At 36.7% G+C, this 57,671-nt stretch carries 39 protein-coding genes and 1 tRNA gene (1 of these 40 running past the window's edge); 15 read left to right on the top strand and 25 right to left on the bottom strand.

Annotated elements, in window-relative coordinates; translation table 11 throughout:
- The 7 genes from EKM02_RS07750 to EKM02_RS07720 all read right to left on the bottom strand — a co-directional run.
- Positions 1-92: the 5' portion of a glycerophosphodiester phosphodiesterase gene (locus EKM02_RS07750; protein ID WP_126453897.1), read on the bottom strand. The gene continues 586 nt to the left of window position 1, outside the view; the window shows 92 of its 678 coding nt (coding positions 1-92); the start codon lies at positions 90-92; its stop codon lies beyond the left edge, outside the window.
- A gap of 144 nt (positions 93-236) precedes the next feature.
- Positions 237-1,916, bottom strand: coding sequence for an alpha-amylase family glycosyl hydrolase (locus tag EKM02_RS07745; protein WP_126453895.1), 1,680 nt, complete (start codon positions 1,914-1,916; stop codon positions 237-239).
- Between the two features lie 115 nt (positions 1,917-2,031).
- Positions 2,032-3,909 (bottom strand): glycoside hydrolase family 13 protein, encoded by a 1,878-nt coding sequence (locus tag EKM02_RS07740; RefSeq protein ID WP_126453894.1) that lies wholly within the window; start codon positions 3,907-3,909, stop codon positions 2,032-2,034.
- A gap of 213 nt (positions 3,910-4,122) precedes the next feature.
- On the bottom strand, positions 4,123-6,429 hold the full coding sequence (locus EKM02_RS07735; protein ID WP_126453892.1) for a glycoside hydrolase family 65 protein: 2,307 nt from the start codon (positions 6,427-6,429) through the stop codon (positions 4,123-4,125).
- 93 nt (positions 6,430-6,522) lie between these two features.
- Positions 6,523-7,179, bottom strand: a complete 657-nt coding sequence (gene pgmB, locus EKM02_RS07730) for a beta-phosphoglucomutase (protein WP_126453890.1) — start codon at positions 7,177-7,179, stop codon at positions 6,523-6,525.
- A gap of 3 nt (positions 7,180-7,182) precedes the next feature.
- Positions 7,183-8,544 (bottom strand): MFS transporter, encoded by a 1,362-nt coding sequence (locus tag EKM02_RS07725; protein ID WP_126453888.1) that lies wholly within the window; start codon positions 8,542-8,544, stop codon positions 7,183-7,185.
- A 246-nt stretch (positions 8,545-8,790) separates the two neighbouring features.
- Complete coding sequence (locus EKM02_RS07720; RefSeq protein ID WP_126453886.1) at positions 8,791-9,813, bottom strand: LacI family DNA-binding transcriptional regulator; 1,023 nt, start codon at positions 9,811-9,813, stop codon at positions 8,791-8,793.
- A 233-nt stretch (positions 9,814-10,046) separates the two neighbouring features.
- Between EKM02_RS07720 and EKM02_RS07715 the strand changes: the two genes are divergently transcribed.
- The 4 genes from EKM02_RS07715 (at position 10,047) to EKM02_RS07700 (ending at position 18,695) form a co-directional block, all read left to right on the top strand.
- Positions 10,047-12,986, top strand: a complete 2,940-nt coding sequence (locus tag EKM02_RS07715) for a SusC/RagA family TonB-linked outer membrane protein (protein WP_126453884.1) — start codon at positions 10,047-10,049, stop codon at positions 12,984-12,986.
- 17 nt (positions 12,987-13,003) lie between these two features.
- Positions 13,004-14,602 (top strand): RagB/SusD family nutrient uptake outer membrane protein, encoded by a 1,599-nt coding sequence (locus EKM02_RS07710; RefSeq protein ID WP_126453882.1) that lies wholly within the window; start codon positions 13,004-13,006, stop codon positions 14,600-14,602.
- Positions 14,603-14,626: 24 nt separating this feature from the next.
- Positions 14,627-15,739: a SusE domain-containing protein gene (locus EKM02_RS07705; RefSeq protein WP_126453880.1), complete on the top strand. Its 1,113-nt coding sequence runs from the start codon at positions 14,627-14,629 to the stop codon at positions 15,737-15,739.
- Between the two features lie 73 nt (positions 15,740-15,812).
- Positions 15,813-18,695 carry an alpha-amylase family glycosyl hydrolase gene (locus tag EKM02_RS07700; protein ID WP_126453878.1) on the top strand — a complete coding sequence of 961 codons (2,883 nt, stop codon included), beginning with the start codon at positions 15,813-15,815 and terminating at the stop codon, positions 18,693-18,695.
- 106 nt (positions 18,696-18,801) lie between these two features.
- On the opposite strand, the gene acs is transcribed toward EKM02_RS07700, so the two are convergent.
- The 11 genes from acs to EKM02_RS07640 form a co-directional block, all read right to left on the bottom strand.
- Positions 18,802-20,709 carry an acetate--CoA ligase gene (gene acs, locus EKM02_RS07695; protein WP_126453876.1) on the bottom strand — a complete coding sequence of 636 codons (1,908 nt, stop codon included), beginning with the start codon at positions 20,707-20,709 and terminating at the stop codon, positions 18,802-18,804.
- Positions 20,710-20,724: 15 nt separating this feature from the next.
- Positions 20,725-22,623, bottom strand: a complete 1,899-nt coding sequence (locus EKM02_RS07690) for an AMP-binding protein (RefSeq protein WP_126453874.1) — start codon at positions 22,621-22,623, stop codon at positions 20,725-20,727.
- Positions 22,624-22,640: 17 nt separating this feature from the next.
- On the bottom strand, positions 22,641-23,003 hold the full coding sequence (locus EKM02_RS07685) for a response regulator transcription factor (protein WP_126453872.1): 363 nt from the start codon (positions 23,001-23,003) through the stop codon (positions 22,641-22,643).
- Positions 23,004-23,005: 2 nt separating this feature from the next.
- Positions 23,006-25,711: a sensor histidine kinase gene (locus tag EKM02_RS07680; protein ID WP_126453870.1), complete on the bottom strand. Its 2,706-nt coding sequence runs from the start codon at positions 25,709-25,711 to the stop codon at positions 23,006-23,008.
- A gap of 249 nt (positions 25,712-25,960) precedes the next feature.
- Positions 25,961-26,188 carry a DUF6814 family protein gene (locus tag EKM02_RS07670; protein ID WP_126453866.1) on the bottom strand — a complete coding sequence of 76 codons (228 nt, stop codon included), beginning with the start codon at positions 26,186-26,188 and terminating at the stop codon, positions 25,961-25,963.
- An 11-nt stretch (positions 26,189-26,199) separates the two neighbouring features.
- On the bottom strand, positions 26,200-27,735 hold the full coding sequence (locus EKM02_RS07665) for an MFS transporter (RefSeq protein ID WP_126453864.1): 1,536 nt from the start codon (positions 27,733-27,735) through the stop codon (positions 26,200-26,202).
- A 22-nt stretch (positions 27,736-27,757) separates the two neighbouring features.
- Positions 27,758-29,137, bottom strand: coding sequence for a porin (locus EKM02_RS07660; protein WP_126453862.1), 1,380 nt, complete (start codon positions 29,135-29,137; stop codon positions 27,758-27,760).
- 102 nt (positions 29,138-29,239) lie between these two features.
- Positions 29,240-29,659 carry a helix-turn-helix domain-containing protein gene (locus EKM02_RS07655; protein ID WP_126453860.1) on the bottom strand — a complete coding sequence of 140 codons (420 nt, stop codon included), beginning with the start codon at positions 29,657-29,659 and terminating at the stop codon, positions 29,240-29,242.
- A gap of 298 nt (positions 29,660-29,957) precedes the next feature.
- Positions 29,958-31,715 (bottom strand): sodium:solute symporter family protein, encoded by a 1,758-nt coding sequence (locus EKM02_RS07650; RefSeq protein WP_126453858.1) that lies wholly within the window; start codon positions 31,713-31,715, stop codon positions 29,958-29,960.
- Positions 31,716-31,754: 39 nt separating this feature from the next.
- Positions 31,755-32,012, bottom strand: a complete 258-nt coding sequence (locus EKM02_RS07645; protein ID WP_126453856.1) for a DUF4212 domain-containing protein — start codon at positions 32,010-32,012, stop codon at positions 31,755-31,757.
- Between the two features lie 22 nt (positions 32,013-32,034).
- On the bottom strand, positions 32,035-33,273 hold the full coding sequence (locus EKM02_RS07640; RefSeq protein WP_126453854.1) for a hypothetical protein: 1,239 nt from the start codon (positions 33,271-33,273) through the stop codon (positions 32,035-32,037).
- Positions 33,274-34,101: 828 nt separating this feature from the next.
- Here EKM02_RS07640 and EKM02_RS07635 point away from each other — a divergent pair.
- The 4 genes from EKM02_RS07635 (at position 34,102) to EKM02_RS07620 (ending at position 36,396) form a co-directional block, all read left to right on the top strand.
- On the top strand, positions 34,102-34,302 hold the full coding sequence (locus EKM02_RS07635) for a hypothetical protein (RefSeq protein WP_148103537.1): 201 nt from the start codon (positions 34,102-34,104) through the stop codon (positions 34,300-34,302).
- Positions 34,299-35,126, top strand: a complete 828-nt coding sequence (cobA, locus tag EKM02_RS07630; protein WP_126453850.1) for a uroporphyrinogen-III C-methyltransferase — start codon at positions 34,299-34,301, stop codon at positions 35,124-35,126. Before EKM02_RS07635 ends, cobA begins: the two co-directional genes overlap by 4 nt.
- Before the next feature lie 189 nt (positions 35,127-35,315).
- Positions 35,316-36,230 (top strand): bifunctional molybdenum cofactor biosynthesis protein MoaC/MoaB, encoded by a 915-nt coding sequence (gene moaCB / locus EKM02_RS07625; protein WP_126453848.1) that lies wholly within the window; start codon positions 35,316-35,318, stop codon positions 36,228-36,230.
- The gene (locus EKM02_RS07620; RefSeq protein ID WP_234423164.1) at positions 36,217-36,396 is read left to right on the top strand and encodes a hypothetical protein; all 180 of its coding nucleotides are present in this window, start codon (positions 36,217-36,219) and stop codon (positions 36,394-36,396) included. The genes moaCB and EKM02_RS07620 overlap by 14 nt, the downstream gene beginning before the upstream one ends.
- Positions 36,397-36,695: 299 nt before the next feature.
- On the opposite strand, the gene EKM02_RS07615 is transcribed toward EKM02_RS07620, so the two are convergent.
- Positions 36,696-38,462: a DUF885 domain-containing protein gene (locus EKM02_RS07615; RefSeq protein ID WP_126453846.1), complete on the bottom strand. Its 1,767-nt coding sequence runs from the start codon at positions 38,460-38,462 to the stop codon at positions 36,696-36,698.
- 179 nt (positions 38,463-38,641) lie between these two features.
- Here EKM02_RS07615 and EKM02_RS07610 point away from each other — a divergent pair, with 179 nt between their 5' ends.
- Positions 38,642-40,789: a M3 family metallopeptidase gene (locus EKM02_RS07610; RefSeq protein WP_126453844.1), complete on the top strand. Its 2,148-nt coding sequence runs from the start codon at positions 38,642-38,644 to the stop codon at positions 40,787-40,789.
- A 78-nt stretch (positions 40,790-40,867) separates the two neighbouring features.
- Here EKM02_RS07610 and EKM02_RS07605 read toward each other — a convergent pair whose 3' ends face one another.
- From EKM02_RS07605 to polA, 3 genes are all read right to left on the bottom strand, one after another.
- The gene (locus EKM02_RS07605; RefSeq protein ID WP_231507426.1) at positions 40,868-41,248 is read right to left on the bottom strand and encodes a nuclear transport factor 2 family protein; all 381 of its coding nucleotides are present in this window, start codon (positions 41,246-41,248) and stop codon (positions 40,868-40,870) included.
- A 65-nt stretch (positions 41,249-41,313) separates the two neighbouring features.
- Positions 41,314-42,222, bottom strand: coding sequence for a pseudouridine synthase (locus EKM02_RS07600; RefSeq protein ID WP_126453842.1), 909 nt, complete (start codon positions 42,220-42,222; stop codon positions 41,314-41,316).
- 302 nt (positions 42,223-42,524) lie between these two features.
- Complete coding sequence (polA, locus tag EKM02_RS07595) at positions 42,525-45,365, bottom strand: DNA polymerase I (protein WP_126453840.1); 2,841 nt, start codon at positions 45,363-45,365, stop codon at positions 42,525-42,527.
- Positions 45,366-45,693: 328 nt separating this feature from the next.
- Here polA and EKM02_RS07590 point away from each other — a divergent pair, with 328 nt between their 5' ends.
- Positions 45,694-46,938: a metallophosphoesterase gene (locus EKM02_RS07590; protein ID WP_126453838.1), complete on the top strand. Its 1,245-nt coding sequence runs from the start codon at positions 45,694-45,696 to the stop codon at positions 46,936-46,938.
- A gap of 64 nt (positions 46,939-47,002) precedes the next feature.
- A complete protein-coding gene (locus EKM02_RS07585; RefSeq protein ID WP_126453836.1) occupies positions 47,003-47,299 on the top strand; it encodes a thioredoxin family protein in 297 nt (98 codons plus the stop codon).
- Positions 47,300-47,304: 5 nt separating this feature from the next.
- On the opposite strand, the gene EKM02_RS07580 is transcribed toward EKM02_RS07585, so the two are convergent.
- Both EKM02_RS07580 and EKM02_RS07575 read right to left on the bottom strand, forming a co-directional pair.
- Positions 47,305-47,940 (bottom strand): polysaccharide deacetylase family protein, encoded by a 636-nt coding sequence (locus EKM02_RS07580; protein ID WP_126453984.1) that lies wholly within the window; start codon positions 47,938-47,940, stop codon positions 47,305-47,307.
- A 72-nt stretch (positions 47,941-48,012) separates the two neighbouring features.
- Entirely contained in the window at positions 48,013-51,294 is a 3,282-nt protein-coding gene (locus tag EKM02_RS07575) for a DUF2723 domain-containing protein (protein WP_126453834.1), read from the bottom strand.
- A gap of 238 nt (positions 51,295-51,532) precedes the next feature.
- Between EKM02_RS07575 and EKM02_RS07570 the strand changes: the two genes are divergently transcribed.
- A tRNA-Gln gene (locus tag EKM02_RS07570) sits at positions 51,533-51,603 on the top strand.
- 119 nt (positions 51,604-51,722) lie between these two features.
- Here the strand turns inward: EKM02_RS07570 and EKM02_RS07565 are convergent.
- Positions 51,723-52,547 (bottom strand): universal stress protein, encoded by an 825-nt coding sequence (locus EKM02_RS07565; protein WP_126453832.1) that lies wholly within the window; start codon positions 52,545-52,547, stop codon positions 51,723-51,725.
- A 176-nt stretch (positions 52,548-52,723) separates the two neighbouring features.
- On the opposite strand from EKM02_RS07565, the gene rimP reads away from it, so the two are divergent.
- The 3 genes from rimP (at position 52,724) to infB (ending at position 57,471) form a co-directional block, all read left to right on the top strand.
- Positions 52,724-53,188, top strand: a complete 465-nt coding sequence (rimP, locus tag EKM02_RS07560) for a ribosome assembly cofactor RimP (RefSeq protein WP_126453982.1) — start codon at positions 52,724-52,726, stop codon at positions 53,186-53,188.
- 13 nt (positions 53,189-53,201) lie between these two features.
- A complete protein-coding gene (gene nusA / locus EKM02_RS07555) occupies positions 53,202-54,455 on the top strand; it encodes a transcription termination factor NusA (protein WP_126453830.1) in 1,254 nt (417 codons plus the stop codon).
- A gap of 112 nt (positions 54,456-54,567) precedes the next feature.
- Positions 54,568-57,471 carry a translation initiation factor IF-2 gene (infB, locus tag EKM02_RS07550; RefSeq protein WP_126453828.1) on the top strand — a complete coding sequence of 968 codons (2,904 nt, stop codon included), beginning with the start codon at positions 54,568-54,570 and terminating at the stop codon, positions 57,469-57,471.
- Positions 57,472-57,671 lie beyond the last annotated feature (200 nt).

Below are 57,671 nucleotides of genomic sequence, written 5' to 3'. Positions count from 1 at the left end.
CCGTCTACTTGCATGTCTAATGCTTTTTGGAACGAAACCAAGGTGTTCTCCGGTTCGTATCCTTTTGCACCACGATGTCCAATTTTGAGCATTGCTTTCTAATTTTGAGTAAAGATAAACATAAAAAAAACGCCTTCATTTCTAAAAGCGTTTGGATTTAAGTATGGAACCTAAATTCAGTTTAACTTTTTCGGTTTCATCTCCCTTTCTTTTGGAGAGGGTTGGGGAGAGGACCTTTATTTTTTCATTTCTAATAAAACAATATCAAAGTCGGTTCGAATAGTCACTTTTCCTTTTGAAACTTTGGCTTCTTTTCCGGAATAGGCATCTCTTACTCTAGATCCATCTTCAAAAATAGGGGCTACAATAATTTCTTTTTTGCCAGTAGGGAGATCTAGACCAACCACTACTTTTTCTGTGAAAGTTCCTTTAGTGTATGTTCTTGAAAATGTGTAGGGCGTGTCCGAAATCATGGTGTGAATTCCAGCTCCCACAGCAGGATGGTTCTTTCTGAACTTTCCTAATTTTCTCCAGTGTGTCAGTATTTTTTTAGTTTCAGGATTGGATTTTATGTCTTTCCAGTTCATAAAGGAACGCAAGGTAGCATCGCCGTTTGTACCTTCAATTACTAAGGGACGTGCACTTTCATCACCATAATATACTTGAGAAAGTCCTGGACTCAACAATAATTTTGTACCGGCTTCGATGCTTTTGGTGCGTTTTGCGTCAAATGGAGCGCCGTCATCATGTGAGGATAAATAGTTTAAAACACTGTATCCTTTTAAATCGGTGTTGAGCTTGTCCGAGTATTTTGAGAATATGAATTCATAGTCTTTTTGGGCGTCCCATTTAAACTCAAAATTAATCATGTTGTTGAAACCATTTTTAAAATAGTTTATTTTTTTATCTCCAAAATCAAAATATTGTCCGCCGCTGATACCATAATTATAGACTTCGGCAATGGTGTAAAAGGAGTTGTTATCCAGTACTTTTGTAGGGTTTTTTTTCTTCCAAGTCTCAAATGAATAGTCACATTGTGTTTTGAAATCTGCCCAGACGGTTTCGTCTGTATGTTTTACGGTATCTCCTCTGTAGCCGTCTATCCCATAATCAGCAACGTAGTCTGTCAGCCATTTTATGATGTAATATTTTGGAGTTTTAGGATAGCCTGTCCGAGAAAAAAAAGCATCTAACTCATTCATTTCCTGTTCGTATCTACCTTCTTTTTTCCATTTTTCGACAAGAAAAGGAGGTAAGTCTACATTCTGGGTGCTTTCAGTTCTGATGTCTGGAAGATTGGCCACCAAAGTGCAGGTTGTTGTATTTTGATAATTTTTATAATCACAAACCGGATTGGTACGAACCCAGTAATTTGGCCAAACAGTATCTATTTCAGTCACAGGACCGGTGTGATTAATGACGCCGTCAAGAATGATTCTGATTCCTCGTGCATGCGCTTTTTTTACTAATTCAGCTAACTCTTTTTTAGTTCCAAAATTGGGATCTAATGCCGTCCAATCTTTGGCCCAATAGCCATGATAGCCATAACTCAATCCAGTGCCCTCATCTACAGCGTCATGAATTTGTTCCACTACAGGAGTAAACCAAATGGCATTTATCCCTAGTTTGTCAAAATAACCTTCTTCAATTTTTTTAGTAATTCCTTTGATATCTCCTCCTTCAAAACCACGAAGTTTTCCTGTAGTTTTAGTTCTGTTTAAAGTAATGTCATTGGAACGATCACCATTATTAAAGCGATCTGTCATAAGGAAATAGACATTAGCACCTTCCCAGACAAAAGGGGTTTTTTTTGTCTTTTTTATTGGAGTGTTGTTTTCCGTAACAGGTTTGGTACCGGAACAACTCACGCAAAAAGCGAGCACGGATAGAATTAATAGTAAAGATTTTTTTTTCATTTTTTTTTAAATTGAATAATTATTTTTTTGCTGGAGCTTTTTTTTCAAGGAGCAGCAGTCAGTATCTGGTATTTTTTTCAGTAGTTCTCCGGATTCTTGTATTTTAGAGTGTGAATTACTTCAGTTCTAAAATCAAAACAGATTTAGGTTCGATTATTATTTCGTTCGTCACGTCAAAGGTGAGTTCAGAAATGACATCTTTTCCAGTTTTAAAGTCTTTGATATTTTCTTTGAAACGATGTGTGTTTACCGTCTTGGTTTCGTTGCTGTTGTTCATTAAAACCATTACCGTTTCATTTGCGTTGTATCTAAAATAAGCGTAGATATTATTTTCCGGAATATAATGGGTTGTTTTTCCAAAATGAACCACTGCTTTTGTTTTTCTCCATTGGAACAATTTGGCGGTAAAATCAAAATATTGGTTTTGCTCCCCAGTTCGTCCTTCCTTCGTAAAAGCATTGTTTTTATCGCCTTCCCAACCGCCTGGAAAATCAAGACGAATAGCTGCATCACCTTTGTTTTTATCACCGGCCATGCCTATTTCGCTTCCGTAATACAATTGTGGAATCCCGCGAACGGTAGCCATCAAAGTCATTGCCATCTTGTATTTTCTGATGTCGTTCCCATAGGTTTGATTGATGCGATTGGTATCATGATTTTCTGCAAATAGTAACATATTACTGACATTAGGATACAGAAAATCATTGGTAAAATTGTCATAGAGTTTTACCATTCCTTTGTCCCAAGAGCCGTCATCTTCATTGAAAACTTTAGTGACTGCTTCATATAATGTAAAATCCATTACACTTGGCAGATATGAATTGTAATTTTGTATTGCTGCAATTTTACTGTCTTTTTGCCAATACGCCATTTGCGCTTGACTTTGCATCCAGACTTCGCCTACAATATTAAAATTGGGGTATTCATCGGTTATGGATTTGGTCCATTTTGCAATTCCTTTTGGATCAGAATAATTGTAGGTGTCGACTCTGAAGCCATCTAAATCAGCATATTCTATCCACCAAATGGCATTTTGAATCAAATATGTTAAAGTCAACGGATTCTTCAGATTTAAATCGGGCATCGATGGGACAAACCAACCGTCCAGCGTGATTTTTTTATCAATTTCAGAGGCATTGGTGTCGTGAATAACTGTTCTTTTATGATTTGTTTGGGTGTAGGTGTCAAATTGATTGATCCACTCCTTTGTTGGTAAATCTTTCATCATCCAATGTTCAATTCCCCAGTGATTCGTCACATAATCCATTACTAATTTCAGGTTTCTTTTATGCATTTCGTCAGCCAATCGAACATAATCAGCATTGGTTCCATAACGGGGATCTATTTTATACACATCAGATTGTCCGTAGGTGTGATACGAAAAAGCAGCGTCATTATCTTCGCAAAGTGGTGTACTCCAAATTGTTGTTGCACCTAGTTCTGCTATGTAATCCAGATTTTTTATAATTCCTTCAATATCGCCACCGTGTCTTCCTCCGGGTAATTCTCTATTGTATTTTTCTTGGGTTGAATTTTCACTATCGTTGTTTCTGTTTCCGTTGGCAAAGCGATCTGGCATCAACAAATACATCATATCCGAAGCGTCAAAGCTTTTGCGTTGCGCTGAGTTTTCTCTTCTTTTCTTAAGGCTGTATTTTTGTGTAAAGGTTTCTTCAGTGTTGTTTTTAAAGGTAAAAATCAGATCTGATGCCACCACTTTTTTAGTGTCAATGGTAACAAATAGGTAGTTGGGATTTTCCGTTCTTTTTACGTCGGTTATTTTTATGCTATTAGAAACCGTTACTTGGTTTTGAGCAATGCCTTTGCCATAAAAAAGAATTTGCAGCTCTGGATTCTGCATTCCTGCATACCAAAAAGGCGGTTCCACTTTGTCGATTTGCGCATGTACAGTTATTGACATAAAAAAAAGGAATAAAGTTATTTTTTTTAGAACGCTTCTGTTTAAGAACGGAAATTGATCTGTTTTCTTCATTGTATGTATTTTTTAGTGCTATTTAATGTTGTATTGGCTTCAAATAAAACGGATTCATGTTTGAATAGAACTATTTTCAGCATTTTAGAGGCCATTCTTTTTTTATTTAAGAGTAGTTTTCAATCGAACAATCCCAATAGATATTGGGATTGTCAGTAAGCCTAGCAAGGCTTGGGTTCAAATGATAGAATTAACTACAAGTTCTAGCAAATGTTAGTTTACGGAGACTAAATTTTCAGTAGTGACCACAAGAGTCTTGCCATTTACCACAATTTCCAATTCTTTATCTCCAAGAATTGTAAATGAAGTCTCTTTATGATTGATCGCTACTTTCAGAATTTGATTTCTAAAGTTGATTTTAAACGAATAGCCTTTCCATTGTTTTGGAATTTTTGGAGAAAAATGAAGCGTATCATCTTTAACTCTCATTCCGCCAAAACCTTCTACGATACTCATCCATGTTCCGGCCATTGATGTTATATGACACCCTTCTTCGACCTCTTTATTGTAATCATCAAGATCCAGACGTGACGTTCTCAAATAGAACGAGTACGCCATGTCCATTTTGTCTAATAAAGCGGCTTGAATCGAGTGTACGCAAGGCGAAAGGGAGCTCTCATGGACCGTAAAGGATTCGTAAAATTCAAAATTGTTTTTTAGTTCTTCTTTCGAAAAATGCTCTTCAAAGAAATAAAAACACTGCAAAACATCGGCTTGTTTGATGTATGGGGAACGCAAAATTCTATCCCAAGACCATTTCTGATTGATGGGTCTTTGGCTTTTATCCAAATCAGCTACTCGAACCAATTCTTTGTCCAAGAAACCGTCTTGTTGCAAGTACACATTATATTCTTCAGAAAAAGGGAAGTACATATTGTCCGAAACTTTTTTCCAAGACTGTAATTCGGAATCGGAGATTTTTACCTTTTCGGTAATTCTTTTGTGATCCGAAGGATATTCCAGCGACACTTTCTGAATTTGTTCGTAGGTATATTCCAGACACCATTTTGCAATATAATTGGTGTAAAAATTATTGTTTACATTGTTCTCATATTCGTTTGGACCCGTAACGCCAAGAATTACATATTGGTTTAAATTAGTCGAAAAATTCGCTCTTTGATGCCAGAAACGAGCAATTCCTATTAACACTTCCAGTCCTTTTTCAGGAATATAACTGTAATCGCCAGTGTATCTGTAAAAGTTATAAATGGCAAAAGCGATAGCTCCGTTTCTATGAATTTCTTCAAAAGTAATTTCCCATTCGTTATGACATTCCTCGCCGTTCATCGTCACCATTGGATACAAAGCTGCTCCGTTAGTAAATCCTAATTTAGTAGCGTTTTCAATGGCTTTATCCAATTGATTGTAACGGTACGTCAATAAATTCCGAGCCACTTCCTGATCTTTGGTCGCCATGTAAAACGGAATGCAGTACGCTTCCGTATCCCAATAGGTAGAACCTCCGTATTTCTCTCCGGTGAAACCTTTTGGACCAATATTCAATCGGGAATCTTTGCCTAAATAGGTTTGGTTTAATTGGAAAATATTGAAACGAATTCCTTGTTGTGCTTTGACATCGCCATCAATTGTAATGTCTGACATTTCCCAAATTTTTGCCCAAGCATCAATCTGGTCCTGCAACATTTGGTCATAGCCTACTGCTAAAGCGGATTGAATCACTTTTTCGGCAGCAGTAATGGTATTTTCATGGTTTAAAGAAACCGTATACCCGCCAATTTTTTGGATCGATGATTTTTGACCCTGTCCCACAATTACATCATAACTAAACTGAATTTTGTCAGCAGTTGCATCAATATTAGAAGGAGAAATTCCCGTTTTTTCACCACTAGTAAAAATGCTATTTTGCATGAAAGTGGTTACTTTGAAATGTGTTTTGAAGGTTTGTGCCGTTACAAAAGCTTCATTTCCTGATTTTTTTACATCAAGCGGTTCCCAGAATTTTTCTTCCCAGTTCGCATCTTCATTGGTTACACCAGCATCAATATAAGGTTTGTAAACAATTTTTGAATCTTTGTTCAAAGGGGTAATTTCATAATTGATAACCCCAACTTCATCCAACACGATTGAAAGAAAACGACGAATACTAACTGCGATTTCGGTTCCGTTTTTTAAAGTGGCTTCAAAAGAGCGGTGGTACCAACCTTCTTTCATGTTCAGCTCTCGACGAAAGTTTTTAACTTCAGCACAGGTATTCAAATCTAATTTTTCTCCATTGATTTCAATATCAATTCCAATCCAGTTTGGTGCATTCAAAACTTTAGCAAAGTATTCCGGATACCCGTTTTTCCACCAGCCCACTTTGGTTTTATCCGGATAATAAATTCCCGCAATATAACTTCCCTGAAATGTTTCACCAGTATAATTTTCTTCAAAATTAGCCCGTTGTCCCATAGCACCGTTGCCAATGCTGAACAGACTTTCAGATGATTTTACGCACTCGGCATCAAATCCTTCTTCTATGATAGACCAATTGTCTGGTTTTATATAATCTTGATTCATTTTTTATAATTTAAAAATTCAAAGATTAAAAATTCAAAAATTATTGTGATGCACAAATAACATTATCCTTTTTACTTTTTTGAATTTGTTTCGTTATTTGTTAATTAATTCTTCTATGAATTGGGTATCGATAGCTGTAAAATCGTTGAAGATGTATTTTGCTTCGTGCAAAGTAGTTGCTTCCCCAATTCCTATGCTGGTCATATTACCAATATTCGCCGCTTGAACTCCTGCGACTGAATCTTCAAAAACAATTGAATCTTCTGGTTTTATTTTTAATAATTTTGCGGCCATTAAGAATACTTCCGGATCGGGTTTCGCATTGGTCACATCATTTCCGTCTACAACAGCGTCAAAATAAGAGAGTAGTCCTGTTTTTTCCAGAATAGGTCTGGCGTTTTTACTTGCAGAACCCAATGCGATGGGTTGGTTGTTTTCTTTTAAAAATTTTAAAATTGGAAATACTCCCGGAAGAATTTCGCTTTCATCCATATCGACTAAATAGGATAAATAGTCTTCATTTTTTTGAACTAACCATCGGTCTTTATCTTCTTGTAAAGCTTCCACTTTTCCCAGTTCTAATATAATATCCAAAGAGCGCACCCGGCTGACTCCTTTTAGTAATTCGTTGTGTTCCAGTGTAAATTCGATATTTAATTCATTTGCAATTTTTTGCCACGCTAAATAATGGTATTTAGCCGTGTCTACAATCACTCCGTCTAGGTCGAATATAAATGCTTTTGTATTCATTGATTATTGTTTTATTAGGTCATCAACATCTTGTACTTTAACTACTAAAATAGCAGCAATCAAAAAGCTGACACCACTAGTGACTAATGCAAATATGGCATTGTCATGGTATACATATTTAACTAATGGTCCGCCAATTAAGGCATTGATAATTTGGGGAATAACGACAAAGAAGTTGAAAATACCCATGTAAACTCCCATTTTCATTGGGGAGATTGATCCGGCTAATATGGCATACGGCATAGATAGAATACTAGCCCAAGCGATACCCACTGCAACCATAGAAAGAATAAGCCAGTTTTCGTTAGGGACAAAATAGATCGAAATTAATCCAAGGCCACCAATAATAAGGGATAGGGAATGGGTTAATTTTCTTCCGATTTTTTTTGCGATATAAGGCAACGCAAAAGCATAGAAAGCAGAAACCAAATTGTAAATACCAAACAACACGCCAACCCAGTCTCCTGCGTTTTGATACGCCTCACTTTTGCTGTCCGAAATAGGTAAACCATAAATATGATGGGCTATGGCCGGAGTGGTAAAAACCCACATTCCAAACAAACCAAACCAAGAGAAAAATTGTACCCAACTCAATTGCCGCATCGTGGTAGGCATTTTTCTGAAATCATCAAAAATGTCTAGTACGCTGGATTCTTTAGCATTGGCATCAGCCACTTTGGTTTTCTGATGCGCCATTTCGTCTTCAAATTGGGCTAGCTCTTCCGGAGAATATTCTTTGGTAGAAAAAATGGAAACCAGGATAGAACCTATAAGTATAACAGCTCCAATTACAAAAGATAAAATCAAATGCATGGGAACACCGCCATCCTCATCTCTATTGGAAACGCCAAACCAATTCGTCAAAACATAAGGCAGCCAAGAACCAATCACGGCACCGAAACCAATTAAGGCGGTTTGTACGCTAAATCCAAGTGTTCTTTGATCCGTTCTTAAATTGTCGCCTACTAAAGCCCTGAAAGGTTCCATAGCAATATTGAAAGAGGCATCCATAATCATCAACATTCCGGCACCTACCCATAAGGCAGGCAAAAGAGCAATGAAAATTTCAGCTTGTGGCATTAGTATTAAACCAATGGAGGCTAACAAAGCACCCACTAAAAAGAACGGTTTTCGTCTTCCAAATTTCCCCCACGTTTTATCACTGTAATGGCCTATGATGGGCTGTACAATAAGTCCCATCAACGGGGCAATGATCCAAAACCAGGATAGTTCGTGCATATCAGCACCAAAAATCTGAAGAATTCTGCTGGCATTAGCATTTTGCAGTGCAAAACCCATCTGTATTCCCAGAAATCCGAAACTCATGTTCCAAATTTGCCAGAAACTTAATCTACGCTTTTCCATTATCGTAATTTATAAATTAATACGATAAGCGATATGCTTATCAAAACTTGTCTTATTTTCGAAGTAAAAGTGAGGCTTTGATGGGGTAAATATAAAAATATATTTTAAACTTTTGTTTTTCAGATACAAATAAAAAGAAACATTTTTCACTACAAGGTTGTAGTACTGAATATAATACAGCTGTTTTAAAAATTAGTCACAGTTTTCAGTCGCAGTTTTCTGAAGGCAACTGAAAACGTATAATATCTAATGTGTAGATTCTCTTTCTATCAGATGCGTTTCAATTACTTCAGTTTTGTAATTTTCATCTTCTTCATCTTCCTCAGATTCAAGTCTTTCAATCAGCATTTTTGCCGCTTTATTTCCCATTTTGATACCATTCTGACTTACAGTAGTAATAGTAGGTGTAGAATATTTAGAAATGATGCCATCTGTAAAGGCAATAACGGCTAAGTCTATAGGTACATTGAGGCCTATTTTATTGGCGGTTTTAATTATTGTTACTGCAAAAAGTTCGTTTACTGCAAAAACGGCATCAATGGCTTTGTCTTCTAATAATTTTCCAATGGTGATTTCGCAGGTATCAACATCTTCAATTTTGATAATAAGGTTTTCATTGAAGGGGATGTCATTGTCCAGTAATGCTTTGATATAGCCATCTGTGCGAAGTTTACCTACACTCACATAATCAACAGTGGTAACTAAGGCAATTTTTTTTCGTCCTTTATCAATCAAGCTCTGAACGGCTTCATAGGCTGCAGATTGATCGTCTATAATGACTTTGTCGCAAAGGATATCGTTCGTAACTCTGTCAAACATGACTACAGGCATTCCCTGATTGATGACTTCTGTAATGTGGTGAAAATCGCCTTTGAATTGGGTTTCTTTAGACAGTGACATAATGAATCCGTCAATACTGCCGTTAGCGAGCATTTCCATATTCAGGACTTCTTTATCAAAGGAATCGTCTGAGAGGCAAATGAGTACGCTATACCCGTTTTCATTGGCCACTTGTTCAATTCCATTGATGACCGTGGAGAAGAAATGATGCACAATTTCCGGGATGATAATTCCAATGGTTTTTGTTTTTCTGTTTTTTAGGCTCAGCGCAATGTTATTGGGTTTGTAATTGTAAAATTTGGCGAAAGCTTGTACTTTAAGTCTGGTTTCCTCGCCTATTTCTGGACTGTTCCGTAATGACTTAGAAACGGTAGAAATAGAAACGTCTAATTCTTTGGCAATTTGTTTAAGCGTTATTTTCCTTTTCATGTGGAGAGGGAGTAAAATTTTATTTCGTAATAAAGATAAAATTTAATTTTACAAATGGTAATTAAACGGGTTAAAATTTAAATAAATCAGAAAGTTTTCAACACTATTACGTTTTCGTAACCCAATTAAAAAGGGCTCTTGTCGGGCGTGTAAAAATTTACATAAATTTAACATTCGAAGTAATAGTTACGCTTAAAAATTCAAGGAAAATTCAATTAAATTAAAGAAAATGTATGAAAACAATTTATAAAAAGTTGTTGATTTTAGTACTGCTGCTCCCTTTTAGTGTTCTGGCTCAGAATAGTGTTGGCGGAACCGTTCTTGATAAAGTGTCAGGACAGCCAATTCCAGGGGTAAACATAAATGTACAGGGTACAAATAATGGTGTTTCTACTGATTTTGATGGTAAATATCAGTTGTCTAATGTAAAAAGAGGGGATAAAATTGTGTTCTCTTATATTGGTTACACCAATACGGTCGTGACTTATGTTGCTCAAAATTCATTAAACGTGTCTTTAGAAGAAGATGCCAATCAATTAAAAGAAGTGGTGATCCAAGTGGGTTACGGGACTGTTAAGAAAAAAGATGCTACAGGAGCGGTAACCGTGCTGACTTCCAAAGATTTTAATAAAGGACCTGTTACTTCTGCAGATCAAATGATAACAGGGAAAGTAGCTGGTTTGCAGGTTATTAATGGAGGAGGTTCTCCAGGTGAAGGTGCAACTATCAGAATTAGAAGTGGCTCTTCACTATCTGCTAATAACGATCCGTTGTATGTTATTGATGGTGTGCCGGTTGCTGCTGGTGGCGTAGAAGGAAGTAGAAATCCTTTGAGTACTATTAATCAAAATAATATTGAATCGATTACGGTTTTGAAAGATGCTTCGGCAACTGCTATCTACGGATCTCGTGCTTCGAATGGGGTAATTATCATTACTACTAAAAAAGGTAAAGCAGGGGAAATGCAAATTAATTATAATGCAAACTTCCAGGTTTCTGAAATCACGAATAAAGTAGATGCTTTATCAAGTACACAATTCAGAGATTTTGTAACGGCTAACGGAAATGCTGCTCAAATCGCGTTGATGGGTGCTGCTGATACAGATTGGCAGGATGAAATATTCAGAACAGCTATTGGTACAGATCATAATATTGCCCTAAGCGGTGGTTCTGATAATATAGTGTACAGAGCCTCTGTGGGATATGCTAATTTGAATGGTATCTTAAAAAGAGATAACATGCAGCGTACTACAATGTCTGCTGGTATAACCGGAAACTTCTTTGATGATCATTTAAAGATAGAATTGAATAATAATACGTCTCTGATTAATAGTAATTATAGTAATCGTGGTGCTATTGGTTCAGCCATTCGTTTTGATCCAACACAAGCGGTAAGAAATCCTGACGGAACCTTTTTTCAATGGTATACGTCTCCAACTGAAATCAACCAATTGGCAGGCAGAAACCCATTGTCTCAAATCGAACAACAAAACAATTTTGGAACAGCATACAGAAGCATTGGAAATATTCAAACCGAATATAAAATGCATTTTTTACCAGAATTAAAAGCAGTAGCTAATTTTGGTTACGATCAATTAACAGGACGTTCATTTGGTAATACAGAAGCTAATTTTTTGAATGGTCTTTCCGGTTCCGGTTTCAACAATACGTATGAAAGAACTCAGTCACGTTTCAATAAATTGATGGATTTGTACTTGAATTACAACAAAAAAGTAGAATCGATCAATACCGTTTTTGATGTTACCGGTGGGTATTCCTACCAAGATTTCAGAGAGACTTTTTACTCCTCCAATTTTAATTTCCAGAGTAATAACACTACGGTAGATCCTAATTTCCCGTCCCGTATCAACTTGCAGTCTTTCTTTGCAAGAACAAATATTAATATCGCCGATAAGTATTTAGTGACTTTGTCCTATAGACGTGATGGTACTTCAAGATTTACAGAATCGAATCGTTGGGCTAATTTCCCTGCCGTTGCTTTGGCTTGGAAACTGAACGAAGAAAACTTCTTGAAAGACGTAAGTAGTATTTCTACCTTAAAAATTCGTGGGGGTTGGGGTATTACCGGACAACAGGATATTGGAATAAGTTATCCTTCTATTCCGTTGTATTTAGCCTCTAATACTGCTGCTCAATACCCGTTTGGAAGTCAGTTTTACACTACTTACAGACCACAGCCGTACAATAGTAATTTGAAATGGGAACAAACCACTACTGTGAATGCAGGGTTGGATTTTGGATTTTTGAACAATAGAATCAATGGTAGTGTTGATTTGTACAAAAGAACAACAGAAGATTTATTATTGTACACACAAAATCCATCTTTCTTCGGGTTTTCAAATTTTGACAATTATAACGTAGGAACAATTGAAAATAGGGGGATTGAGATTGCTGCAGAAGTAATCCCATTTCGTTCTGATGATTTTGAATGGAGAATTGGCGGAAACGTAACCTTTCAAGAGTCTAAAATCACTAAGCTGACTACTACACTTCCTAACACGCCAGGAATTAATGTTGGAGGCTATGAAGGTGCTACCGGAAATTTTATTCAAAATCACCAAGTGGGTTATGCACCAAGTTCTTTTTACGTGTATGAGCAAGCGTATGGTGTAAATGGAAAACCTTTAGATGGGGTGTATGTTGACAGAAATCAAGATGGAATAATATCAGAGTTGGATAAATACCGTTTTCATAAACCGGCAGCAGATGTTTTTTACGGGTTTAACACCAGTGTAACCTACAAAAATTTTGATATGGGCATGAACTGGAGAGGATCATGGGGTAATTACAATTACAACAATGTGGATTCCAGTAAAGGATCTTTCAATAATATTTTGATCAGAAACACAGATTTGTCAAACGGAGTTGAAAATGTTTTGGAAACAGGTTTCAGATCTAATGACACCAAACGTTTCGAATCTGATTATTACATTCAAGATGCCTCTTTTGTAAGATTAGACAACGTAAGTGTTGGATATACTTTCAATCAAAAAGAGAATACGTCTTCATTAGTTAAATTGACATTGTCAGCACAAAATGTTTTGATCATTACTAATTATGAAGGATTAGATCCAGAAATTTCTGGAGGTATAGACGGAAATTTATACCCACGACCAATTACTTTCACGTTAGGTTTAAACGTTAATTTCTAATACAAATAGCAAGAAAAATGAAAAAGATACAAATAAAATTATTGGGCATTTCTTTGTTACTGTGCGTGATGGTATTCTCATCGTGTACAGATGATTTGAGCCAAGCCCCGGCAAGTAGTGTTGCAGTTCCGGGAGAACAGTTTTTTAGCACACCGGAATCGTACAAACAAAATCTGGCCAAGTTATACGCAGGATTTGCTACTTCAGGGCAAACGGCAGCTGGTTCTCCAGATATCTCCGGAATTGATGAAGGGGAAAGTCAATACATCAGAGGGATCTGGTTGATGCAGGAATTAACAACAGATGAGGCCGTAATCGCCTGGAATGATGGGACAATAAAAGACCTTCATTCACAAACATGGACTTCTTTAGACCGTTTTATCACGGCTACATTTGCCCGATTTTCTTTTCAAATTGTAAACTGTAATGAGTTTTTAAGACAAACTACGGATGCTAAATTAGCCTCCAGAGGTCTTGATGCCGCTTTGATAGCAGAGATTAAAACCTACAGAGCAGAAGCGCGTTTTATTAGAGCATTCACCTATTGGCACTTGATTGATATGTTTGGCGGAGGTTCTTTGGTAACTGAGGATTCCCCAACGAGTTTTTACTACCCGGAATATGCTTCAAGAGCAGAATTGTACAAATTTGTGGATGCCGAATTAACAGCAATTATTCCAGAATTGAAAGCGCCAAAATCAAATGAGGCGTATCGTGTGGATCAAGCTGCTGCCTGGATGTTACAAGCTAAGTTGTACATGAATGCTAAAGTATATATTGGTACTGATAATTATGCAGGAGCATTGCCTTTGATCACTAAAGTAATAGGATCAGGGTATACTTTACACAACAATTATAACCAATTATTTTTTGCGGATAATGATAGAAACGGAGCTCAAAACGAATTCATTTTTGCAATTGCTTTTGATGGACTAAGAACGCAAACGTTTGGTGGGACTACTTTCTTGACGCATGCACCAGTTGGTGGTACTATGAAGGCTTCTGAATTTGGAATCAATGGTGGTTGGGCTGGTATCAGAACAACATCAGCATTTGTAAATAAGTTTAGTGAAAATACTACAGACGCAAGAGGTCAATTTTATACCGATGGACAAACTAAAGAAATTGCTGATATTGGTACATTTACTGATGGATACGCAATTCAGAAATTTAGAAATGTGACGGTAAACGGAGTTCAGGGCTCAGATAAATCAGGAGACTTTTCTGACTCTGATTTTCCAATGTTCCGTTTAGCCGATGCGTATTTAATGTATGCTGAATGTGCGGTAGTTGGTAAAGTAGGAGATCTAGGAACTGCCAGAGGATATGTAAATGCTTTAAGAACCAGAGCGAATGCTTCAACGATAAGCGCTCTTACTGCGGATGCTGCAGGTGCTAACCTGATTCTAGACGAGCGAGCAAAAGAACTGCACTGGGAAGGACACCGAAGAACGGATTTAATTCGTTTTGGTAAATTTACAGGCGGTAGTTATGTGTGGCCTTGGAAAGGAAATGTAGCGGGTGGTGCGCCAACGCAAGCATTTAGAAATTTATTTCCTATTCCTGCTACAGCATTAGCATCAAACAATAAATTGAAACAAAACCCTGGGTATTAATAAAATTTAAATAATAAATAAAAAATGAAAAATATAACTAAATCAGTAATTGCCTTATTCGCAGTTCTTACCTTGTCTTGTAGCGTAGAGGATGTAGAAGACAGACCAGTAATTCAAGGAGTGGATACTCCTGAATTAGTGGCGCCTGAAAATGATAAATCATACGTTTTACTAGAAGAAAATGCGGAAGACGTTGCAGAACGTTTTGTGTGGACCAAAGCAACTTATGCTGGTAATGTAGAGATTGGGTACAAACTTTTGATGGATGTTAAAGGAGGAAATTTTACAAAAGCAATTGAATTAGGAGGAACTTCTGGAGCAACTCAAATTGAAGTAACTGTAAAAACATTGAATCAAGCAGTAATTCAATTGGGTGGCACACCTGATCAACTGGGTTCTTATGATGTCAAAGTAGTTTCTAGTTTAGCAGGAATTGAAAAAATGATGTCTAAAACTCCACTGACTATTTTAGTTAATGCGTATACTGGATTAATTCCTTACGCATTTAAAGACTGGTATTTTGTAGGCGACGCAACTGCTTCAGGATGGAACAATAATAATAAAAACCAACCTTTATTCAGAAGCGGAACAAACCCAAGTTTGTATCAATTTACTGGATTTTTCAAAGCGGGTGCTTTCAAATTAATTTCTACACTTGGACAATGGGCTCCAATGTATGGTAAAGGAGATAATGGTGCTATTGTGGCAAGACCTACAGAAGCTGCTCCAGATCCAGCATCTTTTACTATTGCAACTGAAGGCTATTATACTTTTACAATGAATACTGAAACATTAAAATACACTTTAGTGATGTATAATGCCGCTGCTGCTAAAACTTTTACTACCGTAGGTATCATTGGAGATAGCACACCATTAAAATGGGATGCTTCAACAGCATTAACTCAATCCACGTTCAATTCTCATGTTTGGTCATTAAATTTGTTGCCATTAAATGATGGTAAAGCTAAATTTAGAGCAAATAATGCATGGGACGTAAGTTGGGGTGGAAACACTGCTTTTTCAGGATTCCCAAATAACGGAGCAAGTGGAGGTGACCTACCGGTTGCCAAATCAAAATATAAAATCTATTTCAATGATTTAGATGGCAGTTATTTGATGATTCCTAATCAAGAATAATTTATTTCGATACTAAAAGGGCTGTCTGAGTGATCGCCCTTTTTTTAGCTTTTAATTTAACCAACAGTAAACCATGAAAAAAAATCTACTTTTTTTATTGTTCTTTCTTTCAATTGTAGCTACTGCGCAACAACAAACCATCGCGTATTCGATAAGTCCGGCCACTTTTGAAGAAACAACATCCGTAACAATCACTATTACTGGTAATAATGTGGATGAAGCAGCTTGGGGAATTACCGGGAATGCTTTGTATATGTGGACTTGGTCTCTGGATATCAATGATGCCAACAGTATAGATTGCCCCACTAATGGCACTTGGACTGCGTCTAACGAAGCCAACCGTTTTGCCTATAATTCGGCTACGAATACTTATACTAAAACGTTTACACCAAATGTTTTTTATAACAGAAATGGAATTGGTAGAATAGGATTCCTAGTAAAAGCGAAAGATGGAACGGGAGATAAAAAATCCCAGGATAATTTTGTTGAAGTTGGTGCGTACCAAGTGACACTAAATGCACCCGCAGAAAATAGTGCAACCATTATTGCAACTGGTGGTAGTTTAAATATTTCAGCTGCTAATACAGGCGGAAATGCTAGTTATGTTTTGAAGGCAAACGGAGCAACTTTAAATACAAATCCAGCGACTTCCAGTTATACTTTTAATCACACAAATATTACCGGTAATCAAAACTACGAGTTGCAGGTTACTCAGGGAACAACCGTAATCACTAAAAAGTTTAGCGCTGTAGTGAATCCAAATGTGGTTAGTGAGTCGATGCCGGCGGGATTATTGGACGGGATCAATTACAATACGGGTGATGCGACAAAAGCGACTTTAGTTCTAGATGCACCGTTCAAAGATTTTATTTATGTAGCAGGAAGTTTCAACAATTGGCAGCCAACAGGTGCTTTTGCCATGAAAAAAGATCCAGCTTCGGACAAGTTTTGGTTGGAATTAACAGGACTAGTTTCAGGAACAAATTATTCCTACCAATATTGGGTAGTTGATGCGAGTCCTATTGCAGGAACGCCTTCTTTAGTGAAAACTGCAGATCCTTATTCTACTTTGGTTTTATCCCCTTTTGATGATCCTTATATTTTAAATTATCCTAATTTGCCGGCTTATCCCGTGGGTCAGGAACGTGAAGTGACGGTATTGCAAACCGGTAAAGCTGCTTACGCTTGGAGTAGCGCCACTACAAACTTTGTTAAACCAGCTAAAGAAAAATTAGTAGTTTATGAATTGTTAGTGCGTGATTTTGATGCCAATAAAAGCTATCAAGATTTGATTAATAAAATCGATTATTTCAAAAATTTGAAGATAAATGCGATTGAGTTAATGCCAGTAATGGAGTTTGAAGGTAATGAAAGTTGGGGTTACAATACCTCTTTTCACATGGCTTTGGATAAATTCTATGGCACTTCGGATAAATTGAAAGAGTTTATTGATTTATGCCATCAAAACGGAATTGCTGTTATTCTTGATGTGGCGCTAAATCACGCTTTTGGTAGAAACCCAATGCTTCGCATGTGGATGAATGATCCTGATGGCGATGGCTGGGGCTCGCCTTCCACTGAAAATCCTTATTTTAATACAACAGCGATGCACAGTTATAGTGTAGGTGAGGACTTTAATCATCAACTGCCCAGAACACAAAATTATGTACGACGGGTCATTAAACAATGGGTTGAAGAATATAAAATTGACGGTTTCCGTTGGGATTTAACCAAAGGTTTTACACAAAATTGTCCAGCGAACGTAGCTGGCGGGCAAGAAAATTGTACCGGCAGTTTACAACAAGACAGAATAGATGTATTAAAAAAATATGCCGATTATTCTTGGGACTTAGATCCAAATCATTACGTTATTTTCGAACATTTGGGTGGTAATGAGGAAGAACAACAATGGGCTAATTACAGGTTGAATGAAACGCCAAGTAAAGGCGTGATGATGTGGGGAATAATGACTTTTGACTATAACAATCTTACAAAAGGGTATGCAGGTAATATTTCAAGAATGAGTTCATCAAGTCGAGGATTTACTGCACACCGATTGATGGGCTATGCTGAGAGTCATGATGAGGAGCGCTTAATGTACAATAATGTGCAAGCAGGAAACAATACCACTGCGGACCATAATGTACGAACCCTTACTGTAGCTTTATCCAGAATGTCTGCATTAGGAGCTGTTTCTTTATTGGTTCCAGGGCCAAAAATGATTTGGCAATTTGGAGAATTAGGATGGAATTCTTCTATTTTTACCTGCAATAATGGAACTGTGAACTCTCCTTCAGATGGTACATCAGGAGATTGTAAGTTAGATACTAAACCGCAACCACAATGGGTCAATAACTGGATTGGAGATACCAACAGAAGCAAGATTTACAATGATTGGTCCAAAATGATTACGATGAAGACCGAAGAACCTGTGTTTTTAGGAACTGTAACAATCAATAATAGCAGTTCGTTATTACCGAATATCAAAATTACCAACAGTGCACTAGCATCAACACAACTGAAAGATGTATTGATTGTAGCTAATTTTGATGTGACGTCAAAAAATGCTCCTTCCGGGTTTCCATACACCGGAACATGGTACAATTTGATGGACAATACTTCTATTAATGTAATCAGTACCTCAGCTGCAATTACTTTGAAACCGGGAGAATTTAAAATCTATGGGAATAAAACAGCATCATTGGCAATAGCGGATTACGAAAAATCACCAACGATTGTGTTGTATCCAAATCCGGCATCTGATTATTTTACGTTGAATGAAACAACTGCTAAAGTGCAGGTATTTTCTATCACGGGACAATTGGTAAAAAGTTTTGATACTAATAAAACGGCAGGATCTCAATTTTCGGTTAGTGATTTGAATCAAGGACTTTACATCGTAAAAACATTTGATGAAAATAATGAAATGAAAGTATTGAAACTGTTGAAAAATTAAGAATACCTTGAAGATTGAAAAGGCTGTCCATAAAAAGACAGCCTTTTTTGTATAAAAAAACTGCTCCATAAATGAAGCAGTTTTCAACTACAATTACAACTAAATATTATATTTTACCGTCTTTGATTTCCTCCACAATTTCAGGATTTAACAAGGTTGAGGTATCGCCAAAATTAGAATAATCCCCTTCGGCAATCTTACGCAAAATTCTGCGCATAATTTTTCCGGAACGGGTTTTTGGCAAACCGGAAACAAACTGGATTTTGTCTAATTTGGCAATGGGTCCTATGTGATCGGATATGTGTTGGTTGATCTCTTTACTCAGGTTTTCTCTGTCGCGATATTCTCCGGTTTCTTTTAGAATTACAAAACCATACAACGCATTTCCTTTGATATCATGCGGGAAACCTACAATGGCTGATTCCGCAACAGCAGGATGTTCATTGATGGCATCTTCAATAGGGGCAGTCCCCAGATTGTGTCCGGAAACAATTACTACATCATCTACACGTCCAGTGATTCTGTAATACCCAACCTCGTCACGCAAAGCGCCGTCGCCAGTGAAATATTTACCTGGAAAGGTAGAAAAATAGGTTTCTTTATACCGTTGATGATCGCCCCAAATTGTTCTTGCAATTCCTGGCCAAGGAAATTTAATACACAAACTTCCGGTAACCTGATTCCCTTCAATTTCATTTCGTTTTTCATCCATCAAAACGGGTTGGATTCCCGGTAAAGGTAATGAAGCATAAGTAGGTTTTGTCGGGGTTACAAAGGCAATTGGCGAAATCATAATTCCTCCGGTTTCCGTTTGCCACCACGTATCTACCACAGGACATTTTTTATCGCCTACGTGGTTGTTGTACCAGTGCCATGCTTCCTCATTGATGGGTTCTCCTACAGATCCAATTACTTTCAAAGAGGTCAACTGGTAGCGCTGTACGTATTCGATGCTTTCTTTTGCCAAAGCTCTAATCGCTGTTGGCGCCGTGTAAAACTGGGTAACTTTGTGTTTTTCGATGGTTTGCCAAAAGCGACTGAAATCAGGATAAGACGGAACGCCTTCGAAAATTACGGTCGTAGCTCCGTTCAATAACGGGCCGTAAAGAATATAGGAATGTCCGGTAATCCAGCCAATATCAGCGGTACACCAGAAAATATCATTGTCTTCATAATTAAAAACGTTCTTGAACGTATATGCGGAATACACCATATAACCGGCCGTAGTGTGAACCATTCCTTTTGGTTTTCCTGTTGAACCGGAAGTATAAAGGATGAACAAAGGATCTTCGGCATCCATGATTTCAGCCACATTGTTATTCGAAGCTTGGTCTAAAAGTGGTTGCAGCCATTGGTCACGACCTTCTTTCATGTGGATAGTGGAGTTGATTCTTTTAGCTACTAAAACGTTCTCTACACAAGGGCAATTCAATAAGGCTTCGTCAACGATACTTTTTAAATCGATGGTTTTATTCCCGCGATACCCACCATCTGAAGTGATGACCATTTTACATTCGCTGTCATTGATTCTTGCGGCAACTGCCGAGGCGGAAAATCCTGCGAAAACAACCGAATGGATTGCTCCAATTCTGGCGCAGGCCAGAGTGGTAATCGCTAATTCAGGAATCATGGGTAAATAAATACAAACCCGATCTCCTTTTTGTATGCCTTGCTCCTTTAAGATATTCGCCATTTTGCAAACACGCTCGTATAACTCATTATATGAAATATGCAATGCTTCTTCATTTGGGTCATTCGGTTCAAAAATGATAGCTGTTTTATCTCCTTTTTTAGCAAGATGCCTGTCGATACAGTTTTTTACAATGTTTACTTTGGCATTGGTAAACCATTTTATTTCGGCGTCAGCCATATTGAAATCAACTACTTTATCCCATTGCTGGTACCAAGTAAAATTCTCTGAGGCCACTTTGTCCCAGAATTTTCCCGGTTCACGAATTGATTTTTTGTAATGTTTAAAGTACTCTTCTAGATTATTAATTTTATAGTAACTCATGATTATTGATAAATTTTATATGTTGTTAATTCCTATTTTATACTTTTTTAATGCGGTGATAATTTCTTCCACAATCGATTCGTCGTCAATGGTCGACGGAATTTGGAATTCGGCACCATCTGCAATGCTGCGCAGTAGTTTTCGAAGGGTTTTTCCCGAGCGTGTTTTTGGTAAGCGCGTTACAATAACTACATTTCGTAAAGAAGTGACCGCTCCAATTTGCTGGCGAATCAATTTAATAATTTCTTGCTCCAATTGATAATGCTCTATTGCAATATCTAATTTCGTTACGACTAAAGCCAACGGAATTTGTCCTTTCAATTCATCTTGAATTCCAATAACCGCACACTCTGCAACGAATCGGTGGGAAGCAACAACTTCTTCCATTTCAGCTGTAGACAAGCGGTGTCCTGCTACATTGATAACATCATCCGTTCTTCCGGTGATGAAAATATAACCGTCCTCATCTTTATAACCACCATCGCCAGATAGATAATAGCCATCAAATTTATTGAAATAACTGGCTTTAAAACGGGCTTCGTTTTCCCAAATACCCAACATATTTCCCGGAGGCAAAGGTAATTTTATGACAACCAAGCCTTCTTCATTGGCGCTTAATTCGTCACCGTTTTCATTGAAAATCCGAATATCATATCCACAAACTGCTTTTGTGGCAGAACCGAATTTCACCGGCATTTTTTCAATGCCGAGAGAATTGGCAATCATTGGCCAGCCTGATTCTGTTTGCCACCAATGGTCAATTACAGGAATAGGAATGTGTTGTTGATACCATTCTAAAGTGGCATTATCACAACGTTCGCCCGCCAAAAATTGATTTTTGAGACAACTTAAATCATATTGTTTGATGAATGTTCCATCAGGATCTTCTTTTTTGATAGCTCTGATGGCGGTAGGAGCCGTAAACATAGTGCCCACTTTATGCTCTGAAATTATTCTCCAAAACGTACTCGCATCGGGAGTTTTAATCGGTTTGCCTTCAAAAATTATGGTAGTATTTCGATTTAATAACGGAGCGTAAAGGATGTAGCTATGACCTACTGCCCAACCCATATCTGATGCGGCCCAAAAAGTCTCGCCATCTTTGACATTATAGATGTATTTCATAGAAAATTTCAATGCCACAGCATATCCACCAGTATCCCTTACAATTCCTTTTGGCTTTCCCGTCGTTCCCGAAGTGTACAAAATATAAAGAGGATGATTGGAATTTACAGGAACACAAGGCGTTTCTTCTGAACCATAAACCAAGGCATCATAATCTACGTCATATTTCTTAAACGGAATTCGGGCGCCTAATTTTCTGTTGAAAACGATTACTTTTTTTGGTCGGTGTGAAGCGAGTTCAATAGCTTGATCGACCAAAGGTTTGTACGCAATCAAACGATCCACTTCAATTCCCGAAGAAGCGGTAATAATGGCTCGGGGTTTGCAATCATCGATTCTGATGGCCAATTCATGTGGTGCAAAACCTCCAAAAACAACGGAATGGATTACGCCAATTCTTGCACAAGCCAACATGGCAAAAGCTGTTTGTGGAATCATGGGCATGTAAATTATTGCGGTGTCGCCTTTTTTTAATCCCAGTGATTGCATGCCTCCTGCGAGTTTTGCAACTTCGGTTTTTACTTCCGAAAAAGTGTATTTTTTTACGGTTTGTGTTACCGGAGAGTCATAAATAAAAGCGACCTGATCCCCACAGCCATCCTGAATGTGTTTGTCTAACGCCAGGTAACAAATGTTCAATTCGCCATCTTTGTACCAAAGCGGATAGCCATTTTCGTCTTTTGACAAAATTGTCTCCGGTTTGTTGTACCACTCAATTGCATCAGCTTGTTCAGCCCAGAATTTTTCTGGCTGCTCAATGCTTTCCTCATAAATTTCCTTGTATGTCATTGTGTTGAATTTGTTTCTTATTGAATTAATTCATGAACTTGGTCGACTAACTTTTTGATTGAAAAAGGCTTGACTACATATAAATTAGCGCCTAATGAAAGGCCTTTTTCAATGTCCTTTTCCTTGTTTTTTGCCGAAAGGAAAATGACTTTGCAATGCTGTAACCGTTCGTCTTTTTTTATCTGCTCTAATGTGGCATACCCGTCCACCATAGGCATCATGACATCAAGAATAATGACATCTGGAAGTTTATTTTTTAAAATATCCAATGCCTCCTGACCGTCGCGCGCAATGAAAACTTCAAAATTGTTCTTTTTGAAAGTGTACTCTAATGACATTACAATATTTGGTTCGTCATCTACAATTAAAATTTTTTTCATTTTTAATTATTTTCAGTTGTATTATAATTGGGTAATGTAAAGACGAATGTAGCTCCTTCAGCGGTATCGTCTTCGGCCCAAATTTTGCCTTTGTGATGTTCTATTATTTGTTTGCAAATAGCTAAACCCAAGCCGCTTCCTATTGGTTTTTTTACGTTTTGATTTCGAGATTGATAAAATTTATCAAAAATAGCCTGAAAATCTTCTTTCTTAATTGCCTTGCCGTTGTTGTGTATTTTGACTTCAATATTGTCTTTGTTTTCATGAATGGAAATCACTATTTTCCCATTTGTCTCAGCGCAGAATTTTATCGCATTGGATACTAAATTGTGAATCACCTGAATGATTCGTTCCTCGTCATAAAAGGCTTTGATCTCTCTTGATTCCTCCTGAAATTCAACATTTATGTTTTTGTTTTTTAGGAGTTGCTGGAGGGAATTCAATGTTTTTTTGATTGTTTTTGAAATGTTGTTTTTAGAGAGGTAAATTTTTTGTTTTCCGGTTTCAAATTTTTCTAAATCTAGAATTTTATCAATTAAACGATTCAAACGATCGGACTCAGAAATGATATTTTGCAAAAACTGTTTTCTCAACTCCTCCGGAATGTCATCATCATCATGAAGGATTTCGCTTGCCGCACGAATTGCGGTTATTGGCGTTCTCAATTCGTGGGTAACAGTGTCAAGAAATTCGTCTTTTTGAATGTCTTTGTTTATTAATTCCAAATTGGCATTTTTGAGTTGTTCGGATATTTTTTTTAATTCATTTGAGGTGTCTGTCAGCTTTTTGTTGATGATGATGTTTTCTTTGGATTCTTCTAAAATTCGCAACACTTCTGGCAGACTGATTTTGTCTTCTTTGACCACGCTTGATATTAATATTTTGGCGGAAGCCGTACCAATGTGTCCCGTCAATAAATTCTCAGCAAATTTTATAAATCGGGCATCGGCGGTGGTGATGTCTTTGTCTATGTTGTATTTCAAATTGAAAATGGTCAGTGCACGTTTTGTTCTTTCTTCCCCTAGAAATCGCTGCAATACTTTTTGAATGTCGGAGATATAGGCCGTTCCTTTCCAAATAAAAGCATTTTCATGATTGGTAATGTATTTGTCGATGTCTACAAACATTTCGGCATAATTGCGTTCCCTATAATTCCCTTTAAAACTAACGGAAATGGCCAGATAACTCATCAAATTGATTAATAAACTCCAAAAAACGGCATGTGGTATAGGTTCTAAATAATCCAGTCCGAAAAGCTGAAATGGTTTTAGAAGTTCAATTCCCCAGGGGCCTTCTTGAATGAATAAGCTTGTTGATTCGGTTATCCCAATGGCGTAAGGAACTAGAAGGGTATAAAAACAGGTTGTAAATCCAAGTAAAATCCCTGTTATGGCACCATTTTTTGATCCTCTTTTCCAGAATATGGCACCAAAAAAAGAAGGAGCCAATTGCGCGATTACTACAAAGGCGACAAGTCCTATAGAAACCAAAGAGTAGTCCAGAATAAAAATTCGATAGATAGCATACGCCACGATAATGAGGGAAAAAATACCTATTTTGCGACTAATCAAGATGCGTTTGTTGTTTTTTTTCTGTGAATCATTCTCGAGCGAACCTATAAAGCCATAAGGGATTAATAGATTGTTACTAAGCATAGTGGCGAGCGCAATTGATGAAACGATTATCATTGAGATCGCTGCCGAAAATCCCCCTAGAAATACTAAAATCATTACGGTGTTGTTGTTGAAATATTGCGGAATCAACAATGAATAGGTATCGGAATTGAGTCCTTGTCCCTCAAATAAGATGTTTCCTCCCCAGGCAATTGGGAATACAAAAAGATTAAAAAGTAACAAATACAGTGGAAAAAGCCAAATGGCTGTTCGAATGTGACTTTCTTTATTGTTCTCTACGATGGCGGTGTGAAACTGTCTTGGCAATAAAAAAATGGCAAACATAGACAACACACAAAGGAAAAACCAGTTGATTCCATTCGTGATTCCGCCAATGGTATTTTTTTTGTCAAAATTTTCAAGGACACTCGCTTTTTGATAAATATCATCAAATCCGTCAAAAACAAAGAAGGTTACGTAAATGCCAATCATTAAAAAGAAAACTAATTTTAGGATTGATTCCATGGCTACGGCAGTTACAATACCACGTCTTTTTTCAGAAGCATCCACGTAGCGTGTTCCATAATAAGAGGCAAATAATGCCAAAGCAAGACACACATATGTAGTTGTATCCGTAAAGATGTTGTCGCTTGATTGTGTTTTGCTGACAATATGAAAGGTATCTGAAATTGATTTTAGTTGTAATGAAATATAAGGAAGTATCCCAAAAACACACACCATGGTGACTAATGCTCCAAGAAATCTACTGTTTCCGTATCGTAAAGAAATAAAATCTGCTATACTGGAGATTTTATTCACTCTCGAAATTCGGATAATTCTCTTTAGGATGATCATCCACGTTGGTATAATAATAATAGGGCCTAAATAAATAGGTAAATAGGCTAGTCCTGTTTCTGCTGCGACTCCTATACTGCCATAATAGGTCCAAGCAGTACAATATACTGCCAATGAAAAAGAATAGACATACGGATTGTTTGTCCATTTAGAATGTCTTCTTTTTTCAGACCAATGCGCTATGTAAAACAAAATAGAGACATAGAGCGCTAAAATCAACAAAATACCTACACTATTCATAATATCTTTTTATGATTAAGTAGGTTATAGCAATTGAAAATAGCCATGCAGAAAAAATGTAGAGATAAATTAGGGGTAAACCAAAAATAGGCTTAGAACTGTCAAATAATAGCAAAAGCGGAATGTTCAATGCTAATAAGATTAACACTGAGAGGATAACCAGCTTTTGTTCATGTCTTTTTTTCATTGTAAAAAAATAAACAATCTCTGCAAAAAAATGCAGAGATTGTTTTTAAGGAATGCATTTAATTAATCGTTTTTTTCATCGTAATCTCCCATTAATGAGAAGTACCCAAAGGCACCCAATCCTAAAACAATTAGTGGGGTGAGTATGAATAGGATGATAATCCCGAATACTAAATCCTCTTGTTTACCAGACATAAATTTGGGCAATCCGAAAGTGAAGATGCAAAAATAGGCTGCAGCAGCTGCTAATGCAATCCAAACTAATCCTAAAATTCTTTTTATTTGATTCATAGCTGTGTTTTTTAAATGTGAGCGTTTTTGTCTTTATTTTTAATGTAAACCATTCCAATTACAAAGCTGACAGCAGCAATAACAATTGGATACCAAAGTCCTTCGAGGTAAAATTCCGGATTCCCGCCTTCTTTTGCATTTATAACAAAATAGGTTGAAATGGCAGGAAGCAGTCCTCCAAAAATTCCATTTCCTACGTGGTATGGCAACGACATAGACGTATATCTAATTTTTACAGGGAACATCTCTACAAGGAAAGCCGCAATTGGACCATATACCATTGTAACAAATATGACCTGAACGAAGACTAGAAATATTAACGACCATTCGTCAGCAGTTGTAATTTTGATTGTTGTTTTGGTGTCTACTTTTGGTTTGCCATCTACAACCATCGCCATTCCGTTTTCTAAATGTACGGTTTTTATTTCTTGAAAAGTAGTTCCATCCGCATACTCTTTACTGGTGGTGTAAATTGAGTCCATGGTTTGCTTCTTGTTCTCTTTCAGCTCCGCGAGTAGTGTTGTTTTTTCTACCATTTCCGTTTTATTGGCTATCGAGGTAGTTTCGTACATGCTTTTGTAAATAGGTCTGTATAATATGATGGCTAACAACATCCCGCCCATCATGATGTATTTTCGGCCTACTTTATCACTTAACCAACCAAAAAGGATGAAAAATGGAGTACCAAGCATTAATGCAATTCCCAGTAAAGTGTCAACTTGTGACGAATCAATAGCCATTACAGTTTTCATGAAATTCATGGCATAGAATTGACCAGTGTACCAAACGACCCCTTGGCCCATAGTAGCTCCAAATAAAGCTAATAAGACAAATTTCAAATTGTAACGATTTCCAAAACTTTCTTTCAATGGATTGGTACTAGTTTTTCCTTCCGCTTTTGCTTTAGCAAAAACAGGAGATTCATCCATATTTTTTCTAATTAAATAAGAAACGCCAACCATGATGATAGATACCCAGAACGGAACTCTCCATCCCCATTCGTCAAATTGCTCTGGCGTAAGGATATTTCGGGTGGCTAAAATTACCATCAAAGAGATGAATAAACCCACTGTTGCCGTAGTTTGAATCCACGAAGTCCAGTAGCCTCTTTGTCCTACAGGGGCATGCTCTGCTACGTATGTCGCGGCTCCGCCATATTCACCACCCAAAGCAAGGCCTTGTAATAAACGAAGAATTAATACTAATAAAGGAGCCATAAATCCAATGGTTTCATAACTCGGAATACAACCTATCAAGAAGGTAGCACCACCCATTAAAAGTAAAGTAACCATGAAGGTGTATTTCCGCCCAATTAAATCTCCTAATCTTCCAAAGAAAAGGGCTCCAAATGGTCTAACTACAAACCCTGCTGCAAATGTTGCCAAAGTTGACAGGAAAGCAGCTGTTGGATTATCCGAAGGGAAAAATTTAGTTGAAATTACAACTGCTAAACTTCCAAAGATGTAAAAGTCATACCATTCGATCATGGTACCCATTGAGGATGCGGAAATAACTTTCCAAATTCCTTTTGTTGATTTTTCTTTCATGTATTGTTATTTTTAAAATTGATTATAGATAAATTTGAAGTTGTACTATGAAGTCTCCTAATGATCCTGAGCGGTTTGTTAGAGAGGTGTATACGGGTCTAGTTGAATATTGCGCCGTTATTTTGGCATGGTGTCCATCTATGAAAAAGTTAGATCCTACATCAAACTGTGTGCTTGATTGTTCCAAAGCATCAAAGTTTTTATAGGTAACAGCACCGAAAGGCTGGATACGAATTTTAGGTTTTGCTTCTTTACATGGCAATAAAACACCTGCTTGTGTGTACCAAATATTTCCAGATCCCATCGTTGGCTGTGCATTTCCAGCTCCCGCTATAGCTCTACTCCCTGTGAAATTTGGATCTACTGAGCCAATATTCATAATCCCAACATTACGCAAATAATTAGGACCAAAATCATAATCATATAGTACACTGTACGCTGTAACGGCCATTTTGTTTTCTTTTTTTCCAATAGGCATATCAAGAAAAACATCGGCAGAGAAAAGTTTGATGTCATGTTTGTTGATCGTGCTGTTTACAGAAGTTTTTGTGGCATCAGGTGCAGTGTAAAAACCAGCACCAATGTTGAATACTTTTTTAGTTCCTAAATAGCTACCTACTTTAAAAGGCAATACATTGGCTTCTTGATCTAAAAATTGATACTCAAAATAACCCGCTTTAGACCATTTTGTATTTCCGCTATTGTCAACCGCTACTGCATTATCGGCCACTGTTACATTAGTAGGAACTAAATTTGTAGCATACGGTTTATTATAACTCATTCTATATTCTAACTTACCGTATTTTCCTTTAGCGAATAAACCTACTTGTCTGGCAAACTGATCGGAGTTCTCTATTAAAGGCCAGTTAAAAATAGGGGCGTCTATGGTTAAGAAGTTTAGCGTTGAAGCCATCGTAAGTCTAGACAATCCCATGTAGTAGTGCAATCCAGCTCCGAGGGTAAAACTAAATTTCTTATCTTTTTCTGGTAATACAACTGCATATTCATTCCATGCGTCATGAAAGAATAAGCCAGGTTTTTTTCCGGCACCGTAGCCACCAGTACCTGAGGATCCTGCTGCGCCACCGTTAATAAAAGTTTGGTTGTTGATTCCAAAATGGGTTAAGATCATGTATCTTTTGGATACTTGAGCATAAGCTAGAAAACGCAGACGTCGATTACCAATGTCGGTTGCGGTTGAAGTTGCTTCGCCACCAATCATTGTTCCTGGATTCATCGCAGAGGAACGCATCCAGATCTGGTTCCATGCAATTACACGCATGAATTTGGAACCGTCTTCGTTCAGGTTAAATTTCAATCCAGCGCCATAGTCAGTAGAGCCTTGTGAAAAACTTTTTAGCGACAATAATAATAGTGCCGCGATAAAAAATATTTTTTTCATAAATAAAATTTTGGTTATTAAATGGTTGGTTAATAAAGTGCCAAATTGAGTTATTTAATTCTAGAAAAAAATTTTGATATATTTTTATGTAAAGAGATATAGTTAGTCCTTGAATCGTTCCCATTTTATGAGCATAAACTTGTCTCCTAATTCAGTAATGATCATGCCTGCTCCGGATAACAATTGTTTATTTTTGAGATATTCCACCAGTTCTAAGTGACTAAAAATCTTATAAGTAGGGTGGTAATTTGCATGCGAAGGTTTTTTGATGTTAAAAGACTTTACCCAATTGCTGATCGTAACATGTGAAACGCCCAGAATACGCTCTATTTCTCGAAAACTGAGTCCTTCCAGATACAGCTGTAAAGCCTTGGTAACATAGTAATCATCAATCTTTTTCCCTATTTTATTTACCGTAAAAAAATACTTGCATTTTTTGCATAAGTACCTTTGTTTACTGTTGATTATGCCACTTTTTATTATCTGATTGTTTTGGCATTTAGGACAGCTTAAAATCTCCATATATATAAATTTTGCATAAATATAGTAATTTAGCAACAATTTAAAAATGAATTGTGTTAAAAAAATAGATTTATTTTACACACTATTTATTTTTATTGGTGAACGCTTTAATTATAAGTAGATAATTGCAGTTTTATGTAAAGCAGTTTTTAGAAAGTAGAAGTTTATTGGGTGTTAAAAATTAAATAGGGTTTGCCTCTTTGTAGCAATTTTTTTTAGACAAAAATATCTTTGGTAGTAAATAAAAAGCGCTATTCTATCCGAAGAAAAGCGCTTTTTATTGGTGTTAAAATTGGTTTTAATGTGAGGAGGCTTCACCAACACCTGAAGGAATTCGGATGTTTTCTACAATTTCCTGAACTTCCAAGGGTGGCTCCGGTGTAAAACTATTGATAATAAAAGCAACAATGAAATTGGCTAACATAGCGATTGTACCAAAACCTTCTGGAGAAATGCCAAACCACCAGCCGTCTTTTAATCCGGAAACAGCGTCTTGTCCGCCATCGAAAATTCCAAATTTGAATTTCAGCATATAAAAAAGCATCAAAAGCATTCCTACTATCATTCCTCCAATAGCGCCCTCTTTGTTCATTTTTTTGTGAAAAATACCCAGAATAATAGCTGGAAAAAAAGAGGCTGCAGCTAAGCCAAAGGCTAATGCAACGACGGCTGCGACGAATCCGGGTGGATGTATTCCAAAATAACCTGCAATAACTACTGCTACGGTTGCAGCTCCCCTGGCTGCCCATAATTCGGCTTTTTCTGAGATGTTAGGGTTGATCATTTTCTTGATCAAATCATGTGAAATCGAGGATGAAATAACCAATAATAAACCTGCAGCCGTGGATAAGGCTGCGGCCAAAGCACCCGCCGCAACCAGAGCAATAACCCAATCCGGTAAATTGGCAATTTCCGGATTTGCTAATACCATAATGTCATTATCAATTTTTAGCTCACTTCCCTTTAAGCCTTTTGCGTCGGCAGAGGCCAGAAAAACAAGATCTTTTGATTGATCATTATAGTACTGAATTACTCCATCTCCATTTTTATCATCAAATATTAATAAACCTGTTTTTTCCCAATTGCTAAACCATTCCGGCATACTGGCATATTCTTTATTGTTTACGGTTTCTAATAAATTAGTTTTAGCAAAAACAGAAATTGCTGGTGCGGTGGTATACAATATTGCAATGAGTAGCAAGGCTAGACCTGCTGATTTTCTGGCATCCTTTACATTTTTTACAGTAAAGAAACGCACAATAACATGCGGCAAACCTGCTGTTCCAGCCATTAATGCTAGTGTGATTGCAAAAATATCAATCACTGATTTCGTTCCGCTGGTGTATTCCGCAAAACCCAATTCAGTAGAGAGGCCGTTTAATTTGTCCAGTAAATAAGTGCCTGATCCGTCATTAATAGTTCCTCCCATTCCTAGTTGCGGAATTGCATTTCCTGTCATTTGAATCGATATGAAAATAGCAGGCACCATGAAAGCAAAGATCAAAACGCAATATTGCGCAACTTGAGTATACGTAATTCCTTTCATCCCACCCAAAACAGCGTAAAATAAAACGATTACCATTCCAATTATAACGCCAGTGTCAATTTCAACTTCGAGAAATCGGGAGAAAACTACTCCAACGCCTCTCATTTGTCCGGCTACATAAGTAAAAGACACGATTAAAGCACAAATTACGGCTACCGTCCGGGCGGTATTCGAATAATAGCGTTCCCCGATAAAATCAGGGACTGTAAATTTCCCGAATTTTCTCAGATAAGGAGCCAGTAATAATGCCAATAGCACATAGCCACCCGTCCACCCCATCAGGTAAACGGCGCCGTCATATCCTGAAAAAGAAATAATTCCGGCCATGGATATAAAAGAGGCGGCACTCATCCAGTCAGCCGCAGTGGCCATTCCGTTAGCCAAAGGGGAAACCCCTCCTCCTGCAATGTAAAATTCTTTAGTAGAGCCTGCTCTGCTCCAAATGGCTATGCCAATGTAAAGCGCAAATGATATACCTACTATGATGTAGGTCCAAATTTGTACATTCATATTTAGTAATTTTAAGATTAAATAATTAAACTGAAAAACCTATTCGTCATAACCATATTTCTTGTCTAATTTATTCATCAAATGAACATAGACAAAAATTAGAACGACAAAAACATAAATGGAACCTTGCTGTGCAAACCAAAATCCTAGTGGGAATCCACCCAGTTTTATGGTGTTTAATTGTTCTGCAAATAGTATTCCTGCTCCAAAAGAAGCGATAAACCAGATCGCTAGTAAAATAAAGAGGTATCGTACATTTTCCTTCCAATAGGCGCTTGCGTTTTCTTGTGTTGTCATACTGTTTTTTTAATAGATTAATTTATAAATAGATCATGGCTTGTAATGTAATTGTATTGATGGTGTTGAACGTAGCATATTTCAGAGATTGAAATTCTAACGTTAATTTTGAATTATGGCCACTGAAATAAGCATTGGCGCCAATTCCAAATTGATTTGCAGAATCATCTAAAACATCAATTTGACGATTGTCATAAGATACATACGGCTGGATACGGTTTTTAGATTCTCCCGGAATAACATACCCTATATGACCGTGAACTAGAGAGCCAGTTTCATAAGTAGTTCCTAATCTAAAATTTTTGCCATAATCTGTTTTTTGAAACATACCATAAGCGGTTATGGCTCCTCCTTTAGTGCCAACTGGGACATCGTAAAAAGCATCCAGAGCAAAAATGTTTACATTTTTACCACTTATATTTCCCGAAGCATCCGCTACGACTGCACCATTAGGATGGGAAAAAAATCCGGCTCCAATATTAAATACTTTTTGTGTTCCTAAATAGGATCCTACTTTATAGGGCAAAACATTGCTTTCGGTATCAAAAAGGCTGTATTCAAAATAACCGGCAAAGGTTTTTCCCGCAGCTTTTGAACCCAATAACCTTCTGCCTGTATAGGTAGCGGCTCCGCCATTAGTAGGCACAACTAATTGTTCTAAATTATTATTTGAGGCTTCATTCACAGAAACGCGATACTGTAACTTTCCAACGGTTCCTTTTGCATAAACCCCAATATGTCTGGCAAATTGATCCGATAAACCCAGCGTAGCCCAGCCTTGACGCGTATTGTCTAAGGTCATTAAGTTTAAAGTTCCTTGGTTGTTCATTCTGGAGATTCCGTTCCAATAATGCAACCCTGCGCCCACGGCATTATTTGCGCCCAAACTGTATTGTGCCCATGCATCATGAAGAAAAAATTGTGAGCCATCACCAAGTCCGGTTGGAGTCATTGAATTAGCATTTAAACTATTCAATCCAACATGGGTGACTATCAGAAAGTCTTTATTAATTTGTGCTAACAATAATACTCTGGATCTCCTAACGCTAAAATCGATATCGCCTTGTTGGTTTCCATTGGCATCTAAAGGGCGATCCGAATTGTATTGGGACCAAATTTGAGCCCAGGAAATCACCCTTAGATATTTTGTTCCTTCGTCATTTAAATCAAATTTCATCCCAGCTCCATAATCCGGAGAACCTTGTGAAAAACCTTTTAAAAAGAGGAGCAGTAGGAAAGCTATCAAATACGTTTTTTTCATAATAAATTAGAATTTAAGGTGTTAAAAAATATTCTTGCAACAATGCTAAAGTCCAATTTTATATTTGGTATAAAAACATATGGTATATATTTAAGTTAAATGCTATAGTTTTATATAAATTAAAGACTTTTAATGTACAGGAATGGATAAGTCCGCTTGTGGTTTATATAAGTCTGACAGGAACGAAAAAGGATTGGTGTTTTGATGAAGTATCTTCAGTTAAAGCACTAAAATCAATCATTAAAATTAATTTTTACTTGTATTTTTTTTTTTTAGGAATTTAACCGCAATTGGTTTAGCCGGAACAGCACGATTCTCAACTTGTTTTAAAATCAATATGATCTTTTACATTAGGAATGTTCTTGTTGTATTAAAAAAAGAGAAATAAGGGAAATGCAGTGGTTGTTTTATAAATACTTTTCAGATAGAATTTATTAGCTTCTTTCTGTTTTTTGTATTGCTGACGGTGCTTAAGCTGTTTGTGTGTGGTTGTATTCTGGGTATATTCAATAGGAAAAGGTTCGAGTGTATATAAATTTTACAAAAATATAGTAAATTAGCAATTATACAAAAAACGAATTATGTAAAAAATAAGATATATTTTTATATTATTCTGTTTTATATGCAGTTAATTATCTTAATAAACGATGATATAATAGGTTTTTTGCTTAATAATCACATATTGACTGTATCTTGAATTATTTTTATTTTTTAACTAAAACGATAAAACGACTAGGATTTTAATATAATTTTTGTCTTTTTGTATAAATATAATTTATTTGTCATAAATAAAAAACTGCTTTTGAAGAGGCAAATCGGATGCATCCTTTGATCGGAATCAATTCGAAACGAATACTGCCAGTTTTAAAAAAGGCAATTGATGAAAATGATTTGAAAATGACACGCTCAATTGCATCGGTACAACACCAATTGATTCCAATTCCGAATGAAAAACGACAGGTGTTTAAAAATATAAATGCTGTTGCCGAGTTGAACGAATTGAATACCAATTTATCCCAGTTAAAATGAAAAATTCCAATACACCAAAATTGACAATCGTAGGGGCAGGTCCCGGAGATGTAGAGTTAATTACTTTGAAAGCGATCAAAGTATTAGAAAGTGCCGCTGTTGTTTTGTATGATGCCCTTGTAAATGAAGAATTGTTGCAATATGCGTCGAATGCCGAAATTATTTTTGTAGGAAAACGTTTTGGTTGTCACGCCTACAGTCAAGATCAAATTAATGAGTTGATTGTATCGATGGCAAAACGGTTTGGTCATGTCGTCCGGTTGAAAGGCGGCGATCCATTTGTTTTTGGAAGAGGAAGCGAAGAGATTGAATATGCTGAAAAATTTGATTTGGAAACCGCAATTGTTCCCGGAATTTCATCGGCTTTAGGTGTCCCGGCGTCTAACGGAATCAGTTTGACACAGCGAAAAATTGCCGAAAGTTTCTGGGTAATCACCGGAACTACTTCGAATCATAAATTATCTAAAGATGTAGCTTTGGCATCGCAATCCGCCGCAACGGTGGTTATTTTGATGGGAATGAATAAATTAGACGAAATTATTTTGATTTATCAAAACAACAGAACCGATGATTTACCGGTTGCCATCATTCAGAACGGAACAAAAGACTCGGAGAAAAAAGTGGTGGGAACCATCAATTCTATTGTGAAATTGGTTCACGAACACCAACTTTCATCACCTGCAATTATTGTCATTGGAGAAGTAGTGCGAAATGCTTCAAAACTAACGGCTTATTTTCAAGAGAAGAAAGTAGAAGATATACCTGTTTCTGATAAAGAAGTAGCTGAAAACAGTACTTTTACGGAGAATAGAAATAGGTTGTAGTATAAATATCATAAAGTAACCGAGTCGAAGGTCTTAAAGGCTAAAGTCATAAAGTCCGTTGTCGATAGCGATTGTCTTTAATGATTGTCTTAAACATTTTAAAGTACAAAAATAATTAAAAAGTAGCTCGTAGTTCCTATAATTAGTCGTTATCAGATTTAACCTGAAACTTTAAACATTTAAAAAAAAATGGTTGATATCACACATAAAATAAGTACGCTTCGTACAGCAACCGCAAAGGCCACAGTAATTGTGAGTCTTCAAGCCACAATTGACGCCGTTATAAATAATCTGGTTCCCAAAGGAAACGTGCTGGAAATGGCTAAAACGGCTGGTTTGTTTGCCGTGAAAAACACGCATTTATCCATTCCGGATTGCCATCCTATTCCAATTGAATTTACATCGGTGGAATATGAAATTAACGAATTACGCATTGATATTATTTTCAACGTGAAAACGGTTTACAAAACCGGAGTTGAGGTAGAGGCGATGCACGGTGCTTCGATTGTGGCGCTTACAATGTATGACATGCTGAAACCAATTGATAAAAATATCGAGATTTCAACCATCAAATTAATTAGTAAGGAGGGCGGAAAATCTTCTTTCAAAAACAGATTTCCATCAGCCATCAAAGCGGCGGTTTTCGTTTGTTCCGATTCTATTTTTTCGGGAGATAAGCAAGATCGTTCCGGAAAAATAATCGTTGAAAAACTGGGAATTAACGGAGTAGAAACGACGCATTACGAAATCATACCGGATGAAATTGATGTGATTCAGGAGCGGACTAAAGCTTTTGCCAAAGAAAATCAATTGATCATTTTTACAGGAGGTACCGGGCTTTCGCCAAGAGATGTTACCCCGCAAGCACTGGAACCTTTATTAGAAACCCGAATTCCGGGAATTGAGGAGGCCATTCGCAATTATGGACAACAACGCATGCCGTATTCCATGCTTTCCAGAACAGTCGCGGGAACTTTAGGGAATTCGTTGGTATTGGCTTTGCCAGGTTCAACCAATGGCGCAAAGGAATCTATGGATGCGATATTTCCTCATGTGCTGCATGTTTTTCATGTTTTAAAAGGCAATAATCATGACGCCAAATAACGCTGTTTTATCGAATGATTTTGAACGTAAACACAACTATTTGCGTATTTCTCTGATTGAGAAATGCAATTTGCGTTGTGCCTATTGCATGCCAGCTGATGGAATTGTAGTACCTCCAAAAGCGAGCCTGATGACGACTGACGAAATTCAAGCAATCGCCAGCTAGCGCGAGCGTCCCGCTCGTGCCCATAATCAAATACTTCAATTAGTTGAACCCCGTTCCCCGTTCGCTCAGATACCCACAATCGTTAGCGCAGAATTGTATTCTGTGCCCACAAACGACGGCAGGCAAAAAAGCCAAAAAAAGCTACATCCATAAAACAGAATAACTTTTTTTGTGCCTAAAGATTGATTGAGAAGCAGTTTTGTCAGGTTAGTTTTGGTTGTTAATTGAAGTATGCTTGAGAATAGCTATTTAAAACAATGCAGAACAGGAATAAGACGTTAACGGTTATTTTTTTCATTTTAGTTAGATTTAGGTATCCAAGCATTAATTTTATTTTCTAATATCGCTAAAGGCATTACACCGGATTCCAATACTTTTTCATGGAATTTTTTAATATCGAATTTAGCACCCATTTTTGTTTCGGCTTTTTTACGTAATTCTAGAATCTTCAACTGACCAATTTTATAGGATAAAGCCTGTCCAGGGATGGCCATATACCGCTCTATTTCTGGAATAATACTAGCTTCACTTTCGGCCTCATTTGCTAATGAATATTGGATGGCTTGCGCTCTAGTCCAGTCTTTGGAGTGCAGTCCAGTGTCAACTACTAATCGCACTGCGCGGTGCATTTCATTGCCCAGCATTCCAAAGTATTGATATGGATCTTGATACAATCCCAGTTCTTTTCCTAAGCTTTCCGTGTACAAAGCCCAACCCTCACCATAAGCGCCAAACCAATTGAATTTTCTGAAGTCAGGAAGATTTTCGTTTTCCTGCTGCAAGGATATTTGGAAATGGTGTCCAGGAACGGCTTCATGCAAAAACAAATCTTCATCGCCGTACATATTATAATTCGCTACATCAGGTATCGGAACATAGAAAATGCCTGGGCGCGAACCATCAGCAGTTCCTTGATTGTACTCGGCGCTAGCCGTTTTTTCTCTAAAGGCTTCTGTTCTTCTGATTTCAAACTTCGTCTTGGGTTGGAGTGCGAATAATTTATCTACATTCGGTTTGATTCGGGTATAAATGCTTTGAAAATTGGCTATAACCTCTTCTGGTTTTGTAAATGGTTTTAATTCTTTTTTGTTTCTAACCACTTCAAAGAATTCTAATAAAGTGCCCTTGAAACCTACTTGCGTTTTTACCTTTTCCATTTCGGAGTTCAATCGTGCGACTTCTTTTAATCCCAGTTCGTGAATTTGTTCGGGAGTCATATCAGTAGTGGTCCATTGTTTTACATACGTGGCATATAGCTCTTTTCCAAAAGGCAAACTTCCTATTCCGCTGGTAGCTCTGGAAGCAGGAAGATATTCTTTATTCAGGAAATCGGCCATTTTCTTGTATTGCGGAATCAATTTGTTGTTGATGGTTGCGGTATATTTTGCGGTTAACTCGTTTTTGATTCTGTCAGGAAAAGTAGTAGGCAGGAGTATTATAGAAGAATAAAACAAATTGTCTTCGATTTTAGGTGTAGCCATTTCTGCAAATTGTGGAATCAGTTTTACCGTTAATGATTTTGGTAAAACAACCCCTTTTGCCATTCCTTTTTTCATATACACCATTGCTGAATCGATCCAGACAGCATATTTGTCCATTCTTTTTAGGAAATTGGTATAATCTTGTTCTGTCTTAAATGGTTGTGCACCGGTTCCTCCCGCAAATTGTCCCATGGTTAGATGTGTTCCCCAAAATTGATGTACCGGCAGCAAATTTGTCGGTTGTTTTAATAAATCTTTCCCGATTTCAACTTCCCATTTGATGATTTCGTAACTGTTTTTTTCCTCTTCGGATAAGTCTTCAATATCAAATCCTTTTAAGGCAGTTTGGTATTTGTCAAAGAAAGCTTCTTGTGATTTTCTAAAACTGTCCGTCATTTCAAACTGCAGTTGGTCGTTGTATTGGTTTTGACCACTTTGGGTCGCATCCAGAGGATTCATGGCATTTTTGTCGTCAAAATAATTTTCTGTCAGACTGCTAAAGTCTTGTTTTTTTTCTTCCGATTTACAATTAAGTAGCAATAATGAAGTGGTTACGGAAAGTAAAAGAGTGGTTATTTTTTTCATAATTATATTTGGTAATAGATTGAGCTAATTTATTGTTTTTTTTTCAAATTCAAATGTAAGGATAGTTTTTCGTTTGTAAAAATATCTTTATTTGTCATAAAATTTAGTTAACGCGCCATCGTACAGTTTGTTTTTAGTAGATTTCTGCTAAATTTACTTTTTTAATTAATCACACCTAAATGAGAAAAAAATCCTTTTTTATTTTGTTAGTTATCGGAAATATGCTAACAATTGAAGCACAAGAAAAACAAGAAAACACTAGTATGAATCCATTTTTTCAGGCTTACGACACGCCGTTTAATGTGCCGCCTTTCGATAAAATTAAAAACGAACATTTTAAGCCCGCGATTTTAGAGGGAATTAGTGCCCATCAAGCGGAGGTTAATGCTGTTGCAAATAATACGCAACCCGCTACTTTTGAGAATACGATTCTTGCCATGGAAAATGCAGGGGAATTATTATCGAATGTGAATACGGTTTTTTCTAATCTGAATTCGGCGAATACCAATAAAGAGATTCAGAATATTGCCAAAGAAATGGCACCAAATCTTTCCGCGCACAGAGATAATATTTACCTGAACGAGAAATTATTCGCAAAAGTAAAAACGCTTTGGGACAAAAAAGAAACTTTGGGACTGAATTTAGAACAGGCTAAAATTCTGGATAATGCGTACAAAGATTTCGTTCGTAGTGGAGCCAATTTATCAAATGCTGACAAGGAAATATTGCGTAAAATAAACGGAGATCTTTCGCTGACCAGTTTAAAGTATGGACAGAATATTTTGGCGGAGACTAATTCATACGAGTTGGTTGTTGATACCAAAAAAGATTTGTCTGGATTGCCACAAGGATTAATTGATGCTGCAGCTGTTGATGCCAAAGCAAAAGGCAAAGAAGGAAAATGGGTTTTTACCCTTTCTAATTCCAGTGTGATGCCATTTCTGCAATACAGTTCTAATCGAGAATTGCGCAAGCAAATTTGGAATGCCTACCAGACTAGAGGTAATCAAGATAATGAATTTGACAATAAAAAGAATGCAATAGCATTAGCAAATCTTCGTGGGCAAAAAGCACGATTATTAGGGTATAAATCACATTCCAATTATGTCTTGGAAGAATCAATGGCTAAAACTCCCGAAAATGTGAATAAGCTATTGAATGATTTGTGGAAACCAGCTTTGGAAATTGCTAAAACGGAAGCTGCCGATATTCAGAAAATGATGGCTAAAGAAGGAATTAAAGGTGCCGTACAGCCGTATGACTGGAGGTATTACACGGAGAAAATCAGAAAAGAACGTTTTGATTTAGACGAAGAAGAATTAAAGCCGTATTTCAGTTTAGAAAATGTTAGAAAAGGCGTTTTTCAAGTAACCGAAAAGCTATACGGGCTTCAGTTTAAAGTATTGACGGATGTTCCAAAATACCATGAAGATGTTACAGGTTGGGAAGTGACTGAGAAAGACGGAACCCATTTGGGTGTTTTATACATGGACTTTCATCCGCGTGAATCCAAACGAGGCGGTGCATGGATGACCTCGTACAGAACTCAAAAAACGGTTGACGGAAAACGCGTGGCTCCAGTAGTTTCTATTGTTTGTAATTTTACTAAACCATCAGCGAATGCCCCAGCACTTTTGACATTTGATGAGGTTACGACTTTCTTTCACGAGTTTGGACATTCTTTACACGGAATGCTGTCTAATGTGACTTATAAAAGTTTAGCAGGAACAAGTGTTCCAAGAGATTTTGTAGAACTTCCTTCTCAAATTATGGAGAATTGGGCAGCTGAACCAGAGGTCTTAAAAATGTATGCAAAGCATTATAAAACTGGGGAAGTGATTCCAGAAACATTGGTGAATAAATTAAAAAAAGCAGGGACTTTTGACCAAGGTTTTACTACAACAGAATATCTAGCAGCTTCTTTATTGGATTTAGAATACCATTCTCAAACCAAAGACATTACCGTTGATGCAAACGCTTTCGAAAAAGCAGCAATGACAAAAATTGGTTTGATTCCATCTATTATTCCAAGATACCGAAGTACGTATTTCAGTCATATATTCTCTGGAGGATATTCTTCCGGATATTACAGTTATATATGGTCAGGAGTTTTAGATACGGATGCTTTTGAAGCGTTCAAAACAACTACTTTGTTCAATCCTGAAAAAGCCAAATTATTCCGTGAGAATGTTTTGGAAAAAGGAGGGACAGAAGATCCGATGGTTTTGTACAAACGTTTCCGCGGTGCGGAGCCAAGTATTGAACCGCTGTTGAGAAAACGTGGTTTGGACAAAAAAGAAGAAGTATTTAAAAAGATAAAAGGATAAAATAATTTTGTTCTAAAGCAAAAACCCTACAATACAAATAATGTGTTGTAGGGTTTTTTATTGTCCTTCAAAAAAGGCTTATCCGTGATACACTCTGGAAGCAATTATTTTACCTTCTCTGATATCTAATACTTCTGCTACCAGTAAATCTTCTTCACCGGCTACCGTTCGTATGTATTCCATAAAAACGCGGTCACCATTTGCGGTAAGCGATTTTACATTGTAATTCAAACTAGGCAAACGTTCAAAAGTATCTTTCCACCATTCTCGCAAGGCTTCTTTGCCGGTGACAAAACCGTTGCTTTCGGGTTTGAATATTTTTAGTTTTGGACTAAAATGCACAGCATCGTCATCATACAAAGACAATAGTTTTTCTAATTCTTTATTGTTGAAAGTTTCAAACCATTTAAAAGCTATAGATTGTAATTTTTCGGGCATCATACTAATTTTGATTTGCATTTTTAATTAAAAAAATCCCGTTTTGCTAAGCAAAAGGGATTTAATTTTATAATTTCAAAGAAATATTAAACGTTCTTCAAATTGATAATCTCTTGTTCAGTAAGCAATCTCCAGTTTCCTCTTGGCAAATTCTTTTTAGTCAAACCAGCAAAAGCAACTCTGTCAATACGCAACACATCATAACTGAAATGTTCAAAAATATTACGAACCACTTTCACGTTAGCGGATCTCAACTGTAATCCAATTTCACTTTTCGCTTCTCCGTCAATGTAGCTTACATCTTCAACGAAAACACGGTGTCCATCAAGAGTCAGTCCTTTGTTTATTTTTTCTAAATCCTCAAATTTCAAGTTTTTATCTAATGAAACTTGGTAGATTTTAGATGATTTTTGACTTGGTAAAGTAAATTTGCGAATCATATCCGTATCATTCGTAAACAATAGTAAACCAGTTGTATTCTTGTCCATTCTCCCAATAGCGCCAATTTTTGCTGTTGTAGAGCCTTTTACTAGTTCCAGTACATTACGATATTCCTGACCTTCGTCCATCGCAGTAGTAAAGTTTTTTGGTTTGTTCAATAAGATGTATACTTTTTTCTCCGGTGTCAAAGTGGTGCCATCAAAATTTACTACGTCTCCCGGTTTTACCATATATCCCATTTCGATAACGGGAATTCCATTTACTTTTACAGTTCCGGATTGAATGTAAATATCCGCATCACGACGCGAGCATGCCCCAGAATTAGCGATGTATTTATTCAAACGGATTTCGTCTTTTACCTTTGGTCTTTTAGGAGCTTGATTTGGTTTTTTTTCTACTTTATCCGTATCGACAGCTACAACTTTAGTATTTATTTTAACTTTTTTTGGCCCTTGTGCCCGTTTTTGCATCGCAGGTTTTGGCTTGTTAGAACTTGGTCTTGAACTATTTGTTCTAGCACCACTTCCTTTATTGTTGCCTTGCTTATTATTCATAATATTCCTTAATTTGCGCAAAGATAGTATTTATATAATTGACAATCAATAGATGGCAATTATAAAAAAGGTAACTGGCTTGTTAATAAGCGAATTAAAAAAAAATTAAATTCGCTTTTTAGAGCTGGCTCTTGATTTCTACTGTTCCTCTCTTTCTTTTAAAAAAAACAATCTTGTCATCTTGCTATTTTCATAAATTGTTTTTTGTTCGTTTTATCAGGAATGAAACAGTGAAATACTGCCGCAATAAAGCGCTAATTGTACTATTAGATGCAATCTTTCTGGGGTATTTCAAGCAGTTATTAATGCGCTTCCAGCCAATCTTTGCCAGTGCCAAGATCTACTTCTAGCGGAACATTTAACTTGAAAGCATGTTCCATTTCATATTTTATCATCGGTTTGATTTTTTCGAGTTCATCATTATGCACATCAAACACAAGCTCATCATGAACCTGTAGCAACATTTTACTTTTCCAGTTTTCGGATGTTAGTTTTCCGTGAATGTTAATCATTGCAATTTTGATGATATCAGCAGCACTGCCTTGAATTGGTGCGTTTACCGCATTTCGTTCTGCGCCACCTCGAACAATGGCGTTTTGAGAATTAATATCTTTCAAATAACGACGACGACCCAGTATTGTTTGTACATAGCCATTCTCTCTTGCAAAATCTATTTGTTCCTGAATGTACGACTTTAATCTTGGATAGGTTTGGTAATACGCTTCAATCAAATCAGCGCTCTCTTTCCGAGATAAGTTAGTTTGATTGCTCAATCCAAAAGCCGAAACACCATATATAATTCCGAAATTGACCGTTTTGGCCTGACTTCGTTGCTCGCGAGTCACTTCTTCCAGCGGAACATTAAAGACTTTTGAAGCAGTAGATTTGTGAATGTCTTCGTGATTCTGAAAGGCTTTGATCATGTTTTCTTCACCGCTTAATGCAGCAATTACTCGCAATTCTATTTGGGAATAATCTGCAGAAACCAATGTGTAATTTTCATCTCGTGCCACAAATGCTTTCCGGATTTGTCGGCCACGTTCGGTTCGAATCGGGATGTTTTGTAAGTTGGGATTATTCGAACTCAATCGTCCTGTTGCCGCAACAGTTTGCATATAATCGGTGTGTATGCGGTTCGTGATTTTGTCAACTTGGTTGGGTAAAGCATCAACATACGTGTTTTGCAGCTTTATCAATTGCCGCCAATCCAGAATGTCTTTTACAATTGGGTTTTCAGCGGCTAAATAGCTTAAGATTTCCTCTCCAGTTGCGTATTGACCGGTTTTGGTTTTCTTTTGTTTGGCTCCTCCAATTTTCAATTTGTCAAATAATACATCGCCCAGTTGTTTTGGGGAAGCGAGATTGAATTTTTCACCGGCAATTTCATAAATATTTGCTTCCAATATCTTTATATCATCATCCAAGGTTTTCGACAGGGATTTCAAGAAATCGACATCGACACGGATTCCTTCTTTTTCCATAGCGGCCAAAACAGGTACCAATGGAATTTCGATTTCCTCAAAAAGTTTTTTGGTGCCGGTTTTGTCTAATTCTAAAGTGAATATTTCCTTGAGTTGCAAAGTTACATCAGCGTCTTCAACCGCATATTCTTTGATTTCTTCCAGTTCAACGTCGCGCATTGATTTCTGGTTTTTCCCTTTTTTTCCAATTAAAGTTTCAATAGATTGCGGGGAATATTTTAAATATGTTTCTGCCAAAATATCCATATTATGACGCATATCCGGATTGATTAGATAATGTGCAATCATGGTATCGAATAGTTTTCCTTTTACGGTAACCTTGTAATTAGAGAGTATCTTTAAATCGTATTTTAAATTCTGACCAATTTTCTCGATGTTTTCATTTTCGAAAAAAGGAATGAATTTCTCGATTAAAACTTGTGCTTCCTCTTGATTTTCCGGAAAAGGAACATAGAATCCTTTTCCTTTTTCGAAAGAAAACGAAATCCCCACTAATTTGGCATGCAAAGCATCTAGACCAGTTGTTTCGGTGTCAAAACATACGGAAGCTTGTTTTTGTAAATTTTGCAACAGCAATTTCAGCCCTAAATCCCCTTGGATTATCTGATACGAATGTTCTGTATTTGCTAGTGAACTATAATATTGATGGCGTGTTTCTTCTGATGAATCTTCCTGAATGGCACTTCCAAAAAGATCAAACTGTTCTTCAGTTTTAGGTTGTGTTTTTTTATATAATTTAGTTTCATCAACCGGGTTATTGGCTGTCGCAGTCGCTCCTTTTTTGAATATAGCGTCAAACTGCTCTGCCATTCGGCGGAATTCTAACTCGTTGAACAGTGCGTCTGTTTTTTCGACATCAGGAGTGGATAATTCATAGTCCGTTTCATCAAAAATAACGGGACAATCCAGTAAAATTGTAGCTAAGGTTTTAGATAATAATCCTTTTTCCTTGTTTGCCTCAATGTTCTCTTTCATTTTTCCTTTCAGCTTATCTGTATTGGCCAAAAGATTTTCCATGGTTCCAAATTCTTTAAGAAACTTCTTTGCAGTAACTTCACCAACCCCAGGAAGTCCTGGAATATTATCCGCCGCATCACCCATCATTCCAAGGAAATCGATTACCTGATCCGGACGTTCAATTTCAAATTTGGCCAAAACCTCCGGGATTCCCCAGATCTCTATTCCATTACCCATTCGGGCAGGTTTGTACATAAATATGTTTTCAGAAACAAGTTGTGCAAAATCCTTATCCGGGGTGACCATAAAAACTTTATAATTTTGTTTTTCGGCTTGTTTGGCAATGGTCCCAATTAGGTCATCAGCCTCATAGCCTTTGACTTCTATTATAGGAATATGCATGGCTTTCAGTAAATCTTGGATATAAGGAATAGCAATTTTTATGGCTTCCGGAGTAGCATCACGATGGGCTTTGTATTCCGGGAAGATGTCATTTCTCAACTGGCTGCCACCATTGTCAAAAGCAACGGCTAAATGATCTGGTTTTTCTCTTTTTATAACATCCATCAATGAATTCATAAAACCCATAATGGCGGATGTATCCATTCCTTTAGAATTGATCCGTGGATTTTTTATAAAAGCATAATAGCCTCTGAAGATTAGGGCATAGGCATCAAGAAGAAACAGACGTTTTTGTTGTGACATGAATTGTAATTTTTGTAAAGTTTTCAAAAGTACAAAACTTGTCAGATAAAGGCATAAAATATTTCTTCAAATCAATTTCACTATGTTTTTTAAAATAAAATAGGAGAAACAGGGGCTTAGGTGCAGCGATTTTATATTTGTTAAACTTGTTTATTAAATAAAGTACGAATAATTTGTACGATAACGGTTTTGCTTTTTATTTAAAATTAAGTTTTCTATTTCAGCTAAGCTGTTTCAAGTTGATTTAATGTAATTTTAGTTAAATTTAGATTAATAAAAACGCATACTATTTTCTTAATTTGTTATTTTGTGTAAAATTTGATTAAAAATGATTTTCCGTGTCGTATTCTTGTGTTCAATTCTACTTATTATTGAGCTGTATACTTTTCAGATCTTAAAAACTTTGATAAAATCAAAACTAATATTGTTTTCAATTCAGGGTATAAGCCTATTAGTTTTAATATATATCGTGTATTCTTTAATGCAATTTGACCGTAGCGTAGGACAAACCCAGCAATTCATGTTTAGTATGGGATTGTTGCTTATTGTTTATGTTCCAAAATTAATTTTAGCCTTAATTTTAATAGGGGAAGACATTTTTAGAGTAGGTGCTGGAGCCTTAAATTTTTTCGTGGATTATGACAAGAGTACTGATTTCCTTTATTCCAGAAGAAAGTTTATCAGTCAAATAGGATTAGGGTTAGCGGCGGTTCCGTTTTTATCCTTGATATATGGAGTCACGATTGGGAAATACAATTACAAAGTGATCAGGCAGCGTATTTTTTTTCCGGATTTACCGGATGCTTTTGATGGTTTTAAAATTACTCAAATATCCGATGTTCATAGTGGAAGCTTTGATGACCCGGAAAAAATTAATTATGCGATTGACTTGGTAAATGAGCAAAATTCAGATATGATTCTGTTTACTGGAGATATTGTCAATACGCACGCCAAAGAGATGCATCCTTGGATAGAAACATTCAACCGAATTAAGAAACATGAATATGGCAAATATTCCGTTTTGGGGAATCATGATTACGGAGAATATGTAACCTGGCCAAGTGAAGCCGCAAAAGCAGATAATTTTAAGGCAATAAAAAATTTATACGGAGAAATTGGGTTTGATTTATTGCTGAATGAGCATACGTTTATCGAGAAAGGAGATGCCAAAATAGCATTAGTAGGTGTCGAAAACTGGGGACATAATTTCAAGCAGGCCGGAGATTTGAATAAGGCTTCAGGGCAGTTAAAGAAAGAAGATTTCAAGATTTTGATGAGCCATGACCCTTCCCATTGGGAGCACGTGGTGCAGCACGATGATAAACACTACCACCTTACGCTTTCCGGGCACACACACGGAATGCAATTTGGAATCGAAATTCCCGGTTATTTCAAATGGAGTTTGGCGCAATACGTATACAAACAATGGGCCGGCTTATATGAAAACCTGGGAAGATACGTTTATGTCAATAGGGGATTTGGTTTTCATGCCTTTCCTGGCAGAGTAGGAATCATGCCGGAAATAACGGTCATCGAACTAAAAAAAGGCACTAATGTAGCAGAATTCGTTTAAAATGCTACATTTGTAAAATTAACATCTCTGTTTAGTGAATTTTAAAAATTAAATTTTTGGTTTTATGTCAAAATTTGGAGAACTTATAAATACTAAAATTCCGGTATTAATTGACTTTTATACGGAGTGGAATGAATCCTCCGTTTTAATGCATCCTGTGATCAGAGATGTAGCGGCGGCTCTTGGCGATAAAGCGAAAGTCATTAAAATTGACGTGGATAAAAATCAAGAATTAGTGGATGCTTTGCGGATCAAAGGGTTGCCTACGTTGATGATCTATAAACAAGGTCAGATGATCTGGAGACAGTCCGGAGAACTTGACGCCAATACGATAATTAGTCTCGTTCAGGAACAATTGTAATATTTTTATAAAGGGTTGCACTTAAAATTATTTTCTTTTAAATAAGCTAGTGTTTTTGGCAACACGTATTGTAGGTTCTTGAACGCTTTTATACTGTCGTGAAAAACAATAATACTCCCCGGTCTTACATTTGACAACACATTATTCAGGCATTTTTCTTTAGATATTGTGGCATCAAAATCAGCACTTAGGACATCCCACATAATTATTTTGTACCCTAGTCTTTGTAGTTTTTTTGATTGCGATTTTTTTATTTTTCCATACGGAGGGCGAAAAAGTTTAGCGTCTGGATGGGTGTGGTTTTCAATCGCTTCTTGAGCTTGTTTCGTGTTTTTGATGTACGTCTCAGTAGTTGTTTGCCAGCCATTTAAGTGGTTGAAAGTGTGGTTTCCTATGGTGTGGCCTTCCCGAATCACCTTTTTGAATATTTCAGAATTTTTTTCGATATTATTTCCAATACAGAAAAAAGTGGCTTTGATTCCGTATTTTTTTAATTCCACCAAAACCCATTCTGTAACTTCTGGAATGGGGCCGTCATCAAAGGTAAGGTATACAGTATTTCCTGTATTGGAGACATCCCAACTATAATTAGAGAATATTTTTTTTATAATCGAATGGGTCTTTGTCCAATACAATTTCATTTTTTTCATTTTAAAATTAAAAAAAATAGCGACATTTTTCAATGTCACTATTTTTTTAATGGATCTTTAATATTACTCCTTGTCGCGTCCAAAACGTTCAAACATTTTGATGTACGTATTGAAGACAATTTTGTTCTTATTGTAAAATGCGAGATCGCCATTTTCTTTCATGACTTGCAAGAGGCTTCTGTAGCGCTCAATATCAGTTATGATTGGAATTGCAATACTGCTTTGTTCAGAAGATTTAAGATTGCCATAATAGTTGAGGTTTTCTTGGTACTTAAAGACTAATCGGTCCAATAATTGTTCGGCTTTTATTTTTTCGCCAGTTTTATAATAGCCTCCCGCAAAAGGTTCTACTAATGAATAATAGCCAAAGCTGTCCAAAGGCATTTTTGCCATAGCTAAATCAATGATTTTTTTGGCTTTTTCTTTCTGTCCTTCCAGGATTAACTGATTCATCAATCTTGACAGATTGTTTCGGTAGGTAATGCTATTTTTTCTGGTTTCTGGATCATGATAAATAGAAGGACTATCACTATTTCCCCAATCCCATTTCATGACCTTTGCATACATTCTGTCAGTGTCTATTTGTCCCATTTCAAGTGGACTTCCATCTTTGGACATTGGAGTTTTTATTGGAACTAGTTTGTACACCATACCTTCGAGTTGAAGATATTCTTTCATCCAGAGGTAGTCCTCGCTATCATAAGCACCACCGCTAAAATAAATGGGTCTTTTCCAGTTGTTATTAGCAACAATGTCAAGCATCATTAATCTGTTTTTGTACAAAGCATTCCCTTTGATGTCGATATCAATATAAGACACTATAGCGTCATTGTATTTAGGGGATACTACTTTATTTTGTATGACCGTATTTTTGTCAACGGGAATCCGAATCTTATTGGTTGGGTAAAAATGGATGGTTTGTCCGTTTTGCATTCCTACCGTTGATTTTGGATTTTTAATAAAATCGATAAAATCTTTTATATCCCAGCGACTTTCAATTTTTGGAATATGGGCTACATAGTCTAATTTATCTCCTACATATTCCTCGTGTGTAAATGAAACCGGTACCGGGTCTGATTCGTATGTTTTGGTTTTCATTTGATCGATATACCAGTCCGTCATGAATAAACTGGTGTTTACAATTTTGACATCGGTTCTTATTTTTTCAATTTCCTGTGCGTACCAAAGCGGGAAAGTGTCATTGTCTCCAATGGTGAATAAAATGGCATTAGGGTCACACGAGGTAAGATACGCTTTTGCCATAGACAAGGCGGTATATTTGCCGGAACGGTCGTGGTCATCCCAGTTTTGTGACGCCATAAGCATTGGTGCTGCTACTAAACTTAATGCGATAAGGAGAGGGCCAGCTATTTTTGGAGCGAGATGTTTTTTGACACTTTCATACAAGGCGTAAACACCAAAGCCTATCCAGATGGCAAATACATAAAAGGAGCCTACCAGTGCATAATCCCTTTCTCGAGGTTCAAAAGGTCTTTCGTTCAAATAAATTTTCAGGGCTATTCCCGTAAAAAGGAACAAGGCAAGCAAAACATAAAAGCTTTTTAAATCCTTATTGGCATGATACATAAGTCCAATAAGGCCCAGAATAAAAGGCAAAAAGAAATATACATTCCGACCTTTATTGTTCAATACATCCGATGGTAAGTTGTCCTGACTTCCTAAATGCAATTCATCAATGAATTTTATACCACTGAGCCAGTTGCCATCCAGATAATCGTATCGTCCCTGAACATCATTTTGACGGCCAACAAAATTCCACATCAAGTACCTCCAATACATGTATCCAAATTGATACTCTACCATAAAACCTAGATTGTCCGCAGTTGTTGGTTTTTCAACAATCAAATAGTCGCCATAACTTTTTAGGAAGGTGACATATCCTTCGTTGTCAATTTGTTTTTGTGCGTAGGCTTGTCTGAATTCAGAAATTATTTTTTGAGTTTCATTTTTGAGTTGAGCAATCGCTTTATTATAATCTTCTTCACTAAGCTGACTGGCATCAATACCGTATTTTGCTAAATCATCCTCGTAAGGATAATTAGGATTTAATTTGAATTGAGGCGGATTGGTAAAATTCATGTAATTTTCAATATGTCCATCGCTCCACATTCTTGGCAGAATGGTTTTGTGATTATCATCTGAATTTTGGGAAGCATTTTTATAATTATTGACAATAACATATTTCCCTGTTTTATAATCTCTTTCATAATTGGGTGCTTTGTCTAAATAAGGATTATTGGCATCTAATCCGGCAAAATTCTCTGTGTATTGTGGACCATAGAACAATGCATTTACGCCATATTGTTCTCTATTGTAATAGGCTAAAACTTCGCGGGCATCAGACGGTTTGTTTTCATTGATTACAGTATTTGCATTTGCTCGAATGGGTAGCATCATCCATGTCGAGAAACCAATTAAAATAAAAAGGATGCAAAGAATTATGGTGTTGTAGAACACAAACCCTTTTTGTTTGGTGTATTTCAATCCAAAGTAAAAGAAAGCAATCAAAGCTATTGTAACAAACACAGTACCCGAGTCAAACGGCAGTCCTAAACTATTGACCATAAAAACTTCTGTTTTACCAAAGAATCCCATGGTCATAGGAAGTAGCAATTTGAAAATAAACAACAAAATAGCAATTACTACAACATTTGCAATAAGGAAACTTTTAACTGTTACTACCTTATAGTTTTTAAAAAAATAAAGAAAACCTATTGCGGGAATTGTTAGTAATGCCATAAAGTGAACCCCAAAGGAAAGTCCTACAACAAGAGAAATAATCAATAACCACTTATTTCCTCTTGGAGTATTCATGTCTTGCTCCCAGCGTAAACCCAGCCAAAACAATAGGGCAATAAACAAGGATGCCATGGCGTAAACCTCAGCCTCGACAGCATTGTACCAAAAGCTATCTGAAAAGGTGAAGGCTAAAGCACCAACAAATGAACTTCCTAGTATAACGATTTCATTGTTTCTGTTAGTCTCTGAAAATCGGGAAATCAATTTTTTTAGAAGTATGGACGAAGACCAAAAAAGGAATAAAATAGTAAAGGCACTCGAGAATACAGACATCATATTTACCATTAAGGCAATGTGTTGATCATCTGATGCAAACATGGCAAAAAAAGCGCCAATCATCTGGTATAAAGGAGCTCCCGGAGGGTGGCCAACTTGAAGTTTTGCTGCGGTGGAAATGTATTCGCCACAATCCCAAAAACTCATAGTAGGCTCAACAGTTAAAGTGTAAGTTAATAATGCGATTCCAAATGTTAACCAACCAATAATTGTGTTCCATTTATTGAAGTTGAATGTTCCTTTGTCCATGTATTAAAATTTAGTTTAAATGTAAGTTACAAAGAAAATGTTTTTTTATTTAACCCTAGTAGCATTAACACTATTTTCTGGAAAAGTAATAAAATTCAATAATCAATTGATTGTAAAGCTCTTTTGAGATGCTTTGCAGCTGATTTTATTTTTTGTTGTTATTTTTTTAATAAAAAGACAAAAAAAATTTGTGCAAACTAAATATTATTTTAAATTTGCACTCGCTTAGCAGCAATGCTGGTCTATGGTGTAATGGTAACACAACTGTTTTTGGTGCAGTCGTTCAAGGTTCGAGTCCTTGTAGACCAACAAAAAACCTCTCAATTCCTGAGAGGTTTTTTTATAGATAAAATTCTGAGTAGTGTTTGTTGGGATTTTCGAGATAAGAGAATGAAGTTGGTTAGTTGTTTTTGCAAAGCCAAAAGGAGTTAAATTCTAAAAGTGATAACAGGTCTGGTGGTGTGGTTTACTAAGTCCTCACTGATGCTTCCGTTAAAAAAATGCGCTAAACCAGTTCTGCCATGAGTGCAAAGGCCAATTAAATCAGCATCTATTGTTTTTGAAAAATTGATTATTCCACTTTCAATATTTGCATCATTAAATAGATGTGAGGAGTAGTTTGGAAGATCAAATTCAGCCATAAAAGCGCCCATCACCTTTTCGGCAGCAAGAGTGGTCTTAAAACTATTGGGAGTGCAAATCATGACTAAAAACAAATTGGCATCAAAGATCTTCGCGAACTCCATCATTTTTTTAAAAGGCTTTTTAGCTTCTTTTGAAAAATCAGAGGCAAAGACGAAATTTTTAAATTTTAATTTACCTACATCTTTTTTTATAACTAAAACTGGAATTTCGGAGAGTCGGACCACTTTTTCAGTATTAGAGCCAATAATGATTTCTTCAATGCCTGAAGTGCCATGAGAGCCCATAACGATTAAATCAATTTTATTCTTTTTGTTAAAGGATAAAATACCGCTAAAAGCTTTTTCAAATTGTACAGAGACATGTACCGGAATTCCTTTCAAATAGGGCTGTTCTTTTATTTTTTGAAGGTTTTCGTTAACTTTTTTGATGAACAACATAAGCGCCGGAGTAATGTCTGCTCCAGTAACAGAGTCATTCATGTGGTTTGGGAGTTCTAACAAATGCAATAGGAATATTTCACACTTGTTTTTTCTTGCAATTACAGCAGCCACTTTTAGAGCGTTTCCGGCATGATCAGAAAAATCGGTTGGGACTAAAATACGTTTCATAATTACAGCGTATTAAATTATGGTAAAACTGTTGTTTTGAATAGTTCATTAAAGATAAGAAATTATTTTAGAGCAATCGATTATTTTGGTTTATAAAAAAAAACACTATATTTGCACCGTTGTTTATTAAAATCTAGATAATGAGGGGACTAAATGTCCCCTCTTTTTATAAGAGTATGACATTTAAAGAAAAAGTAAGCACGTTATTGGCAGAAGGCCTGGTGGAGAAGCCGTCAATTTTTTTGATAGACCTGATTATCACGGATGCTTTTAAGGTTATTGTGACCTTGGATGGGGATAATGGAGTGGCGCTTCAGGATTGTATTGATGTGAGCCGTTCCCTAGACAATAACCTGGACCGTGAGGAGCAGGATTTTTCTTTAGAAGTGGCTTCGGTAGGAGTAGGATCTCCATTGAAATTGATCAGACAATACAAGAAAAATATAGGGCGTACATTGATTGTGAAGACTGGAGCAGAAATAATTGAAGCGGAATTAGTGGAAGCTAATGATGATTTTGTAATTTTGTCATGGGAAGCAAGAGAGCCAAAAAAGATAGGTAAAGGGAAGGAGACCGTTCAAAAAGAACTTAAACTACCTTACGGAGACATTAAAGAAGCAATTGTTACAGTAACATTTTAATTAAAGAATTCGCATGGAAAATTTAGCATTGATCGATTCATTCTCAGAGTTTAAAGATGATAAACTTATTGATCGTGTAACGCTTATGGCAATTTTAGAAGATGTATTTAGAAATGCATTGAAAAAAAAATACGGTTCAGATGATAATTTCGATATCATTATAAATCCTGATAAAGGAGATATGGAGATTTGGCAAAGAAGAGTAATTGTTGCGGATGAAGACTTGGATTTTGATCACCTTGAAATTACATTGACTGAAGCTAGAAAAATAGAGCCTGATTTTGAAATTGGAGAAGAGGTTTCTGAAGAAGTTAAATTAATTGATTTAGGAAGAAGAGCAATTTTAGCTTTGCGTCAGAATTTGATTTCTAAAATTCATGAACACGATAACACCAATCTTTACAAGCAGTTTAAAGATTTAATAGGAGATATTTACACCGCTGAAGTGCACCACGTGCGTCCAAGAGTTGTGATTTTAGTTGATGATGAAGGCAATGAAATTATTTTGCCAAAAGAAAAACAAATACCTTCTGATTTTTTCCGCAAGGGAGATAATGTAAGAGGGATAATTGAAAGCGTTGAGTTGAAGGGAAATAAACCTCAAATTATTATGTCTAGAACTTCAGAGAAATTCTTGGAAAAATTGTTTGAGCAAGAAATTCCAGAAGTATTTGATGGTTTAATCATGGTAAAGAAAGTGGTTAGAATACCTGGCGAAAAAGCAAAAGTAGCTGTTGATTCTTATGACGACAGAATAGATCCTGTGGGTGCCTGTGTGGGTATGAAAGGGTCTCGTATTCATGGAATCGTACGTGAATTAGGTAATGAAAATATAGATGTTATCAATTATACAAGCAACATTCAATTGTTTATCACAAGAGCATTAAGCCCTGCAAAAGTATCTTCAATCAAGATTAATGAAGAGACTAAAAGAGCAGAGGTTTTCTTGAAGCTTGAAGAGGTTTCAAAAGCAATTGGTCGTGGGGGACACAATATCAAATTAGCGGGCTTACTAACGGGCTATGAATTAGACGTTATTCGTGAAGGTGATGTTGCTGGTGCTACCGCTGATGATGATGATGTTGAATTAACAGAGTTTTCAGATGAAATTGAAGACTGGGTTATTGAAGAATTTGCAAAAATTGGATTGGATACTGCAAAAAGTATCTTAAAGCAAGATGTAGAAGATTTAGTACGAAGAACAGATCTGGAAGAGGAAACGATTCTGGATGTAATGAGAATATTGAAAGAAGAATTTGATAGTTAGTCATTAAATCTTCAACGATAAACATGCCATTTTACAATTAATTCTTGCTCGGTAGGTATCGAGTCGGGAGTAAAGTGAGGAATAACAAAAAAGGTAATAATAAAAAGGTTTTATGTCTGAAGAGAGAATTATTAGAATAAACAAAGTTTTAAGGGAATTGAATATTTCTTTGGAAAGAGCTGTGGATTATCTAAAAGATAAAGGGATAGCTATTGAAGCAAACCCAAACACAAAAATTTCTGATGATGTATACAATGTCTTGTGCGGTCAATTTGCAGGTGACAAAGGGAATAAAGAAGCTTCGAAAGAAGTTGGGGAAGAAAAAAGAAAAGAAAAAGAGGCTTTGCGTTTAGAACGAGAGAAAGAAATCGAAGACAAACGTAAGATTGAGGAAGAGCGTCTGAAACAGCAAGAAGTGATAAAGGCGAGAGCAGTTATAGCGGGTCCTGTTCAGGTAGGTAAGATTGATCTTAATCCTAAAAAACCTTCCATCGTTCCTCCTGCGAAGGCGATTGAAAAAGTGGAGACTCCAGTTGCTAAAGTAGCGGAGGGGAAAGCAATTCAAAAAGAAGCTTCAACAGAAAAACGGTCGCCAGAAAAATCTTTAGAAGAAAAACCTGTTTCAGATAAAAAAGAGATAAAACCGGTTGTTGGAATTAAAGAGGTAAAAAAAGAGACTGTAAAAGCAGTCCCTGCTGAACCAAAAGAGGTAGCGAAAACGGAAATCGCTAAAACTGATGACGTGCCTGTTGATGAAACCATCACAACGCAATATCAAAAATTATCAGGAACTACTTTGACAGGACAGGTCATTGATTTGTCACAATTCAACAAACCAAAAAAGAAAAAAGAAGAACCTAAAATCACTCCTAATAAACCGGGTGCTCCAGGATCGGCTGCGGCTAATGCTAATGCAAATAAAAATAAGCGTAAAAGGATTGCTCCTAAACCGGGAGCTCCAAGGCCGCCTGCAGTTCCAGGAGTTCCGGGAGCGCCAAATCCTAACAAGATTACGCCAAATGTTGGTGGTGGCGGATTTAATGCTAACAGAAGTGCAAGACCTGGTTTCGTAAGAGGAAACAGGCCTGCGATTGTTGCTAAAGTAGAGCCTACGGAAGAAGAAGTAAAAAACCAAATTAGAGAGACTTTAGAAAAACTTCAAGGAAAAGGAGGTAAATCTAAAGCTGCTAAATATAGAAGAGATAAGAGAGATACGCATCGTCAAAAATCAGATGACGAGCAAAGAGCTATAGACGAAGGAAGTAAAACGATTAAGGTTACTGAATTTGTTACCGTTGGTGAAATTGCTATCATGATGGATGTGCCAATTACAAAAGTTATTGGAACTTGTATGTCGCTTGGAATCATGGTTACGATGAATCAGCGTCTTGATGCGGAAACATTGACAATTGTTGCGGATGAGTTTGGTTATGAAGTTGAATTTATCACGGTAGATATTGAAGAGGCCATTCAGGTAGTTGCTGATAAAGAGGAAGATTTGGTTTTCAGAGCGCCTATTGTTACGGTTATGGGTCACGTCGATCACGGTAAAACATCGTTACTGGATTACGTTCGTAAAGAAAACGTAATCGCAGGGGAGTCTGGAGGAATTACACAACATATTGGTGCCTACGGAGTAACTTTGGATAACGGACAAAAAATTGCATTCTTAGATACACCGGGTCACGAAGCTTTTACAGCGATGCGCGCGCGTGGTGCTCAAGTTACGGATATTGCAATTATTGTGATTGCTGCGGATGATGACATCATGCCACAAACGAAAGAAGCGATCAGTCATGCTCAAGCAGCAGGTGTTCCTATTATATTTGCCATTAATAAAATTGATAAGCCAAATGCCAATCCTGAAAAAGTAAAAGAAAGATTAGCGGGTATGAATTTACTAGTAGAAGATTGGGGTGGAAAAATTCAATCTCATGATATCTCGGCGAAAGTTGGTACAGGTGTCAAAGAATTATTAGAGAAGGTATTGTTAGAAGCAGAACTTTTAGATTTAAAATCAAATCCAAATAAAGCGGCTCAAGGTACAGTGGTTGAAGCATTTCTTGATAAAGGAAAAGGATATGTTTCTACTATATTAGTACAGCACGGAACGTTACGAGTTGGTGATTATATGTTAGCAGGGAAGCATCATGGTAAGATAAAAGCCATGCATGATGAAAGAGGGAATATAGTTACAGTTGCGGGACCTTCAACTCCGGTTTCTGTTCTGGGTCTTGATGGAGCAGCCACTGCAGGGGATAAGTTCAATATTTTTGAAGATGAAAAAGAAGCCAAACAAATTGCTTCAAAACGTTCTCAATTGATGCGTGAGCAGTCTGTACGTACACAACGACACATTACATTGGATGAAATTGGACGAAGAATAGCATTGGGTCAATTTAAAGAATTAAATATTATCCTTAAGGGAGATGTGGATGGTTCTGTTGAAGCATTGTCTGATTCGTTCTCTAAATTATCTACCGAAGAAATTCAAATTAATATTATTCATAAAGGGGTTGGTGCAATTACAGAAACTGACGTAATGTTGGCTTCGGCATCGGATGCAATCATCATCGGATTCAATGTTCGTCCTGCTGGAAACGCAAGACAATTAGCAGATAAAGAAGAAATCGATATCCGTTACTATTCTATTATTTATGCTGCAATTGATGACTTGAAAGATGCCATGGAAGGGATGTTAGCTCCGGAAATGAAAGAAGAGATTCTGGGTACTGCGGAGATCAGAGAGATATTCAAAATCTCTAAAGTTGGTTCAATTGCGGGTTGTATGGTAATGGACGGTAAAATTTCCAGAAGTGCTAAAATGAGAATCATTAGAGATGGTGTGGTGGTGCATACAGGTGAACTGATAGCACTGAAACGTTTCAAAGATGATGTTAAAGAGGTTGCTAAAGGCTATGATTGTGGAATTCAGATCAAGGGATATAATGACATTGAGGAAAGAGATGTTATTGAATCTTACCATGAGGTAGCAATTAAGAAGAAATTGAAATAGAATTGTATTATTTATTATTAAAATCCCGACTAGTCGGGATTTTTTTGTTTTAAACAAAGGCTGCTTTAGTCTTGAAATTTTTTTTAAATGGTTGAATAAAAAAGGGCTTTTATTTTAAGGATGTGTCCCGTCCTGAAATAGCGATACACAAAAAGTATCCTAATGGAAAAACATGAAGAAACACGCTATGTGAAGCGGAC

Source organism: Flavobacterium sp. RSP49, assembly GCF_003968735.1.
GTDB lineage: Bacteria > Bacteroidota > Bacteroidia > Flavobacteriales > Flavobacteriaceae > Flavobacterium.
The sequence above is the reverse complement of the archived record's forward strand: the minus strand, read 5'-3'. Positions and strand labels throughout refer to the sequence as shown.

What these genes read in the sequence shown, in the direction of transcription:
- polA (WP_126453840.1), bottom strand. Translation starts at nt 45,365, where the DNA reads ATGTCACAACAAAAACGTCTGTTTCTTCTTGATGCCTATGCCCTAATC.
- EKM02_RS07590 (WP_126453838.1), top strand. Translation starts at nt 45,694, where the DNA reads ATGATTTTCCGTGTCGTATTCTTGTGTTCAATTCTACTTATTATTGAG.
- EKM02_RS07710 (WP_126453882.1), top strand. Translation starts at nt 13,004, where the DNA reads ATGAAAAAGATACAAATAAAATTATTGGGCATTTCTTTGTTACTGTGC.
- EKM02_RS07745 (WP_126453895.1), bottom strand. Translation starts at nt 1,916, where the DNA reads ATGAAAAAAAAATCTTTACTATTAATTCTATCCGTGCTCGCTTTTTGC.
- acs (WP_126453876.1), bottom strand. Translation starts at nt 20,709, where the DNA reads ATGAGTTACTATAAAATTAATAATCTAGAAGAGTACTTTAAACATTAC.
- EKM02_RS07670 (WP_126453866.1), bottom strand. Translation starts at nt 26,188, where the DNA reads ATGAATCAAATAAAAAGAATTTTAGGATTAGTTTGGATTGCATTAGCA.
- EKM02_RS07735 (WP_126453892.1), bottom strand. Translation starts at nt 6,429, where the DNA reads ATGAATCAAGATTATATAAAACCAGACAATTGGTCTATCATAGAAGAA.
- EKM02_RS07565 (WP_126453832.1), bottom strand. Translation starts at nt 52,547, where the DNA reads ATGAAACGTATTTTAGTCCCAACCGATTTTTCTGATCATGCCGGAAAC.
- EKM02_RS07580 (WP_126453984.1), bottom strand. Translation starts at nt 47,940, where the DNA reads ATGAAATTGTATTGGACAAAGACCCATTCGATTATAAAAAAAATATTC.
- rimP (WP_126453982.1), top strand. Translation starts at nt 52,724, where the DNA reads ATGACATTTAAAGAAAAAGTAAGCACGTTATTGGCAGAAGGCCTGGTG.
- EKM02_RS07690 (WP_126453874.1), bottom strand. Translation starts at nt 22,623, where the DNA reads ATGACATACAAGGAAATTTATGAGGAAAGCATTGAGCAGCCAGAAAAA.
- EKM02_RS07605 (WP_231507426.1), bottom strand. Translation starts at nt 41,248, where the DNA reads ATGCAAATCAAAATTAGTATGATGCCCGAAAAATTACAATCTATAGCT.
- cobA (WP_126453850.1), top strand. Translation starts at nt 34,299, where the DNA reads ATGAAAAATTCCAATACACCAAAATTGACAATCGTAGGGGCAGGTCCC.
- EKM02_RS07645 (WP_126453856.1), bottom strand. Translation starts at nt 32,012, where the DNA reads ATGACAACACAAGAAAACGCAAGCGCCTATTGGAAGGAAAATGTACGA.
- EKM02_RS07720 (WP_126453886.1), bottom strand. Translation starts at nt 9,813, where the DNA reads ATGAAAAGGAAAATAACGCTTAAACAAATTGCCAAAGAATTAGACGTT.
- EKM02_RS07705 (WP_126453880.1), top strand. Translation starts at nt 14,627, where the DNA reads ATGAAAAATATAACTAAATCAGTAATTGCCTTATTCGCAGTTCTTACC.
- EKM02_RS07740 (WP_126453894.1), bottom strand. Translation starts at nt 3,909, where the DNA reads ATGAAGAAAACAGATCAATTTCCGTTCTTAAACAGAAGCGTTCTAAAA.
- EKM02_RS07680 (WP_126453870.1), bottom strand. Translation starts at nt 25,711, where the DNA reads ATGAATAGTGTAGGTATTTTGTTGATTTTAGCGCTCTATGTCTCTATT.
- EKM02_RS07585 (WP_126453836.1), top strand. Translation starts at nt 47,003, where the DNA reads ATGTCAAAATTTGGAGAACTTATAAATACTAAAATTCCGGTATTAATT.
- EKM02_RS07600 (WP_126453842.1), bottom strand. Translation starts at nt 42,222, where the DNA reads ATGAATAATAAGCAAGGCAACAATAAAGGAAGTGGTGCTAGAACAAAT.
- EKM02_RS07575 (WP_126453834.1), bottom strand. Translation starts at nt 51,294, where the DNA reads ATGGACAAAGGAACATTCAACTTCAATAAATGGAACACAATTATTGGT.
- EKM02_RS07650 (WP_126453858.1), bottom strand. Translation starts at nt 31,715, where the DNA reads ATGAATGTACAAATTTGGACCTACATCATAGTAGGTATATCATTTGCG.
- infB (WP_126453828.1), top strand. Translation starts at nt 54,568, where the DNA reads ATGTCTGAAGAGAGAATTATTAGAATAAACAAAGTTTTAAGGGAATTG.
- pgmB (WP_126453890.1), bottom strand. Translation starts at nt 7,179, where the DNA reads ATGAATACAAAAGCATTTATATTCGACCTAGACGGAGTGATTGTAGAC.
- EKM02_RS07725 (WP_126453888.1), bottom strand. Translation starts at nt 8,544, where the DNA reads ATGGAAAAGCGTAGATTAAGTTTCTGGCAAATTTGGAACATGAGTTTC.
- EKM02_RS07700 (WP_126453878.1), top strand. Translation starts at nt 15,813, where the DNA reads ATGAAAAAAAATCTACTTTTTTTATTGTTCTTTCTTTCAATTGTAGCT.
- moaCB (WP_126453848.1), top strand. Translation starts at nt 35,316, where the DNA reads ATGGTTGATATCACACATAAAATAAGTACGCTTCGTACAGCAACCGCA.
- nusA (WP_126453830.1), top strand. Translation starts at nt 53,202, where the DNA reads ATGGAAAATTTAGCATTGATCGATTCATTCTCAGAGTTTAAAGATGAT.
- EKM02_RS07620 (WP_234423164.1), top strand. Translation starts at nt 36,217, where the DNA reads ATGACGCCAAATAACGCTGTTTTATCGAATGATTTTGAACGTAAACAC.
- EKM02_RS07655 (WP_126453860.1), bottom strand. Translation starts at nt 29,659, where the DNA reads ATGGAGATTTTAAGCTGTCCTAAATGCCAAAACAATCAGATAATAAAA.
- EKM02_RS07685 (WP_126453872.1), bottom strand. Translation starts at nt 23,003, where the DNA reads ATGAAAAAAATTTTAATTGTAGATGACGAACCAAATATTGTAATGTCA.
- EKM02_RS07665 (WP_126453864.1), bottom strand. Translation starts at nt 27,735, where the DNA reads ATGAAAGAAAAATCAACAAAAGGAATTTGGAAAGTTATTTCCGCATCC.
- EKM02_RS07640 (WP_126453854.1), bottom strand. Translation starts at nt 33,273, where the DNA reads ATGAAAAAAACGTATTTGATAGCTTTCCTACTGCTCCTCTTTTTAAAA.
- EKM02_RS07610 (WP_126453844.1), top strand. Translation starts at nt 38,642, where the DNA reads ATGAGAAAAAAATCCTTTTTTATTTTGTTAGTTATCGGAAATATGCTA.
- EKM02_RS07660 (WP_126453862.1), bottom strand. Translation starts at nt 29,137, where the DNA reads ATGAAAAAAATATTTTTTATCGCGGCACTATTATTATTGTCGCTAAAA.
- EKM02_RS07615 (WP_126453846.1), bottom strand. Translation starts at nt 38,462, where the DNA reads ATGAAAAAAATAACCACTCTTTTACTTTCCGTAACCACTTCATTATTG.
- EKM02_RS07715 (WP_126453884.1), top strand. Translation starts at nt 10,047, where the DNA reads ATGAAAACAATTTATAAAAAGTTGTTGATTTTAGTACTGCTGCTCCCT.